The 55,800-nt window shown below is 62.3% G+C and carries 59 protein-coding genes (2 of these 59 only partly in view); 32 read left to right on the forward strand and 27 right to left on the reverse strand.

What is annotated here, in order from left to right; translation table 11 throughout:
- The 7 genes from urtD to ureE all read right to left on the reverse strand — a co-directional run.
- Positions 1-69, reverse strand: partial view of an urea ABC transporter ATP-binding protein UrtD gene (gene urtD / locus AAXE93_RS05800; RefSeq protein ID WP_390128974.1) — the beginning only. It extends 687 nt beyond the left edge of the window; only the first 69 of its 756 coding nucleotides appear in the window; its start codon is at positions 67-69; the stop codon falls past the left edge of the window.
- The gene (gene urtC / locus AAXE93_RS05805) at positions 66-1,193 is read right to left on the reverse strand and encodes an urea ABC transporter permease subunit UrtC (RefSeq protein WP_115131365.1); all 1,128 of its coding nucleotides are present in this window, start codon (positions 1,191-1,193) and stop codon (positions 66-68) included. The genes urtD and urtC overlap by 4 nt, the downstream gene beginning before the upstream one ends.
- Positions 1,194-1,197: 4 nt before the next feature.
- Positions 1,198-2,352 (reverse strand): branched-chain amino acid ABC transporter permease, encoded by a 1,155-nt coding sequence (locus AAXE93_RS05810; RefSeq protein WP_115131366.1) that lies wholly within the window; start codon positions 2,350-2,352, stop codon positions 1,198-1,200.
- 93 nt (positions 2,353-2,445) lie between these two features.
- On the reverse strand, positions 2,446-3,738 hold the full coding sequence (urtA, locus tag AAXE93_RS05815) for an urea ABC transporter substrate-binding protein (RefSeq protein ID WP_390128977.1): 1,293 nt from the start codon (positions 3,736-3,738) through the stop codon (positions 2,446-2,448).
- Between the two features lie 109 nt (positions 3,739-3,847).
- Positions 3,848-4,453 (reverse strand): urease accessory protein UreG, encoded by a 606-nt coding sequence (gene ureG, locus AAXE93_RS05820; protein ID WP_390128979.1) that lies wholly within the window; start codon positions 4,451-4,453, stop codon positions 3,848-3,850.
- Entirely contained in the window at positions 4,453-5,124 is a 672-nt protein-coding gene (locus AAXE93_RS05825; RefSeq protein ID WP_390128981.1) for an urease accessory protein UreF, read from the reverse strand. Before AAXE93_RS05825 ends, ureG begins: the two co-directional genes overlap by 1 nt.
- The gene (gene ureE, locus AAXE93_RS05830; RefSeq protein WP_390128983.1) at positions 5,121-5,573 is read right to left on the reverse strand and encodes an urease accessory protein UreE; all 453 of its coding nucleotides are present in this window, start codon (positions 5,571-5,573) and stop codon (positions 5,121-5,123) included. The genes AAXE93_RS05825 and ureE overlap by 4 nt, the downstream gene beginning before the upstream one ends.
- 105 nt (positions 5,574-5,678) lie before the next feature.
- Between ureE and AAXE93_RS05835 the strand changes: the two genes are divergently transcribed.
- The 7 genes from AAXE93_RS05835 (at position 5,679) to AAXE93_RS05865 (ending at position 10,392) form a co-directional block, all read left to right on the forward strand.
- Positions 5,679-6,614 (forward strand): urease accessory protein UreD, encoded by a 936-nt coding sequence (locus AAXE93_RS05835; protein WP_390129759.1) that lies wholly within the window; start codon positions 5,679-5,681, stop codon positions 6,612-6,614.
- A gap of 18 nt (positions 6,615-6,632) precedes the next feature.
- The gene (locus AAXE93_RS05840) at positions 6,633-6,935 is read left to right on the forward strand and encodes an urease subunit gamma (RefSeq protein WP_006851427.1); all 303 of its coding nucleotides are present in this window, start codon (positions 6,633-6,635) and stop codon (positions 6,933-6,935) included.
- A gap of 10 nt (positions 6,936-6,945) precedes the next feature.
- Positions 6,946-7,266, forward strand: coding sequence for an urease subunit beta (locus AAXE93_RS05845; protein WP_390128986.1), 321 nt, complete (start codon positions 6,946-6,948; stop codon positions 7,264-7,266).
- Positions 7,267-7,269: 3 nt separating this feature from the next.
- Positions 7,270-8,979 carry an urease subunit alpha gene (ureC, locus tag AAXE93_RS05850; RefSeq protein ID WP_390128988.1) on the forward strand — a complete coding sequence of 570 codons (1,710 nt, stop codon included), beginning with the start codon at positions 7,270-7,272 and terminating at the stop codon, positions 8,977-8,979.
- 14 nt (positions 8,980-8,993) lie between these two features.
- A complete protein-coding gene (locus AAXE93_RS05855) occupies positions 8,994-9,734 on the forward strand; it encodes a type 1 glutamine amidotransferase (RefSeq protein ID WP_390128990.1) in 741 nt (246 codons plus the stop codon).
- Positions 9,735-9,925: 191 nt separating this feature from the next.
- Entirely contained in the window at positions 9,926-10,093 is a 168-nt protein-coding gene (locus AAXE93_RS05860) for a DUF4278 domain-containing protein (RefSeq protein ID WP_390128992.1), read from the forward strand.
- Positions 10,094-10,173: 80 nt separating this feature from the next.
- A complete protein-coding gene (locus tag AAXE93_RS05865) occupies positions 10,174-10,392 on the forward strand; it encodes a hypothetical protein (protein WP_115009785.1) in 219 nt (72 codons plus the stop codon).
- An 84-nt stretch (positions 10,393-10,476) separates the two neighbouring features.
- Here AAXE93_RS05865 and AAXE93_RS05870 read toward each other — a convergent pair whose 3' ends face one another.
- From AAXE93_RS05870 to AAXE93_RS05895, 6 genes are all read right to left on the reverse strand, one after another.
- Positions 10,477-11,151, reverse strand: a complete 675-nt coding sequence (locus tag AAXE93_RS05870; RefSeq protein WP_390128994.1) for a DUF1028 domain-containing protein — start codon at positions 11,149-11,151, stop codon at positions 10,477-10,479.
- Entirely contained in the window at positions 11,148-12,350 is a 1,203-nt protein-coding gene (locus tag AAXE93_RS05875) for a Zn-dependent hydrolase (protein ID WP_390128996.1), read from the reverse strand. Before AAXE93_RS05875 ends, AAXE93_RS05870 begins: the two co-directional genes overlap by 4 nt.
- A gap of 181 nt (positions 12,351-12,531) precedes the next feature.
- The gene (asnB, locus tag AAXE93_RS05880) at positions 12,532-14,556 is read right to left on the reverse strand and encodes an asparagine synthase (glutamine-hydrolyzing) (protein WP_390128999.1); all 2,025 of its coding nucleotides are present in this window, start codon (positions 14,554-14,556) and stop codon (positions 12,532-12,534) included.
- 9 nt (positions 14,557-14,565) lie between these two features.
- Positions 14,566-15,681 (reverse strand): aspartate carbamoyltransferase, encoded by a 1,116-nt coding sequence (locus AAXE93_RS05885; protein WP_390129001.1) that lies wholly within the window; start codon positions 15,679-15,681, stop codon positions 14,566-14,568.
- Between the two features lie 161 nt (positions 15,682-15,842).
- Positions 15,843-15,992, reverse strand: a complete 150-nt coding sequence (locus AAXE93_RS05890) for a hypothetical protein (protein WP_006849834.1) — start codon at positions 15,990-15,992, stop codon at positions 15,843-15,845.
- On the reverse strand, positions 15,989-17,419 hold the full coding sequence (locus tag AAXE93_RS05895; protein ID WP_390129003.1) for a sodium:solute symporter family protein: 1,431 nt from the start codon (positions 17,417-17,419) through the stop codon (positions 15,989-15,991). Before AAXE93_RS05895 ends, AAXE93_RS05890 begins: the two co-directional genes overlap by 4 nt.
- 317 nt (positions 17,420-17,736) lie before the next feature.
- Here AAXE93_RS05895 and AAXE93_RS05900 point away from each other — a divergent pair, with 317 nt between their 5' ends.
- Genes AAXE93_RS05900 through AAXE93_RS05910 form a run of 3 tightly spaced genes read left to right on the forward strand, consistent with a single transcriptional unit; the run spans position 17,737 to position 21,073 of the window.
- The gene (locus AAXE93_RS05900) at positions 17,737-19,212 is read left to right on the forward strand and encodes a circularly permuted type 2 ATP-grasp protein (protein ID WP_390129006.1); all 1,476 of its coding nucleotides are present in this window, start codon (positions 17,737-17,739) and stop codon (positions 19,210-19,212) included.
- Complete coding sequence (locus AAXE93_RS05905; protein WP_006851593.1) at positions 19,206-20,201, forward strand: alpha-E domain-containing protein; 996 nt, start codon at positions 19,206-19,208, stop codon at positions 20,199-20,201. Before AAXE93_RS05900 ends, AAXE93_RS05905 begins: the two co-directional genes overlap by 7 nt.
- Complete coding sequence (locus AAXE93_RS05910; protein WP_390129008.1) at positions 20,174-21,073, forward strand: transglutaminase domain-containing protein; 900 nt, start codon at positions 20,174-20,176, stop codon at positions 21,071-21,073. Before AAXE93_RS05905 ends, AAXE93_RS05910 begins: the two co-directional genes overlap by 28 nt.
- Here AAXE93_RS05910 and AAXE93_RS05915 read toward each other — a convergent pair.
- From AAXE93_RS05915 to AAXE93_RS05925, 3 genes are all read right to left on the reverse strand, one after another.
- Positions 21,061-21,552, reverse strand: coding sequence for a redox protein (locus AAXE93_RS05915; RefSeq protein ID WP_250397241.1), 492 nt, complete (start codon positions 21,550-21,552; stop codon positions 21,061-21,063). The genes AAXE93_RS05910 and AAXE93_RS05915 overlap by 13 nt on opposite strands.
- A gap of 79 nt (positions 21,553-21,631) precedes the next feature.
- Positions 21,632-22,675: a GTP 3',8-cyclase MoaA gene (locus tag AAXE93_RS05920; protein WP_390129011.1), complete on the reverse strand. Its 1,044-nt coding sequence runs from the start codon at positions 22,673-22,675 to the stop codon at positions 21,632-21,634.
- Positions 22,672-23,268 carry a molybdenum cofactor guanylyltransferase gene (locus tag AAXE93_RS05925; RefSeq protein ID WP_390129014.1) on the reverse strand — a complete coding sequence of 199 codons (597 nt, stop codon included), beginning with the start codon at positions 23,266-23,268 and terminating at the stop codon, positions 22,672-22,674. The genes AAXE93_RS05920 and AAXE93_RS05925 overlap by 4 nt, the downstream gene beginning before the upstream one ends.
- A 262-nt stretch (positions 23,269-23,530) precedes the next feature.
- Between AAXE93_RS05925 and AAXE93_RS05930 the strand changes: the two genes are divergently transcribed.
- Both AAXE93_RS05930 and AAXE93_RS05935 read left to right on the forward strand, forming a co-directional pair.
- A complete protein-coding gene (locus tag AAXE93_RS05930; RefSeq protein WP_250397189.1) occupies positions 23,531-25,072 on the forward strand; it encodes a NarK family nitrate/nitrite MFS transporter in 1,542 nt (513 codons plus the stop codon).
- A gap of 82 nt (positions 25,073-25,154) precedes the next feature.
- A complete protein-coding gene (locus AAXE93_RS05935) occupies positions 25,155-27,386 on the forward strand; it encodes a nitrate reductase (RefSeq protein ID WP_390129016.1) in 2,232 nt (743 codons plus the stop codon).
- On the opposite strand, the gene AAXE93_RS05940 is transcribed toward AAXE93_RS05935, so the two are convergent.
- Entirely contained in the window at positions 27,367-27,834 is a 468-nt protein-coding gene (locus AAXE93_RS05940; protein WP_390129019.1) for a nitrate reductase associated protein, read from the reverse strand. The two genes, AAXE93_RS05935 and AAXE93_RS05940, sit on opposite strands and share 20 nt — an antisense overlap.
- Before the next feature lie 278 nt (positions 27,835-28,112).
- Here AAXE93_RS05940 and AAXE93_RS05945 point away from each other — a divergent pair, with 278 nt between their 5' ends.
- The 4 genes from AAXE93_RS05945 to AAXE93_RS05960 are packed head-to-tail and all read left to right on the forward strand — an operon-like array spanning position 28,113 to position 30,882.
- Positions 28,113-28,424 (forward strand): hypothetical protein, encoded by a 312-nt coding sequence (locus tag AAXE93_RS05945; RefSeq protein WP_390129021.1) that lies wholly within the window; start codon positions 28,113-28,115, stop codon positions 28,422-28,424.
- Between the two features lie 52 nt (positions 28,425-28,476).
- Positions 28,477-29,175, forward strand: coding sequence for a carbonic anhydrase (locus AAXE93_RS05950; protein WP_390129023.1), 699 nt, complete (start codon positions 28,477-28,479; stop codon positions 29,173-29,175).
- Positions 29,172-29,648 carry a cyclic pyranopterin monophosphate synthase MoaC gene (gene moaC, locus AAXE93_RS05955; protein WP_390129026.1) on the forward strand — a complete coding sequence of 159 codons (477 nt, stop codon included), beginning with the start codon at positions 29,172-29,174 and terminating at the stop codon, positions 29,646-29,648. The genes AAXE93_RS05950 and moaC overlap by 4 nt, the downstream gene beginning before the upstream one ends.
- A complete protein-coding gene (locus tag AAXE93_RS05960; protein WP_390129028.1) occupies positions 29,632-30,882 on the forward strand; it encodes a molybdopterin molybdotransferase MoeA in 1,251 nt (416 codons plus the stop codon). Before moaC ends, AAXE93_RS05960 begins: the two co-directional genes overlap by 17 nt.
- Here the strand turns inward: AAXE93_RS05960 and AAXE93_RS05965 are convergent.
- A complete protein-coding gene (locus AAXE93_RS05965; protein ID WP_390129030.1) occupies positions 30,879-31,676 on the reverse strand; it encodes a hypothetical protein in 798 nt (265 codons plus the stop codon). The two genes, AAXE93_RS05960 and AAXE93_RS05965, sit on opposite strands and share 4 nt — an antisense overlap.
- 59 nt (positions 31,677-31,735) lie before the next feature.
- Between AAXE93_RS05965 and AAXE93_RS05970 the strand changes: the two genes are divergently transcribed.
- Positions 31,736-32,599, forward strand: a complete 864-nt coding sequence (locus AAXE93_RS05970; protein ID WP_390129032.1) for an NAD-dependent epimerase/dehydratase family protein — start codon at positions 31,736-31,738, stop codon at positions 32,597-32,599.
- Here the strand turns inward: AAXE93_RS05970 and AAXE93_RS05975 are convergent.
- Both AAXE93_RS05975 and AAXE93_RS05980 read right to left on the reverse strand, forming a co-directional pair.
- Positions 32,563-32,991 (reverse strand): molybdenum cofactor biosynthesis protein MoaE, encoded by a 429-nt coding sequence (locus tag AAXE93_RS05975; protein WP_390129035.1) that lies wholly within the window; start codon positions 32,989-32,991, stop codon positions 32,563-32,565. The two genes, AAXE93_RS05970 and AAXE93_RS05975, sit on opposite strands and share 37 nt — an antisense overlap.
- 3 nt (positions 32,992-32,994) lie before the next feature.
- Positions 32,995-33,231: a MoaD/ThiS family protein gene (locus AAXE93_RS05980; RefSeq protein WP_115081347.1), complete on the reverse strand. Its 237-nt coding sequence runs from the start codon at positions 33,229-33,231 to the stop codon at positions 32,995-32,997.
- 45 nt (positions 33,232-33,276) lie between these two features.
- Here AAXE93_RS05980 and moaB point away from each other — a divergent pair, with 45 nt between their 5' ends.
- A complete protein-coding gene (gene moaB / locus AAXE93_RS05985; RefSeq protein WP_390129038.1) occupies positions 33,277-33,774 on the forward strand; it encodes a molybdenum cofactor biosynthesis protein B in 498 nt (165 codons plus the stop codon).
- 21 nt (positions 33,775-33,795) lie between these two features.
- On the opposite strand, the gene cobA is transcribed toward moaB, so the two are convergent.
- Positions 33,796-34,584, reverse strand: coding sequence for a uroporphyrinogen-III C-methyltransferase (gene cobA, locus AAXE93_RS05990; RefSeq protein ID WP_390129040.1), 789 nt, complete (start codon positions 34,582-34,584; stop codon positions 33,796-33,798).
- Positions 34,581-35,243: a DNA mismatch repair protein MutS gene (locus tag AAXE93_RS05995; protein ID WP_390129042.1), complete on the reverse strand. Its 663-nt coding sequence runs from the start codon at positions 35,241-35,243 to the stop codon at positions 34,581-34,583. Before AAXE93_RS05995 ends, cobA begins: the two co-directional genes overlap by 4 nt.
- Before the next feature lie 27 nt (positions 35,244-35,270).
- Here AAXE93_RS05995 and AAXE93_RS06000 point away from each other — a divergent pair, with 27 nt between their 5' ends.
- The 5 genes from AAXE93_RS06000 to AAXE93_RS06020 all read left to right on the forward strand — a co-directional run bounded on the left by AAXE93_RS06000 (position 35,271) and on the right by AAXE93_RS06020 (position 39,233).
- Entirely contained in the window at positions 35,271-35,576 is a 306-nt protein-coding gene (locus AAXE93_RS06000; RefSeq protein WP_390129044.1) for a hypothetical protein, read from the forward strand.
- 257 nt (positions 35,577-35,833) lie between these two features.
- Positions 35,834-37,375 carry a ferredoxin--nitrite reductase gene (locus AAXE93_RS06005; RefSeq protein ID WP_390129046.1) on the forward strand — a complete coding sequence of 514 codons (1,542 nt, stop codon included), beginning with the start codon at positions 35,834-35,836 and terminating at the stop codon, positions 37,373-37,375.
- 70 nt (positions 37,376-37,445) lie between these two features.
- Positions 37,446-37,580: a ferredoxin--nitrite reductase gene (locus AAXE93_RS06010; protein ID WP_390129049.1), complete on the forward strand. Its 135-nt coding sequence runs from the start codon at positions 37,446-37,448 to the stop codon at positions 37,578-37,580.
- Positions 37,581-37,615: 35 nt separating this feature from the next.
- A complete protein-coding gene (locus tag AAXE93_RS06015; protein ID WP_115131399.1) occupies positions 37,616-38,503 on the forward strand; it encodes a formate/nitrite transporter family protein in 888 nt (295 codons plus the stop codon).
- Between the two features lie 7 nt (positions 38,504-38,510).
- The gene (locus AAXE93_RS06020; RefSeq protein ID WP_390129762.1) at positions 38,511-39,233 is read left to right on the forward strand and encodes a HEAT repeat domain-containing protein; all 723 of its coding nucleotides are present in this window, start codon (positions 38,511-38,513) and stop codon (positions 39,231-39,233) included.
- A gap of 52 nt (positions 39,234-39,285) precedes the next feature.
- Here the strand turns inward: AAXE93_RS06020 and cynS are convergent, their stop codons facing one another.
- Complete coding sequence (cynS, locus tag AAXE93_RS06025) at positions 39,286-39,771, reverse strand: cyanase (RefSeq protein WP_390129052.1); 486 nt, start codon at positions 39,769-39,771, stop codon at positions 39,286-39,288.
- Positions 39,772-39,966: 195 nt separating this feature from the next.
- Between cynS and AAXE93_RS06030 the strand changes: the two genes are divergently transcribed.
- A complete protein-coding gene (locus tag AAXE93_RS06030; RefSeq protein ID WP_115161001.1) occupies positions 39,967-40,137 on the forward strand; it encodes a cyanate hydratase in 171 nt (56 codons plus the stop codon).
- Between the two features lie 72 nt (positions 40,138-40,209).
- Positions 40,210-41,280 (forward strand): anthranilate phosphoribosyltransferase family protein, encoded by a 1,071-nt coding sequence (locus AAXE93_RS06035; protein WP_390129055.1) that lies wholly within the window; start codon positions 40,210-40,212, stop codon positions 41,278-41,280.
- Here the strand turns inward: AAXE93_RS06035 and AAXE93_RS06040 are convergent.
- Positions 41,241-41,708 (reverse strand): GNAT family N-acetyltransferase, encoded by a 468-nt coding sequence (locus AAXE93_RS06040; protein ID WP_390129058.1) that lies wholly within the window; start codon positions 41,706-41,708, stop codon positions 41,241-41,243. The genes AAXE93_RS06035 and AAXE93_RS06040 overlap by 40 nt on opposite strands.
- 33 nt (positions 41,709-41,741) lie before the next feature.
- On the opposite strand from AAXE93_RS06040, the gene AAXE93_RS06045 reads away from it, so the two are divergent.
- From AAXE93_RS06045 to AAXE93_RS06060, 4 genes are all read left to right on the forward strand, one after another.
- Positions 41,742-42,995 carry an MFS transporter gene (locus tag AAXE93_RS06045; RefSeq protein WP_244272346.1) on the forward strand — a complete coding sequence of 418 codons (1,254 nt, stop codon included), beginning with the start codon at positions 41,742-41,744 and terminating at the stop codon, positions 42,993-42,995.
- Between the two features lie 45 nt (positions 42,996-43,040).
- Positions 43,041-45,179: a polyphosphate kinase 1 gene (ppk1, locus tag AAXE93_RS06050; RefSeq protein ID WP_390129061.1), complete on the forward strand. Its 2,139-nt coding sequence runs from the start codon at positions 43,041-43,043 to the stop codon at positions 45,177-45,179.
- Between the two features lie 203 nt (positions 45,180-45,382).
- Entirely contained in the window at positions 45,383-46,369 is a 987-nt protein-coding gene (locus tag AAXE93_RS06055; protein WP_390129063.1) for an RpoD/SigA family RNA polymerase sigma factor, read from the forward strand.
- Positions 46,370-46,374: 5 nt separating this feature from the next.
- Positions 46,375-47,025, forward strand: a complete 651-nt coding sequence (locus AAXE93_RS06060; protein ID WP_390129067.1) for a diacylglycerol/polyprenol kinase family protein — start codon at positions 46,375-46,377, stop codon at positions 47,023-47,025.
- A gap of 16 nt (positions 47,026-47,041) precedes the next feature.
- Here AAXE93_RS06060 and AAXE93_RS06065 read toward each other — a convergent pair whose 3' ends face one another.
- Entirely contained in the window at positions 47,042-48,109 is a 1,068-nt protein-coding gene (locus AAXE93_RS06065) for a 3-deoxy-7-phosphoheptulonate synthase (RefSeq protein ID WP_114988790.1), read from the reverse strand.
- Between the two features lie 96 nt (positions 48,110-48,205).
- On the opposite strand from AAXE93_RS06065, the gene acnB reads away from it, so the two are divergent.
- From acnB to AAXE93_RS06080, 3 genes are read left to right on the forward strand one after another with little or no spacing between them, the layout of a single operon-like run.
- Entirely contained in the window at positions 48,206-50,788 is a 2,583-nt protein-coding gene (acnB, locus tag AAXE93_RS06070) for a bifunctional aconitate hydratase 2/2-methylisocitrate dehydratase (protein ID WP_390129070.1), read from the forward strand.
- Between the two features lie 18 nt (positions 50,789-50,806).
- Entirely contained in the window at positions 50,807-52,252 is a 1,446-nt protein-coding gene (locus AAXE93_RS06075; protein ID WP_390129073.1) for a ClC family H(+)/Cl(-) exchange transporter, read from the forward strand.
- A gap of 56 nt (positions 52,253-52,308) precedes the next feature.
- A complete protein-coding gene (locus AAXE93_RS06080; protein WP_390129076.1) occupies positions 52,309-53,883 on the forward strand; it encodes a B12-binding domain-containing radical SAM protein in 1,575 nt (524 codons plus the stop codon).
- Here AAXE93_RS06080 and AAXE93_RS06085 read toward each other — a convergent pair.
- Positions 53,870-55,150 (reverse strand): O-antigen ligase family protein, encoded by a 1,281-nt coding sequence (locus AAXE93_RS06085; protein ID WP_390129078.1) that lies wholly within the window; start codon positions 55,148-55,150, stop codon positions 53,870-53,872. The genes AAXE93_RS06080 and AAXE93_RS06085 overlap by 14 nt on opposite strands.
- Positions 55,147-55,800, reverse strand: the 3' portion of a protein-coding gene (purU, locus tag AAXE93_RS06090) for a formyltetrahydrofolate deformylase (protein WP_390129081.1). Its footprint extends 201 nt past the window's final position; the window shows 654 of its 855 coding nt (coding positions 202-855); its start codon lies beyond the right edge, outside the window; the stop codon is at positions 55,147-55,149. The genes AAXE93_RS06085 and purU overlap by 4 nt, the downstream gene beginning before the upstream one ends.

The following is a 55,800-nucleotide window of genomic DNA, read 5'->3' on the forward strand; positions in this document are numbered from 1 at the left end:
ATCGCGCAGCGCCAAAAAGCCATCAAAGCTGACGGTGATTTGGCGCAACTCCAATAAAGCCGTACTCATGACTGAACCTCTTCCTGACCTTCAAGATCGAGACGTGGATAGGTCTCACTCCGACGGGCAATGCCGAATCGGTTGAGCCAGTTGCGAGGGCCATCGCCTCGGAACCAGCCAATGACGCCCTCCGGCAAGGCCGTCACCACGAGGATGAACAGGCCCCCTTGGATGAACAGCCAACTTTGGGGGAGAGCTTCGCTCACCAAACTCTTGGCGTAGTTGATGGCCACAGCGCCAAGGATCGCTCCCACGAGCGTGCCTCGACCGCCCACAGCAACCCAGATCACCATCTCAATCGAGAAGGGAACGGTCATGTACTGCGGCGAAACGATGCCGGACTGAACGGTGTAAAGCGCACCACCGATGCCTGCCAAACCACCAGCGATGGCGAAGACGATCGTCTTGAACAGGGTTGGGTTGTAACCGGCAAAGCGCAGCCGGGGTTCGTCATCGCGAATGGCGATCAACACGTCTCCAAACCGGCCCCGCACCACCCAGCGCAGAAACAGCCAGGCCAGGATCACCACCACAGAGGTCAACCAGAAGAATCCCCGCTGCATCTCCGGGGAACCCACCATCTGGCCGAACAGCTGGGTCACATCGGTTTTAAGGCCGTTGGTGCCGTTGATCAGCTTCTGCTGGCCGTTGAAGAAATTGAAGAAAACAAGCAGGGCCGCCTGGGTGAGGATCGAGAAATAGACCCCCTTGATCCGGTTACGGAACACCAGGTTGCCGAGTACGGCAGCGAGCACGGCCGGAACCAGCCAGATCGCCACCAAGGTGAACAGCGGGGAATGGAACGGCTCCCAGAAGGCAGGCAATCGATCCACGCCATACAGGCTGAAGAACTCGGGAATGCCGTTGGGCAGATCACCCGAGCTGTTGAGCTGCAGGTACATCGCCACGCCGTAACCGCCAAGGGCAAAAAAGATGCCCTGGCCAAGGCTGAGCAACCCGGTGAAGCCCCAGATCAAATCGATGCCCAGGGCAACGATCGCCAATGAAAGGAAGCGACCCAACAGATTCAGCCGAAACACCGGCAGAACAGCGGGAGCGGCAACGATGGCCGCAACGATCACCACCCAAAGGATGATCAAAGGCCAACGGCGTTGTTGAAAGGCTTGGAACATCAGATCAAGCCTCCACCATGCGTCCTTTTTGCGGGAACAGACCCGCGGGACGGAATTGAAGGAACACCACGATTAGAGCGAACACCATCACCTGGGCCATGCTCGTGGTGGCGAAGAAATTCACCGCACCAGCCAGGGGAGCCGGCATGTCAGGCCAGATCGTCAGCAGGCGTCCAGCACCAATCAGGTCGGTGAGCAGGCCAATGGCAAAGGAAGCGAGCACGGTGCCCAACAGGTTTCCGACGCCACCGAGCACCACCACCATGAAGCAGCCCACGATGTAAGAGCCGCCCACGTTGGGGCCCACCGAACCGAGCAGGGAAACAGCAACCCCCGCCACACCGGCCAAACCGGAGCCGATGCCAAAGGTGAGCACGTCAACGGTGTCGGTGGGGATGCCAAGGCAATCACTCATCGAACGGTTCTGGGTCACAGCACGAATGCGCATGCCCCACACGCTTTTGTTGAGGAACCACGTCACCCCAACCACCGCAACGATGGTGATCACGATGATCACCAGGCGCGGCACAGGAAAGGTGATATCCATGAATTCGATCCCGCCGCGCATCCATTTGGGTGCCGTCACATCCACATTGCGGGAGGTAGCCCTGGCGATGCGGCTGATTTGTGAGGCCAGGCCACCGGCCAGCAGCACACCGCCCAGGGCTGAAACAGCCCAACTCCCCGCACGCACCAAGCGAGCTCGAGGCCCCGAAAGAAGCGAGGAGGGAAGCAGCAGCGGCAGGCCAAAGCCCAACACCAGCGCCAGGATCAGGCCGGCGGCGTGGGCCAGGGCAACACTCCGCACGAACTGCTGAAGAATCAAGCTGACGCCCCAGGTCGCGAGCAGGGTCTCCAGCGGGTTGCCGTAGAGCCGGCGAATCACGGTGCGTTCCAGCAGGATGCCGACCACACCGCTGACAATGAACGCCAGGGGAAGCGCCACCAGCACGTAGGCGTTGTAAACCGGCTGCAGCGCAGGCAGCTTGAAGATCAGCTGCACCACGTAAGTGGTGTAGGCCCCAAGCATGATCAGCTCACCATGGGCGAGGTTGATCACGCCCATGAGGCCGAAGACAATGGCCAGTCCGAGGGCCGCCATCAGCAGCACCGAGCCGATGGCAACACCGTTGAACAGGCTTTCGAGAAGCAGTTGCACGGACGTGTGAAACGAAGCGTTCAATGAAACGACGAAAGGAGGAACCCGTCACCGGGCTCCTCCCTGAAGAGCAATCAGGCTGTGATCAGAAGATCAGAGCTTGTACTTCTCACCCTTGGCGGCGTCGGTCCAGTCGCAAGCGAAGCCCTTGGAGCTGGGCTCGAACTGGTTCCAGGCCTGAGGAGCCACGGGGCCATCGGTGGATTCGAGGATCTCGAACTGACCGTCAGCAGTGATCTGGCCGATGCGCACGGTCTGGGAGAGGTGGTGGTTGGGCATCACCTTCACAGGTCCCTGAGGCGCGTCGAACTCGATGCCGACCAGGGCCTCACGCACCTTGTCGTCGTCGAAGCTGTTGGCCTTCTCGACAGCCTTCTTCCACAGGTAGACCATGTTGTAGGCCGACTCCTGAGGGTCAGCGACCTGGCGGTCGGCGCCGTATTTGGCCTTGAAGTCAGCAGCGAACTTCTTGGATGCCGGGGTGTCGATCGACATCATGTAGTTCCAAGCGCCGTAGTGGCCCTCAAGGAACTCAGAGCCGATGGTGCTGATCTCCTCTTCCGCGATGGAGTAGCTCATCACGTAGTAGCCGTTATCGGGGGTGATGCCGGCGTCCTGGATCTGCTTGAAGAAGGCGACGTTCTGGTCACCATTCAGGGTGTTGATGATCACACCGCCGTCAGGCAGGGCCTTCTTGATCTTGGCGATGATCGGAGCAACCTCGGTGTTGCCCAGGGGCAGGTAGTCCTCACCGACCACTTCGCCACCCAGGGACTTGAGCTGTTCCTTGGTGATGGTGTTGGAGGTGCGGGGGAAGACGTAGTCCGAACCCACGAGGAAGAAGGGCTTGCCAGCGGCAGGCGACTTCTCATACATGAACTTGGTTGCAGGCTCCGACTGCTGGTTCGGAGTGGCACCGGTGTAGAAGATGTTGTTGGAACACTCCTGACCCTCGTACTGAATCGGGTAGTAGAGGAAAGCGTTCTTCGACTCGTACACAGGCAGCATCGCCTTGCGGCTGGCGGAGGTCCAGCCACCGAAGACCACGGGCACCTGGTCCTGGTCGATCAGCTTCTTGGACTTCTCAGCGAAGGTGGGCCAATCGGAGGCACCGTCCTCGACGATGTACTCGATCTTGTACTTCTTGCCATCAACTTCAACGCCACCGGCGGCGTTGATCTCATCGATCGCCATTTTCTCGGTGTCCACCAGGGTGGACTCGGAGATGGCCATGGTGCCGGTCAGCGAGTGCAGGATGCCGACGGTGACGCTGTCGTCGTAGTCAACGTTGGCAGCCTTGTCACCGCCACCGCATGCGGTCACGGCAATGCCCAGCGATGCCGCGGCCATGCCGGCAAACAGACGCTTAGAGAGAGAAGAGCTCATGGTGTTCCAAAAAAGGAATGTGCCTGACGGCAGCTGATGGAAGGTACGGATCAGCGCGTCCTGGTTTTGGTATCAAGAAGAACTAAATAGCGAGCCCAGCAGCAGCGGATCAACGATTCGGTAGCTGTTGCAACAGGAACCCCACCACCTGCTCCAGGCCTTCGCCGCTGTGGAGATTGGTGAAACACCAAGGCCGGTCTCCCCGCATCCGCCGGGTGTCCTGTTCCATCACTGAAAGATCGGCACCAACCTGGGGAGCCAGATCAATCTTGTTGATCACCAGTAGGTCAGAGCGGGTGATGCCAGGCCCTCCTTTACGGGGGATCTTGTCGCCGGCCGCCACATCAATCACGTAGATGCAGAGATCCACCAGTTCCGGACTGAAGCTCGCCGCCAGGTTGTCGCCGCCGCTCTCAACCATAACAAGATCGAGATTCGGAAACTGCGTCTCCAGCTCCGCCACGGCAGCTCGGTTGATCGAGCAGTCTTCACGGATCGCTGTGTGAGGGCAACCACCGGTCTCCACGCCACGGATCCGCTCTGGATCCAGGGCACCCGCACGGGTGAGGAACTGGGCATCCTCCTGGGTGTAGATGTCGTTGGTGACCACCGCGAGCTGGAGCTCGTCGCGCAAGCGGCGACAGAGGGCCTCCACCAATGCGGTTTTGCCGGATCCCACAGGACCCGCCACCCCCAGGCGCAGTTTGCTGCTCATCAGCTTCGAAACAGGCGTGAATACAGCTCAGCATGGGCAAGCTGCGCCATGCCCGCACCCACACCGCTGCTCCAGAGCTGCTGCGGATCGGCCTCCTGGAGCAGCTGCGCTTGGGAGGCAATCAGCGGCAGCAGCCGCTGTTGCAGCACCTGCGCTCGGGAGGGGCCTAACGGCAGCAGCCGCACCGAAGCACTGAGCTGATTGGCAACCCAGCCGTAGAGGTAGCCCTCCACCATGTCTCCCGCTGGAACCGACAAGCCCACAGCAGCCCAGGCCCAGGCCGCTGGCCAGCTCAGGCCCACAGGTTCAGGCAGGTCCTGACCCATATCGGACATCAACTGCAGCAGCGACGTCCCCATCTGACGCTGCTGAGCTCGCAGCTCCGCGGCCTCGCGGGTGGCCAACAGCCAACCATCCAGATCGATCAGGCGCGCCTTGGCCGCCGCATCGGCCTGGGTTGACCAGGCCACAAGGGCCTCCACCAGTGGCCTCAACGCCGCAGCTTCCAGCCGCACCGAACCCCGTTGCAGTTCAGCCTCCAACCAAGCCTGGATGGCCTGCTCATCGGCGATGGAACCTGCCTGGATCAACACCTCCAGCCCCTCTGAATAGCTGAAGGCACCCACAGGCAGGGCCGGGCTGACCAATTGCAGCAACGCAAGCGAAGTCATCCGTGCTGATGACCTCCGTAGGCACCGCCTTCAGGGGCAAACGGCTGCAGACAGCGGCTCACCGTCAATCCCCGCCCTTCCAGCATCGTGGCGAGAACGGAATCCTCCGGCAGCAACAGCTCCTGCTCATGCAGCTCCAGGGCGACATGGCGATTGCCCAGGTGATATGCCGCCTGCAACAGCTCAAGAGGATGCGACCCCTGCACCCGCATCAATGCTTCCGGCGCTGCCGTCACCTCCACAACAGTCGAGCCGGACTGATCCCCCAGCAGATCACCGGGCTGCAGCGATCCCACACGGGGCAACTGCAGCAGCACCGAACGACCACAGGAGGTGGTGCGACGGCCCCGCAGCACCGTGCGCTCTTCAGCCGTTAACGGCAACTGCAGGGTTGCTGTGGCACTGCTTTTCTGCAGGCGCTGCTCCAGCACGACCACCGCATCCGTCACCAGCAGCTCCTCACCAGTTCAACAACAAAAGCGTGCCGATCAATCAGCAGCACTTTGGTGTGCATTGCTACAAAGTTGAAGGCGGTGGCGGCGGAGCGTGAGGCCATGCAACGTCTTGATCCCTGGCACGGCCGCTGCGACCTGCAGTTTCTTGCCACCAACGGCAGCACCAAACACCAGGGGGGCTGCACGGCTCCGTTCAAGCTGCTCCGCAGTGAACGCGGTGAGGACGGACGCTGCGAGCTGCCGGTGCTGCACACCGCCGGAGGCCTGGTGGGCGGCGATCAACTCAGCCTGAACATCAAGCTTGAAGCCAACAGCCGCGGCCTGATCACCAGCGTGGCGGCGCAAAAGGTTTACGGATCGATCGGCCGCAGCCGCCTGCAACCCGAGGGCTGCTTTGCCCACCAACAGGTGCACTGCTCACTGGCCAGCGGCAGTGACTTCGAATGGCTGCCGCAGGAACTGGTGCTGTACGCCGATGCCCTGTTCGAGCAGCAGCTGACGGTGACCCTGCCCGAAGACGCCTCCTTTCTCAGTGCAGAGATCGTGCGCTTCGGCCGAACCGCCGCCGGCGAAACCCTGCAGCAGGGACGGTGGCGCTCGAGCCTCACCATTCAGCGCCTTGCAGGCAACAGCTCAACCTGGGAGCTGGCGGATCGGGTGGAGCTCGGCGGCGCCAGCTTGGACAGCCCGCATGGGTTGGGAGGCGCGCCGGTGTTCGGAACACTGGTTTGGGCCGCACCGATGGCCATGGGTGCCGAAACAACAGCAACCCTGCTGGAGGGAGCGCGGGCCGACCGCGAAGGCCTGACGGGCACAATGCGCTGCGGCGCCCTAAATCAGGGCCTGATCGCCCGCTATTCCGGTAAGTCAAGCCGTGATGCCCGCTTCTGGTTCAGCCGGATCTGGGAGCGAACGCGAACGATCCGGGAGCTGGCACGGCCTCACATCCCCAGGGTCTGGCCCCTGCAGGAACAGCCTCTGCGCCGACAAGCGTCCACCGTGAACGCTTTCGAGGCTGCAGCGGAGACACACTGAAGAAGACCGAGCTTCGCTATGCATCTCAGTCCCCAGGAAAAGGACAAGCTCCTGATCGTGACCGCCGCACTGCTGGCCGAGCGTCGCTTGAACCGTGGCCTCAAGCTCAACCACCCCGAAGCGGTGGCTTGGCTCAGCTTTTTGGTGCTGGAAGGCGCCCGTGACGGCAAGAGCGTGGCGGAGCTGATGCAGGAAGGCACCACCTGGCTGCGTCAGGACCAGGTGATGGAGGGCGTGCCCGAGCTCGTCCATGAGGTGCAGATCGAGGCCGTCTTCCCCGATGGCACCAAGCTCGTCACCCTGCACGACCCGATTCGCTGAGGCAGAACCCATGGCACCTCTCATTCCAGGCGAACTGCTTCCCGAACCGGGTGAACTGGAGCTGAATGCAGGCCGGCCTGTCACCACGCTGAACGTCTCCAACAGCGGAGACCGGCCAGTGCAGGTGGGCTCCCATTTCCATTTCGCCGAAGCCAATGCCGCCCTGCAGTTCGACCGGGCCGCGGCCCGCGGTCAACGGCTCGACATCCCCGCCGGCACCGCCATCCGCTTCGAACCCGGCGACAACCGCGACGTGAACCTGATTCCCTTCGCCGGTTCGCGACGCGTCATCGGCTTCAACGGCCAGATCAACGGACCCCTCGACGCCTGACCCATGCCCTACCGCATCTCCCGCCAGGCCTACGCCGAGACCTACGGACCCACCACCGGCGACAGGGTTCGCCTGGCCGACACCGATCTGATCCTGGAAGTCGAGAAGGACTACACCGTCTACGGCGATGAGGTGAAGTTCGGTGGCGGCAAGGTGATCCGCGACGGCATGGGCCAATCCCAGACCCCTCGAGCCGAGGGCGCCGTCGACACGGTGATCACCAATGCCCTGATCCTCGACTGGTGGGGCATCGTCAAAGCCGATGTCGGCCTCAAGGACGGCCGCATCGTGGGCATCGGCAAAGCCGGCAACCCCGACACCCAGGCAGGGGTGACGATCGTGGTGGGCCCCGGCACAGAAGCCATCGCCGGGGAGGGCCACATCCTCACGGCCGGTGGCATCGACACCCACATCCACTTCATCTGCCCCCAGCAGATCGAAACGGCCCTGGCCAGCGGCGTTACCACCCTGATGGGCGGCGGCACCGGACCGGCCACTGGCACCAACGCCACCACCTGCACCCCCGGCGCCTTCCACATCGGGCGGATGCTTCAGGCCGCCGAAGGCCTGCCCGTGAACCTGGGCTTCTTCGGCAAAGGCAACGCCAGCACCCCGGAAGCCCTGGAAGAACAGGTGCGCGCCGGCGCCTGCGGCCTAAAGCTGCACGAAGACTGGGGCACCACGCCCGCCACCATCGATGCCTGCCTGTCGGTGGCCGACCGGATGGATGTGCAGGTGTGCATCCACACCGACACCTTGAACGAAGCCGGCTTCGTGGAAGACACGATCGCCGCCATCAAGGGACGCACCATTCACACCTTCCACACCGAAGGTGCCGGCGGCGGCCATGCCCCAGACATCATCAAGATCTGCGGCGAGGCCAACGTGCTGCCCAGCAGCACCAATCCCACCCGGCCCTACACCCGCAACACGCTCGAGGAGCACCTCGACATGCTGATGGTGTGCCACCACCTCGATCCGAAGATCCCCGAGGACGTGGCCTTTGCCGAATCGCGGATCCGGCGCGAAACGATCGCCGCCGAAGACATCCTTCACGACCTGGGCGCCTTTTCGATCATCGCCAGCGACTCCCAGGCCATGGGCCGCGTGGGCGAGGTGATCACCCGCACCTTCCAGACCGCCCACAAGATGAAGGTGCAGCGCGGTGCATTGCCGGAAGACTCCGCTCGCAACGACAACCACCGGCTCAAGCGTTACATCGCCAAGGTGACGATCAACCCGGCGTTGGCCCACGGCATCAGCAGCGAAGTGGGGTCGATCGAAACCGGCAAGCTCGCCGATCTGGTGCTTTGGAAGCCTGGCTTCTTCGGCATTCGCCCGGAACTGGTGGTGAAAGGCGGTTCGATCGTCTGGGCCCAGATGGGCGATGCCAACGCCTCGATTCCCACCCCTGGCCCGGTGCACGGCCGGCCGATGTTCGGCGCCTTCGGCAAGGCCCTCGCCCCCAGTTGTCTCACCTTCGTGAGCGAAGCGGCCATGGATGCCGACATCCAACGTCAGCTGGGGCTGGAGCGCACCTGCATGGCGGTGAAGGACACCCGCAGCGTGGGCAAGGGCGCCCTCAAGCTGAATTCAGCGCTGCCCAAGGTGAGCGTGGACCCACAGACCTATGAGGTGTTCGCCGACGGTGAACTGCTCACCTGTGAGCCCGCCGAGGTGCTGCCACTGGCCCAGCGCTACCTGCTGCTTTGAGCCCCACGCTGCTGGTGGTCCAACACGTGGACCACGAAGACGCCGCACTGGTGGGAGAGCTGGCGCGGCAACGGGGCATGAGCCTCGAAATCCTGAGGCCCGACCAGGGCGACCCTCTGCCGGACCCCAGGGCGTGTGCCAACAGCATCGCGTTGGTGCTCGGTGGTCCGATGAGCGTGAACGATCGAGACCAACCGGGCATGGACTGGTTGCAGCAGGAACTGGACTGGCTGAGGGCCTGGCACCAGCAACGCCGACCGGTGCTGGGCATCTGCCTGGGGGCGCAGCTCTTGGCTGTTGCTGCAGGGGGCTCCATCGAACCCCTGCAGGTGGGAGCGCCACCACAGCAGCTGAAGGAACTGGGCCTGGGCGCGATCCACTGGATCGCGGATCCAAGCGATGAGGCCCTGCTCAAGGGGCAACCCAACAGCAGCCTGGTGCTGCATTGGCATGGCGATCGCATCCAGCTTCCTGCTGAAGCAACCCTGCTGGGTTCCTCGCTGCACTGTGCGGAGCAGGTGTTTCGGATCGGAGCCCACGCCATTGGCTTGCAATGCCACCTCGAGATCGACGGCGATGCGCTTGAACGCTGGATCGCCAACGACCGCGACTACGTGGTGAGCGCCCTTGGAGCTGAAGGCCCCGATCGTCTGACCCAGGACTGGCGCAGGCTGGGCACCACACTTCAGGAACAAGGCCGAAACTTCTTCAATGCTGTGCTCAATCAACTGATTGAGATCAGCCAGACCCACTAATTCCTACGGACAAAAATAAACAAAACCAAAAACTTTTCTGAAGAGGTATCAACCTGAACACCACTTCGGGTTTTGCAAGAGCTTCAATATTTCTGTAGCGACAGCTACCGATCGTTCACTTCGCATCGCGCGAAGCGCAGTTCGCCTCAGGCCATGGAACGGGGACCTGAGCTTGCTTCGAGGACCATCCAATGACCACCCTTCTCTATCGCGGGCATCAGTACCAGCAAAACAACGCCACTCAGGGCAAGCCCGGGGTGCAGCTGGTTTACCGCCGCAACGTGTACCAAGCCCGCCAGATCAACAACCAACGCACTCCGGTGCAGCTCGTGTACCGCGGAGTGGGCTACACGCGCTAGGCCAACTTCTCAATCTGTAGCAAGTCGAACATTCCACTTCCGAGGATTGAGGCGTAATAGACCCAGCTTCAGCCAAGACGTTGGATCTCATCACCTCTCGCCTCGACCAAGGCCTCGTGCAAGTGAGTCCCTCCAGCGTGCATGGCGTGTTCTGGCTGCAGACCCACTTTCCGTCTCAGGAATGGGATGCCCTGCTGTCTGGACAAGCCGCCTTTGGCATGGATTGCATCGATGACCTGATCACCGACGCACGTCAGGCCGGCCTGAACGTGGAGTGGGAAGCATCCGTTCCTAGCTGAACACGCCTGAATTGAACCACTAAAAAAGCTCTGCACACGGATGTGTTGCAGGGCTTTTTTAGTGGTGTCAACGACGCAGCAGGCTCAAGCCACCAAGCGGTTGAGCATCGGCAATTCCGACAGTTCATCCCGCCACTCCTGGGCCCAGAGGGCCTGACTGCGCTCATACACCTCCATCAACTGCTCCACGGCGCGCTCGTGGAAATCAACGCGCAGATCCAACAGCGGAAAAGCCGCTTCACCGCTCACCTGCACCGCCGCTGACGTGCAGAAGGGAGAACGCTGGTCACCACCAGCCGCTTCCCCGGCCTGGAGAGCCATCATCAGACGGCGGCCCAGTTTCAAGCTGGGGTCGCTGGTAAGAAAGGCCTGCTCCATGGCTACCAACACGCCCTCATCCACCAAGCAATTGCCGGCAACAGACAGATCACGCTGATGGCGATGCCCTGCCCAAGGGCCGCAATCCTGCCCCGTCCAACAAGCCGTACGACCGTCCAGATCGATCAGGTGAAACTGACGCCGGTCACGGTGTTGATCATCCGCAAGAAGGCTGGCCAGAACGCTCTCGGCATCCGAACTCTGCTCCAGGCGCTCAAGACCACAAATCCCCAGATACGGATTTGTGTGGGCCTGGGTGGCGACAGCACCAACCCCGGCGCGGATGTGAGGCACGGTGGATCCAACGGCCAGATGACAGGTGGCCACAGCCACACCAAAGCGACCGTTGCTGGGATCACGGGCCAGGATCGAAAAAGTCACGGCAGCTGACGGTCGAGCCGCAGCAACGTTTCCAGCAGCACAGCGGTGCCCGCCCAGCACTGCTCGTCACTGGTGAACTCTGCAGCGGAATGACTCAGGCCGCCCCGGCTGGGCACAAAAATCATGCCCATCGGCCAACGGCGGCCAACCTCCTGGGCATCGTGGCTGGCACGGCTGGGGAGATGGCTGTGGGACAAGCCGAGATCGGCTGCGGCCTCAGCGATCGTGGCCATCACCACAGCGTCAGCAGGGGTGGGATCAACGCTGAACTGGGGGTCAACCGCAATCGGACAACCGGTTTCAACACCGATGCGTTCCACCTGTTGCATCAACTCCTCCACCAACTGATCGAGAACGGTGGGATCCACATCCCTGAGGTCAACCGTCAGGGCGACGGCGCCAGGGACAACATTGGCGGCATTGGGCCAAACCTCCAGTCGACCCACTGTCGCCACCGGATCTCCGGGATGACGGGAGGCCATGGCCTCGACGGCAAGAACAAGACGCGAGGCCGCCACGAGGGCGTCCTGTCGCAACCCCATCGGTGTGGTGCCGGCGTGATTGGCCTGGCCCCTCACATTGATGCTGAAGCGACGCTGACCAACAACGCCCTCCACAACACCGATGGCATCGCCGCGTTGCTCAAGCACGCCACCCTGCTCAACATGCAACTCCAGGAAAGCGGCATAGGCTTCATCGGAGCGGCGAGCCGAGGCCAGGGAGGGCCAATGGCCGCCGATGCGCGCCAGGTTGTCCTGAATCGGCTGACCATTGCTGGTGGCAAAACTCTCCGGGTCATCGGAGGCCGTGCCCGCCAAGCCCTTGCAGCCCACCATGGTCGACTCCTCGTCGGCAAAGGCGATCAACTCGATGCCGTGTCGCAGGCGCAGGCCCTGGTCTTGAAGAGCGCGGCAGGCTTCCAGACCGGCCAGAACCCCCAGGGCCCCATCAAAACGTCCACCGGTGGGAACCGTGTCGAGGTGCGACCCGGTCACCAGGGCAGGGCGGTGGGGATCGAGGCCCTCCAGACGTCCGATCAAGTTGCCAGCGGCATCAACACGCACCTGCATGCCGAGCTGCTTCATCCAGTGGGCCAGCAACTCACGGCCCTGCACATCCTCCGGCGAGAACCCGCGTCGACAGACGCTGCCGTCCGGCTTGGCGCCAATGCTGGCCAGCTGCTTAATCGTTGCAACCAAGCGCTCACGGTTTGGTCGCGCCGCAATCTTGGCTGGCTCGACCCGCGATGCAGGGGTGGTCGGAGAAGCCGAGATGAGCGTGGGCAATGCCGTGACCTTCGTTTCAAACGGAGGTCAATATTCACCCGAAAACACGCGGAGCCTTGTAGCTAGCGCAACGATTTAATCCTGACCAAAGAATTCAAACGGGCATCAGCACCCGCCAGCCCAGGCGGTCCGCCTCCCGACGGGCCAGGGCTGGCACGTCTTCCGCCACAAACATGCGGTGCAGCATCTGCACACCCAGCAGGTGATTGATCACCGCATCCATCTGCACACGCTCCGCATCGCTGGTGGCCGGATCCTCATGACGCGAGAACAAAGCGCGCACACCGGCTTTGCTCAACAAACCAGCGGCATCGATCGCCTCATCGCTGAGGTAGTCGTCGGCGAGCTGCTTCATCTGCTCCCACTTCTCAGGCTCCGTGTGGGCTGGCGGGGCCATGAAGGCGAATTTCTCACGCCGGTACAACACCTCCGGCAACAGGCCCGCCATGGCTTCCCGAAGCACGTATTTCTCAGTTTTCCCCTTGATCCGCAGTTCGGGCGGCACCTGCACCGCCACCGCTGCCAGATGGTGATCCAGGAAGGCGGGTCGCGCCTCCATGGAATTGGCCATGTCAACCCGGTCGCCGCCCCAGGTGAGGATCTGGCCCTCCAGCATGGTCTTGATCCAGACGTACTGGGCCTTGTCCAGGGCATGGCGCCCGTCCAGTTGATCCGCATCCAGTTGCTCGGCAATCGCCTTGCCCGGGGAGTAATCCTTCAGGGCTGCGGCATGGGACTCCGCCAGAAGCCCAGGCACCAAGGGCGCGCAGGCCAGCCAGGGCTGCAGGCAGCTGGGGGTGAAGCCAACCACCGCATCAAGATCGGGGTCATCCACCTGGTTTTCAGCCAGCATCGCCCCCTGCACCAGGGCATTGGACTGCTGCAACAGGCTTTCCCAGCTGGCGCGCTCCTCCTGCGGCAGGTCATCCAGACCATGGAGGAACATGTCGCGGCGAAAGGCGGGGTAACCACCGAACAGCTCATCTGAGCCTTCGCCAGTCATCACCACCTTGTAATCCACATCATTGACATGGCGGCTCATCAAGAACTTGGCCACCGCCAGGGTGTTGTAGATCGTTCGCTCCGCATGCCAGATGGTGCGCTCCATGTGGCCATAGAGCTCCTGACCCGAGAGACGCATCAGATCCTGCTCAGCGCCGGTGGCTTCGGCCATCTCCCGGGCAATCGGCGACTCGTCGTAACGGGCGTCGTCAAAGCCGATCGTGAACGCCTTCACCGGTGCCTGGCTCACGGCTGAGGCCAAGCCAAGGATCGAACAGCTGTCGATGCCGCCGGAGAGGTAACAACCCACCGGCACGTCAGCCACCATGCGCAGCTCAACGGCCTCCAGCAATGCCGCACGAACGGCAGCGATGTGGTCGGCTTCGGTTCGCTTGGGGTCCCGCTCGTCCTTGCGCGGAAAGTCGACGTCCCAGTAGATGGACTCCGACACCTCCAGATGGCCATTCACCCGTTGCACCTTGAGCACATGGCCGGGCTTCACCTGATGCACCCCGGCGAAGGCTGTGGTGCCGGGAACCATGGTCTGCATCAACTGGTGGAACAGACCCTCCGAGGTGAAGCGTCGCTCGACCGCCGGATGGGCGAACAGCACCTTCAATTCGGAACCGAACACCAGACCCTCAGGCGTCATCGCCCAGTACTGCGGTTTGATGCCGAAGCGATCCCGCACCAGGTAGAGGCAGTCTTCGGCCCGATCAAACAAGGCGAAGGCAAACTCACCGCGCAAGAGGGGCAAGGTCGCCTCCAAGCCCTGGCGTTGATACAGCCGCAGCAGGATCTCGGAATCGCTCTTGCTGCTGAAGCGCACCCCCTGGGCGGTGAGGTCAGCCCGAATCCGCTGGAAGTCGTAGAACTCACCGTTATGAGCCATCAGCACCTCACCGTCATCGGTGAGGAAAGGCTGCCGCGCCCGTGACTCATTCAGATCAATGATCGAAAGGCGGGCATGGCAGAAGCCGACGCCAGCCTGATCGAGCACCTCAACGCCAAAGCCATCGGGCCCGCGATGGGCCTGAATCGCCGCCATGTTGACCAGCAGCTGGCGGTCCACCGTCTGTTGACGATCTGCGTTGAAAACACCTCCGATTCCGCACATCAGCCCGCCTCAGATCACATCCATCACGCGTTCGGCCCGATCCACCATGCAGGTGAGCAGGGCCATCCGCAGGAACACGGCTCCCCTGGCCTGGCTGAAATACCAGTTGTGGGGCGTGTCATCCATGCAGGTGCTGAGTTCCGCTCCCCGCGCCAAGGGATGGAGCACGATCGCTTCCGGTTTGAACGGCATGTCGCGGGTGAGGCGGAATCCTCCGCCGTGTACTTCATAGGAGTCGCCGACCCAGGCAATGGCATTGATGTAAACGACATCCAAGTCGGGCACTTCAGCCTGAAGATCCGTGCTGGAGCGCACCTTCATCCCACAAGCTTCAAGCTCCTCCAACTGTCCTGGGTCGAACAGCGGCTGATCCGGCTCCAACTCGGGGGCATGAATCACCACCACCTCGTCAACGGTCTGCGGGAATTTGGCCAGGATCCTCAACAGGGAGCGAACCGTTCGCATCCGCGAAGGGATTCCGATGATCCCAATGCGAATCCGATCAGCGGGTGCCACTTCAGCTTCAGCGAGCTTGGGGCGCCACTTGAAGATCGTGTACAGATCGGCCATCGCCTGGGTGGGATGCTCATCGATCCCATTTCCAGCGTTGATGATCGGGATCCGAAGGGTGGACGTCATCGCGTAAACGGCACCGGGATCGCTGTCCCGAAGCACCACACAATCGCCGTAGTTGTTGAACATATGGGCGACATCTTCGAGAGACTCGCCCTTGGCGATCCCTGTGGTGGCCCTGTCAGTGATGTTGATGGAAGTACCGCCGAGTCGGTGCCAAGCACTGTCAAAAGACAGCCGCGTGCGCGTGCTCGGTTCGTAAAACGCGTTGATCAGAATCTTGCCGGTGAGCGGCGTGTTGTGACGGCAATAGCGATCTGGATTGCTCTCAAATTTCGCCGCCAGCCGAAACACCTGCAACAAAACCTCGGGGCGAAACGGTTGGATCGACACCACGTGCTGATCCACCAAATCCTTCAAAGGCTCAACGTCTTCAGCAATGGCAGCCAGCAGCTCCTGAGGTTGGTTCTGCCCATAGACATCGGGCCCCATCGGCTCAAACCGAATCTGAACCGAAGACGCGTCCACAACTGCTGTTTTGGCCTGTGCCATAGCGGGATCGGATCAACACTCTGTTTGCCAAACCGAGTGCTAAAGCCAGGAACTACATCTTTCACCGGTAACAACAACCACACTGCTGCGTCCACGAAGAAGCAGCTTCTTAAGCAAAGATCCGGAAAGGATTGTGCTTGGGTAGACGGCTAAAGGAGACTTCACCAAACCCGGCCATTGCGCCACTCCACCCACCAGATCAGCAGCAACACGAGCACCGACAACACCAGGGCGAACTGACTGGCCACCAGCAAAAACTGAAAGCCAGACAGACCCACAAGGCCGGCCATCAAAGGAAGCGTTTGGATCATCCTTCCTCCTGCAACAAGGTGAAGTCGAAGCGTTCCGGCCAGAACCGACTACCCATCAGCATCACAATCGCCGACACGGCCGCCGAAAACACGGCAGCGCAGTAAGGCGCGATCAGCACATAGGCGAGCAGACCCACAACGCTGCCGGCGAGCATGGCCCCAATGGCAGCCGTGCGGTTGGCTGTGCGCCAGTACAGACCGCAGGCCACAGGCCAGACCGTGGAGGCCACCAGGGCACCGGTGAAGAACAGCACCGACGCAAGCGAATCCAGCCGCGGCCAGGACAGCGCCAGGGTGACGACGGCCAGTCCCACCACCATCAGCCGCGCCGCCTGCTTGAGCTGCAGGTCGCTGGCCTGAGGCCGCAACAGGCGGAAGTACACATCCTCCGCCAACAGATCGGCGGTGGATGCCAACAGGGAATCGAGGGTGGAGGTGAGTGAGGCAAACACCACCACAAACACCAGGGCCGCGCCGCCCGCCCCGAGCAGATCGGCTGCCATCACAGGGAACACCATGTTCACCTGCTCGAGAGGCAACTCACGGGCCAGGGCCACCAGTCCGATGGAGCCCGTCACCATCGGCACGCTCATCCAGGCGATGCCCCCCAAAACAAAAGAGGTCATCACCACCGAGCGCCGACTGGCGAACACACGGGACCACCAGATGTTGTTATGAAACACCTCACCCATCGAAAAGAGGGCGGAATTCCAGGCGATCAACAAGCCCGCCGGCAGCAGCAGATCAAGCCGATCGGGATGCCGAGCCAGCAAGGAGGCATGCACCTCGGGCATCGGGAATTGACGGAAGGCAAGCACCGCCACCACCGCCAGCAGCACCATGATCAACAGCGACTGGATGAAATCGGTGCCGATCACGGCCCGCATTCCGCCGAACAGGGTGTAGACGGTGGCAACACCAATCACCACCACCATTCCCACGTGGTAATCAAAGCCTGAAAGGGCCTGCAACAGCAGGCCAGCACCCATCGCCTGGGTCATCAGAAAGCCCAGGGTGTAGATCGCGGTGATCAGCATGAACACCCACCAGGCCAGACGCCCGTAGCGCAGGCGAATGAAGTCGCCGCTGGTGCGCCCGTTGGGCATCAACTGCTTGATCCGCGAGGCCAGGGGGGCGAACAGAATCAGGCCAAGCCCGGCCAGGGCATAGCTAAACATGCCCCAGAGGCCGGTTTTGTAGCCGAATTCAGGGGCGAGCAGGGTGGTGTTGCCGGTGACCCAGGAGGCCATCAACGTGGCCGTGCTCAAGGCCAGCCCGATGTTGCGCCCCGCCAGCATGTAGTCATCAGCATTGCCTTGACCGCGCCGGCCCCAGGCAATACCCAGCGCCACCCAGAGAACAGAGAACAGCACCACCAACGCCCAGGCGATCCCGGGCTGAAGGAAGGGAACCGAGTCAGCGGACATCCGTCGACCCCCTGCGGTTCCAATACAGGTGTCCGCGCAGAATCATCACCACCGTCGCCGCAGTCACAACGGCACCAAGGGCAAAGATCAGACGCGCCCAGAGCAATTCATCCAAGGCGAAGAGCGTTTGAACCTCAGAAACAGATAAGCAAAGGAGGCACCCTGCCCTTGGCCCCATGGCCTCGATTCAAGTGCCTACGGATACCCAAACAACAGGTGACCAGCGCCTGGTCGCCTGAAATTGCGGAATATGTAGCAACCACCACCCGAAGTGGAGTGGGGCGACGCCTTGGATACACCTCGCTTGTGCGATCAGGATGTTCACCGACTACAAACCGACGGTCGGCTTCGACGAATATTTCTGCGGTGAAACGGCCACACCACGCGCCGATCTGGCCCCACTACTCGCATCACTGGGGCAGATGGGATTGCCCGAGCTCAACCGCAGCCATGCTTCGGCCAGTCAGCTGCTGCGTCGCCTCGGCGCCACCTTCCGCCTCAACGATTCCGGCCTCAAAGGCAGCGAACGAATTCTCCCCTTCGATCCCTTGCCTCGGCTGATCGGCCGCAGCGACTGGATCACCCTGGAGCGGGGACTGCTGCAACGCCTGGAAGCCATCGACTGCTTCCTCGCCGACATCTATGGCCCCCAGCAGATTCTCAACGACGGTGTGATCCCACGGGAAGACGTGGAAAGTTCCTCCGGTTGGCGACCTCAGATGCAGGGCATCAGCCTGCCCCTCAACCGCTGGTGCCACATCTCCGGGCTTGACCTGATCCGCGACGGCAAGGGCACCTGGCGGGTGTTGGAAGACAACCTGCGCTGTCCTTCTGGGGTGGCCTACTTCCTCGAGAACCGTCGGGTGATGAAGCGATTGTTCTCTGGCCTGTTCGAAGGCCGTGCCGTTCAACCGATCGACGCCTATCCCTCCCATCTGCTTCGCACCCTTCAGGACCTGGCGCCCTGGAGTGACACCCCCCGCGTGGCGATCCTGACGCCCGGGGTGTTCAACAGCGCCTATTTCGAACACAGCTACCTGGCCCAAGAAATGGGCATTCACCTGGTGGAGGGGCGCGATCTGGTGTGCGAAGGCGGCCGGGTGTGGATGCGCAGCACCAATGGCCTGGAACCCGTGGATGTGATCTACCGACGCATCGACGATGATTTTCTTGATCCCACCGTGTTCCGCAAGGACTCGATGCTGGGGGTGCCGGGCCTGATCGACGTGCTGCGGCAAGGACGGGTCGCCATCGCCAACGCCCCTGGCACCGGCATCGCCGACGACAAGCTGATCTATGCCCACGTGCCGGCGATGATCCGCTACTACCTCGATGAGGAGCCGATCATCGAGAACGTTCCCACCTACCTCTGTGCCCGGCCTGACGATCAGCGCTATGTGCTCGAACACCTCGAGCAACTGGTGGTGAAGTCGGTGGCGGAAGCCGGCGGCTACGGAATGCTGATCGGCCCCCAGGCCAGCCGATCGGAGCTAGCGGACTTCGACACGAAGATCCGTGCGAATCCCCGCAACTTCATTGCGCAGCCCACGCTGCAACTCTCCACCGTGCCATCCCTCAGTGACGGTGAGCTCTACCCCTGCCATGTGGATCTGCGCCCCTATGTGCTGCGCGGCGCAAGCAGCTGGGTGAGTCCAGGGGGGCTGACGCGCGTGGCCCTCAAGCGGGGCTCACTGGTGGTGAATTCGTCCCAGGGCGGCGGCTGCAAGGACACCTGGATCGTCGACGACCAACCGATGGCAGCACCGCAACCCCAGGAGGCTGTGCCGTGCTGAGTCGCGTTGCCGATTCGCTCTACTGGATCAACCGCTATCTGGAACGGGCCGAAAACATCTCGCGCTTTCTGGAAGTGAGTGAAGCGATGGCATTGGACTGTCCTCCGGGCAGCGCCGAACCGTGGCTGCCGCTGGTGGAGGTGACGGGAGATCGCCACCGCTTCGATACGGCCTACCCCGGTGCCACGCCCAAACAGGTGGTGCGCTTCCTGCTGCTGGACCGCAGCAATCCCAACAGCATCGTGAGTTGCATTGCGATGGCCCGGGAAAACGCACGGCAGATCAGGGATGTGATCACCACGGAGATGTGGGAGCAGATCAATGATCTGCACTGGAGCCTGCAGGACGACGAAGACATATGGCGGGAACCGGTGCAGGAGCAACTGCGGATCATCCGCCGCGGCTGCCAGCTCGTGTACGGGATCACCGACACCACTTTGAGCCGTGATCTGAGTTGGCTGTTTAGTCAGCTGGGACGTCTGATCGAACGGGCCGATAAAACCTCCCGCATCCTCGACGTCAAATATTTCCTGCTCCTGCCCTCCCCTGAGGAGGTGGGCGGCGTGCTGGATGAACTGCAATGGATCACCCTGCTGCGCACAGCGGGGGCTTATCAGATGTACCGGCAGAGCATGCAGCACGCGATCAGCCCTGCCTCCGTGGCCCGCTTTTTGCTGCTGGACCCCATCTTTCCTCGCTCGGTGCGGTACTGCCTGCAGGGCATCAGCGACACGTTGCAACAGATTCAGCAGCAGCCAAACCAAGACACCCCGGATGACCTCGACTGTTTGCGCGGACAACTCCTGGCCCGCTGGAGCTATGTGCGGATCGACAACCTGATCGAAGCCGGTCTGCATGAAGCCATTGACCAGCTTCAGCAGGACCTCAACCAACTCCACAACCTGATCCAGACCCGCTACTTCACCAGCGCCGACCTCCGTTCCATCCCCACCGATCCTGCATGCGTGCTCTCATCGTTCACCGCCTGACGTATCGGTATGAGGCCCCCGTTTTCCTCGGGGAACATCGCCTGTGTTTGAGGCCTCGGGGGCAGGGGTTTCAGACCCTGCTGGAGCATCAACTCAGCGTGCTGCCGGAACCGGAGCAACGTCGGGAACTGGTGGCCGCCAGCGGCGACGAAATCCAACGGCTGCGTTTTCTCGGCAGCACTGATGAATTGGTCTTTGAGGCCCGCAGCCTGGTGGAGACCCGGCCAGCACCCCTGCTGGAAAGCTGCTTCAACGGACTGGAACCACCCCTTCCCTACCCGCAAGGCCAACTCAACAGCGACCTTCAGGGGGCCCTGGAGGGCTGGTTGCCCAACGGCCAGCACGAACCCTCGGCCATCGACCTCACCCAGGAAGCCCTGATGGGCAGCAACCAGCAAACCCTGGCTTTTCTGAAGCAACTGATTGAGCTGATTCAGGAGCGGGTGAAATACACCCAACGCCATGTGGGCCCCGCCTGGCCGGCGGGTCGAACTCTGCGCGAACGTATCGGCTCTTGCCGTGATCTGGCCATGCTGATGGTGGCCTGCTGCCGTGTGGTGGGTCTCCCCGCCCGATTTGTGAGCGGCTATCAACTGCAGCAACCTCCCCCGAAGGAGTACGACCTGCATGCCTGGGCAGAGGTTTACCTGCCGGGAGCGGGCTGGCGCGGCTTTGACCCCAGTGCCGGGATGGAAGTCAACGAGCGCTACGTGGTGCTGGCCACCTCCTCCAAGCCGGAACTCACCGCAGCCGTGAGCGGCAGCTTCAGCGGCCCCCCGGGAACAAACAGTGAATTGACCTGGCAAATTCAGATCAGCGAAGAAGCCTCCGCAACGGAAACCCCTTCACGCAACCTGGTTCAGGCCGCCTGAAGCAACGGTTCCACCCCGTGCAACTGGGGCTTCGGCGCCGAGCTGTGGGTGGCTGCCATCAAGGCCGGGATCTCTGCGCTGTTGTAGACGCGGAATTCCCGCACCAGAGAAGCGCCCTCCTCACGAACCGCCTGGTTCAGAACGACGGAACCATCGGGATCGGAGATCGAACGGTGGAAAGTGCCAGGAGGGATGCGAAGGATGTCACCACCGCTCTCGAGCCGAACGATGTGGAACGGCTGTTCCCAGGCCAGGTTCACCAGGAAGAAGGTTCTGCCGCCACTGGCCGCGAGCAGATTGTCTTCCTGATGAGGATGCAGATAGAACTGCCACGCTCCGCTCTGCGGGTCGTTGGGGGGCGACACAGCCGGGCCGCTGTGAATCACCAGGTCGCGCGCGTTCGAGGTGTCCACGGTGACGTCGAAAAAACGAACCGACGGGGTGTCGCGGAAGCGCTCGTAGGCCAGCAGTTCAAACATGTCGATGGATCCTGAGGGATCCTTCAGCTGCCCCGTTGTACCGAGGGCATCACGCAAAAACGGTGACGATCACGACGGTTCAGCCCCCCAGATACGCCATTTCCGCATGGGTTGACGCAGCGGCAACTGGATCACGCTCCTCGCTGTAGCGGTCTTGGCGCCGCTGCCAGAGCTGGCGCATGGCCTGCTCAAGCTGACGCTCCGAGGCGAGCGCGGGCTTGAGATCGGTGCCTTCAGCGGAGAACAGGCAGGTGAATGCCTGCCCATCGGCGGTGACACGCAAGCGGTTGCAATCCCCGCAGAACGGCTCACTGATGGAGGCGATCACACCGATGGATCCGGCGCCATCGCCATAGCGCCAACGCCGGGCCGTCCCACCTCGCGGTCGACCCAGCGGTTCAAGAGGCCAACGGGCATGAATGCGCTCCACCATTTGCGCCGCCGGCAGCACCTGGTCCAGCGTCCACTGATTGCGGTTACCCACATCCATGTATTCGATCAAACGCAGCTCCATCCCTTGCTGCCGCGCCAAAGCGGCCAAAGGCAACAGCTGATCGTCATTGATCCCCCGTTGGATCACGGCATTGAGTTTGAGGTCACCGCGTGAGGGGTCAAAGCCAGCGGTGCAGGCCGCCGCGATGCCGTCCTGCACCTGGCGCACCAGGCGTTCACCAGCCACGGCACCACCCTGGAGGCCAGCCATGCGCGCCGCTGCTTCCCCTTCCGCCGCATCCAGGCTGATAGTGATGCGATCCAGCCCTGCGGCACGCAACGCCCGCGCCATCGGTTCCGACAACAGCACCCCGTTGCTGGTGAGCGCCACGGTCTGCAAACCGGCCATCAGATCCGAACGATCCCGCCGGGCCTGAGCCACCGCCTCCAGCAAAGGCAACAAACGCCGGCTCAACAACGGCTCTCCACCGGTGAGCCGCAACGTTTGTGCCCCCAGGCGCGTGGCCACACGAATCACACGAATCTGCTGCTCAATGGTGAGCAGGCCAGGGGGCTCCTCCACATCCGGACAGCAGTACGGACAGGCGAGATTGCAGCGGGCCGTGAGCGATAACCGCAGCACCCCGATGGGCCGGTTGAGGCGGTCTGCAAGCGGCAGCGACGTGCTCATCCCTCCAAAGCTGCCAGATCTGCGGGGCAGTTGGCATTCACCAACGCCTCCGCAGGCAAGCGCACCGCCTGATGGGGAACGCAGGTCAACCAATCCATCCAGCGCAACTCTCCGCGTTGCAGTTGCTGATCAAGGCAGGAGCGGAAGGGAGAACCGGAGGGGATCACCGCCAGCAACGGCTGCAGCCGTTGCCCGTCATGGGCCACCGCTGCTTGCTCCGGGGCACGATTCCAGGCTGCGATCAGCTGCTGGACAACGGCCGTGCGCAAAAGCGGCATGTCCACCGGCAGCACCAACAAGGCCTCTCCAGGCTGAGACGGCAACAGCCTGGCCAGCGCCTGCAGGGGGCCATTCCAGGGAGGGGGTTCCAGCAGCACGGAACATCCGGGCCGGTGGGCCAGCAGCTCTGCGTGCACGGGATGACGACTCAACACCTGCACCGGATGACCGAGCGGCAACAGCTGGTCAACCAGGGCCGTGAGCCAGACACCACCGGAGGGGTGCGGCAAGAGGGCCTTGTCACGCCCCATGCGACGGCTGCTTCCGCCACTGAGCACACAAACCCGCAAGCCTTGATTCACATCGTCGACCAACAATCTGCACCAGCAAAGTCCAACAACCCACAAAAGTTGCAACCGCTACCAAACCGCTGCGGCACAAGATCACCTGATCCGACCAATCAGCCCCATTGATGTTTGCCCGGAAACACAAAAACACAAATCGGTAACCAATCTGACCAAACAAGGGATAGGCGAATTGATTAACTGCGCGAGTTAAACGGATTTTCTTTTCGACCGTTTTGCCATCCCCGGGCACCTTTCCTTTTGAAGCCCGAGATTCCTTCTCTTCTCCTCAATGCTTGGCGACCTTTGGTCGTTCCAGGGCAGGTACCGAACCCTTCACCTGACCTGGATCGCCTTCTTCCTGACCTTCGTGGTCTGGTTCAACCTGGCCCCTCTGGCCACCACCGTGAAAGCGGACCTGGGTCTGACCGTTGGTCAGATCCGCACAGTGGCCATCTGCAACGTGGCCCTCACCATTCCGGCGCGCGTGCTGATCGGCATGCTGCTGGACAAATTCGGACCCCGGATCACCTACTCCTCGATCCTGGTGTTCTCGGCGATTCCATGCCTGCTGTTTGCGTCCGCTCAGGACTTCAACCAGCTGGTGGTGGCCCGTCTGCTGCTCTCCATCGTTGGCGCCGGCTTCGTGATCGGCATCCGCATGGTGGCCGAGTGGTTCCCGCCCAAGGAAATCGGCCTGGCTGAAGGCATCTATGGCGGCTGGGGCAACTTCGGCTCCGCCTTCTCCGCCCTCTCCATGGTGGCCCTCGCTGGCTTCCTCTCCTTCTCCGGCGGCTTCGAACTGCCCACTGGAGCTGTTCTGAACTGGCGCGGTGCCATCGCTCTGACCGGCATCGTCTCGGCCGTCTACGGCTGCTTCTACTTCTTCAACGTCACCGACACCCCCCCCGGCAAGACGTATCAGCGCCCTGCGAAAACCGCAGGTCTGGAAGTCACCTCGATGCGCGACTTCTGGGGTCTTCTGGGCATGAACGTGCCCTTCGCAGCCATCCTCTGCGTGCTCTGCTGGCGCCTGTCCAAGGTGGGCTTCCTCACCGCAAGCACCTATCCGCTGGCCCTCGGCGCCGTCGCAGTCTGGTTTGCCTTCCAGACCTGGGGAATCATCCGCACCAACCGCGACCTGATCCTCGGCAACAAGGTTTATCCCAAGGAAGATCGCTACGAGTTCCGCCAGGTGGCGATCCTCGAGCTCACCTACATCGTGAACTTCGGCTCCGAACTGGCCGTGGTTTCGATGCTGCCCACCTTCTTTGAAACCACCTTCGATCTGCCGAAGGCCACCGCCGGAATCCTGGCGTCCTGCTTCGCTTTCGTGAACCTGGTCGCCCGCCCTGCTGGCGGTCTGATCTCCGACCGCGTCGGCAGCCGCAAGAACACCATGGGCTTCCTCACTGCCGGTCTCGGCGTGGGCTACCTGGTGATGAGCATGATCAAGCCCGGCACCTTCACCGGCACCACCGGCATTGCCGTTGCCGTGGTGATCACCATGCTCGCCTCCTTCTTCGTGCAGTCCGGTGAAGGCGCCACCTTCGCGCTGGTGCCCCTGGTGAAGCGTCGCGTCACCGGTCAGGTGGCCGGCCTGGTGGGTGCCTACGGCAACGTTGGTGCTGTGACCTACCTGACCATCTTCAGCCTCCTGCCGATGTGGATGGGCGGCGGCGGCGAACCCACCCCCGAGGTGATCGCGGCTTCCAACAGTGCCTTCTTCCAGATCCTGGGCGTGGCCGGTCTGATCGTGGCCTTCTTCTGCTTCTTCTTCCTGAAGGAGCCCAAGGGGTCCTTCGCAGACCTGCACGAAGGCGAAACCGCCTGATCCATCTCCCTCCGCAGCACCCTGTCGCTGCATAACGACCCGGAGCTTCGGCTCCGGGTTTTGTTCTTTTTTTGGTTCCTGCATGACCAACTCACCTCGCAGCGTGCGCAGCCAGTGCCCCTACTGCGGCGTGGGTTGTGGTCTGGAGCTCTTGCCTCCTGCCGTGAAGGGTGAGGCCGTGAAACGGGATGCCGAGGGCAACCCGATGTGGACCGCCCGCGGCGACCGCGAACACCCCTCCAGCCTTGGCCAGGTCTGCATCAAGGGCGCCACCGTCGGTGAAACCCTGGCCCCAGGCCGCCTGCGCCAACCCCTGTTCCGTCCGACCCTGGAGGACGACTTCGCGCCGATCAGCTGGGACGACGCCCTGAACAAAATCACCAGCCAGATCCAGGCGAGCGTGGCCCGGCGCGGCAACGCCGATGGCATCGCCATGTACGGCTCCGGTCAGTTCCACACCGAGGATTACTACCTCGCCCAGAAACTGCTCAAAGGCGCCCTGGGCACCAACAATTTCGACGCCAACTCGCGACTGTGCATGAGCTCAGCGGTGGCGGGCTACACCCGCAGCCTGGGCTCCGATGGTCCCCCCTGCAGCTATGAGGACCTCGACCACTGCACAGTGGCGTTTCTGATCGGCACCAACACGGCCGAATGCCACCCGGTGCTGTTCCAGCGGCTGCTGAAGCGAAAACGCAAAAACCCCGGCAGCGTCAAGATCGTGGTGGTGGATCCACGCCGCACCGACACCGCCAAAGCCGCCGATATCCACTTGCCGATTGCACCGGGCAGCGACCTGGCCCTGCTGCACGGCATTGCCCACCTGGTGCTGCGTGAAAACGGCCAGGATCCGGCCTTCATCGACGACCACACCGAGAATTACGACGCCTTTTTTGACGTCGCCGCCCGCTGGACCCCAAGACGGGTGGCCCTGTTCTGCAACATCCCCGAAAAACGCCTGCGGGAAGTGGCGGCTCTGTTCCACCGGCGCGAGAAGGTGCTCAGCCTCTGGTCGATGGGGGTGAACCAACGCCGTGAAGGAACGGCCGTGGTGCAGGGATTGATCAATCTGCATCTGCTCACCGGACAGATCGGCAAGCAAGGCGCGGGCCCGTTTTCCCTCACCGGCCAACCCAACGCCATGGGCGGACGCGAGGCCGGAGGCCTAGCCCACCTGCTGCCGGGCTACCGCCTCGTGACCAACGCCGAACACCGCACCGAAGTGGAACAGGCCTGGCAGCTGCCGGCAGGACGAATCAACGCCAAGCCTGGATTGGCGGCCTGGCAGCAGATCGAAGCCATGGAACAGGAGGCGCTGGATCTGTGGTGGGTGGCCGCCACCAACCCCCTGGTGAGCCTCCCGGATCTCGACCGGGTGAAGTCAGCCATGCAGAAGTGCCCGCTGGTGGTGGTGAGCGAGGCCTACGCCGACTCGGAAACGTCCCACTACGCCCATCTGCTGTTGCCCGCAGCCCAGTGGAGCGAGAAGGCCGGCGCCATGACCAATTCCGAACGGCGGGTCACCTACTGCCCGGCCTACCGGCGTCGTTTCGGCGAGAGCCGTCCCGACTGGGAGGTGTTTGCCGAGGTGGGCCGGCGCCTGGGTTACAGCGAGCAGTTCAACTTCGAATCAGCAGCTGAGGTGTACGCCGAATTCACGGCTCTCACCCAGGGCAGGCTTTGCGATGTGAGCGGCCTCAGCCATGAACTGCTGGAAGGCGAAGGACCGCAGCAATGGCCCTATCCCAGCGGCAGCACCCCCACCACAGAAGCCAAACGCCTCTACGCAGACCATCAATTCGCCACCCCCAACAAACGCGCCCGCTTCAGCACCGATCAACCGCTGGGACTGGCGGAACCCCCCTGCGACACCTATCCGCTGGTGCTGACGGTGGGTCGCTACCTGGGCCAGTGGCACACGATGACCCGCACCGGCAAGGTGGAACGGCTGATGAAACAGCATCCCGAGCCGCTGCTGGAGATTCACCCCGGTGACGCGCAGGAGTTGAAACTGCGCAACGGTGAACTGGCAGCGATCAGCTCACGCCGCGGCCACCTAACCGCCACGGTGAAAGTCACCGATCTCATCCGGCGTGGGTCAGTCTTCCTGCCGATGCACTGGGGATTCACCCAGGAGAAGGCCTGCGAAGCCAACACCCTCATGCACGACGAGGCCTGCCCGGTGTCAAAGCAGCCTGAACTCAAGGCCTGCGCGGTGATCGTGGCTCCCGCCGTCTCGGTGGTGAAGCCCGTTGAACAGCAGAAAGGACGATTAGAGGCCCTGCGCCGGCTGCTCACACCAGCACTTCGCTGAAGGCTGCCTCAAGGTTGTGGTGGTCGTGCCCAGGCCGAACCAACTTGCACAGGGCAAAGCGATCCAGCTCACTGAGCTGGGTCCACTGCTCCAGGGTCAGCGCCACACCCCGCACTGTGGCCGCCTCCTGCACCACAGCGGGCAGCTCCGCCTGCTGTTGCCAGGGGGCACCACTCACCGGTGGCAGATCCTTGGCCATGCCATCGGCCATGGAACGCGTGCAATCGCGCAGGTGTTGGCGAAGCTGCTCAAGAGCATCGGCCCCATCCGGCCAATCCACCAGGGCTTGACGTTGCTCCTGAGAAAGCTCAAGCCAGTGGTTGAGCTTCAACTTCACCCCACACAGATCCAATTTGCGTCGCACACACAGAGGGATGCAGCGCCAGTTGCCGATGAAGTCCTGTTCAAAGGCAAAGCAATGGCTGGCGGAATGACGACGGCTGGACATCAACCAAAGCCTTGATCGGTGTCAATGATGACAACGGAAGTCCAGGGAAACAGAGATGTTTACTTCGATACAAATCTTGGCCTGTGCGCTTCGCCCTCTCCCTCGGAATGTTGCTGGGAATGTCCCATGGATGGGTCACGGCTGAAGCACTCCAACAGCAACCCATGCAGGGCCTTGATCCCATAGAAACTGTTAATTCCGCTACACAATTCAACCCGTTTAGTAGTCCTTCACACCAATTTTTTCCATACTGAAGCTCTGTTCAAAGAGTTTCTGCCGTGACCAGCAGCATCTCGTCCGCTTCCGGCCGCAGCCCCATCACCCTGGCCGCAGGTTTCCTGGGTGCCTTCATCGTTGGTTCCCTCGCCGTGCAACTGGTTCGCAGCCAGACGGCCTCCGTTCAGGCCGGCGCCGCTGGCGTGGAACCGGTGATCGCCGGTCCTGCCGCTCTCTGGGCTCCCTTGGCCGAGCGCGACATCGCCAGTGCCAACACAGCCGCAACGGCCCAACCCGCTGCTGCCATCCAGCCTGCCGTTGAGCCTGTTGTGGGCTCCGAAGCCACCCTCTGGTCTGCCTTCGGCGAGCGCTGATCGCACTGCCCACGTGGCACATCCCACCAGCCGGCCCGCATAAGGTGCCGGCATGGGGATTCAGCGCCGTCACTTCCTCCAGCAAACGGGCGGTCTGGCCTTGGCCGCCCTGATCCAAGCGCGCCCCGTTGAGGCAGCAGAGGAGGGGTTCTGCAGCCCGAATGATCCACTCGAGGCCCTGATGGAGGGCAACCGCCGATTTGCCGAGGCCTGGCGCCAGGGCAAACAAAACGACGGAACGACACCCCGAACGGCGGGCGCCAACCCGCGCTGCTTCAACTCCCCCAGGGCGTTGGCCACCAGCCAACATCCCTGGGCCACCGTGCTCACCTGCTCTGATTCACGGGTGTCGCCGAGCTGGGTGTTCGACACCACGCCTGGCGAGCTGTTCGTGATCCGCAACGCCGGCAACACCGCCTTCACCGAAGCCATTGCCTCGGTTGAATACGGCGTCAGCATTCTCAAAACGCCGCTGCTGATGGTGATGGGTCACAGTGGCTGCGGAGCCGTGACCGCGGCGATGGACACCAACCCGCTGACCCCCTCCCTGGACCGACTGATCCAACCCATCCGGGAGAACATCAACGGCAGCAGCGATCTCGAGGACGCCGTGAAGCGCAACGCCCTCGCCAGCGCCTCCACCTTGATTCAACGCAGCGCCGTTCTGGCTGAGGCCAAAGCCAGCGGTGCGCTGAAACTGGTGGTGGGTTGTTTCCAACTCAGCAGCGGTGTTGTGAGCTTGATCGAATGACGCAAGACCTGAGTCACGTAAACCAGCAAGGCGAGGTTCACATGGTGGACGTGGGGGACCGGCCGACCACCCACCGCGAAGCCCATGCCCGCGGCGCCATTCGCATGGACGCCTCAACCCTCGGCCTGATCCAGCGGGGCGAGACACCGAAAGGAGATCTTCTGGCGGTCGCCCGGGTGGCAGCGATCCAGGCCGCCAAACGCACCTGGGAGCTGATTCCCCTGTGCCATCCGCTGCCACTCAGTGGCATGGATGTGTCGATCGACGCCGACGCTTCCCTGCCGGGCCTGGTGCTCCACTGCCGTTGCCGCACCACAGGTCAGACCGGGGTGGAAATGGAAGCGATGACGGCTGTGTCCGTGGGGCTGCTGACCCTTTACGACATGCTCAAGGCGGTTGATCCAGCCATGACGATCGAGGCGATCCAGCTGGAGTTCAAGGAAGGAGGGAGGAACGGTGTCTGGAAACGCTGAGCCCTACGGATGCGAAGGACTACCCCTCGAAGAGGCACGTCGACGGGTTCTGGCGGCGCTTCAGCCGATCACAGCCAGCAACACAGTGCCGCTGCAGCAGGCCCTCGGCCGGGTGAGCGCTGCGGATGTGCTTGCCAGCGCGGCCGTTCCGGGATTCCGGGCCTCGATCATGGACGGCTACGCACTGGGGCAGAGCCACCAGCCCAACCCTGGGGACACCTGGCAGCTGAAGGGACGCTCCGCCGCCGGCCAGCCCTTCAACGGAACCCTGGCCACCGGCGATGCGATCCGCATCCTCACCGGCGCTCCACTGCCGGACGGTGCCGGCTGGGTGCTGCCCCAGGAGCTGATCAGCGTGGACGGCACCAGCCTCCAGCTGGTGAAAGAGGCGTCGGATCGTCCCTGGATTCGCCCCGAGGATGAGGAATGCCGACCGGGAGACCTGCTGCTGGCCGCTGGAGAGCGCCTTGGTGCCGCCGATCTCGCACGCCTCGCCGGCTGCGGCATCGCCGACCTAACGGTTACGCAGCAACCCCGCATCGGGCTGCTGATCAGCGGGGACGAGCTGGTGCCACCCGGAACAGCGCGGCAACCCGGTGCCATCTGGGAGAGCAACGGCACGCTTCTGGAGACGATGCTCCGGGCCCTGGGGCAATCGGTGACCCAGCGACGGGTGGTGGCCGATCAACCCGACGCCCTGCGCCAGGCCCTGCTGGATCTGGCCCATGACTGCGACGTGGTGGTGAGCACCGGCGGCGTCTCCGCTGGCGACACCGATTGGATCCGACCGCTGGTGGCTGAGCTGGGTGCCGTGGACTTCTGGAAACTGTTCCTACGCCCGGGGCGCCCCTTCGCCTTCGGGAGCATCGGTGAGGGCGTGCCGTTTTTCGGACTGCCGGGCAATCCCGTAGCAGCGGCGGTCACCGCCCTGCAACTGCTCTGGCCCGCCGTGCAGGTTCTGGAGGGCCAAAGCGAACCGGAGCTGTTCCCCCGGGTGATGGTGGAACTCGCCGACCCGTTGTCCCGCCGACCGGGACGGCCGGAATTGGCCCGAGCTCGCCTCGACACCAACGCCGCAGGAACGCTGCTGGCACGGGTGGATGGCTCGCAGGCCTCGTCCCGGATCGGTTCCCTGCAACAGGCCGATCTGCTGCTGGAACTGCCAGCGGAAGCCGGCCCGCTCGAAAGCGGCACCCGTCTCTGGGCCCAGGTGATTCGTCAGCGGATTTTCTAAGCGGGATCAGGCTGAAAGCAGCGGCGCTCCCAGGCCATGAGCTGGCCCGATAAATCGAAATGAATGCTGATCTGCTGAAACAGGGCAGCGCCAAGACGGCCACCGATCTCGAGGCTGAAGGGCTCCCTGGGGAGCTCACTGGGCACCGAGAACACCAGGCCGTCGGGCATCACAGCTGAGCAGTCGTTGTGCAACAGCTGGCTTGGATCGAACACCAGCGGAGCGGCGTCCTCCGCCTGGCCGTTCACCCCCGCCTGCGGCCTGAGCATCTGCCGCTCGCCACTCCATCCCTGCACCGGCTCCAGCAGGGCCTCGGGTGTCCCGCATGCGGGACGGTCGGGTTCAGGATCGGTGCTGTTCAAGCAACGGAAACCCACCGCCCCAACACGCTGCAAACGCCAGCCGCCGTCAAGCGGTTCCCAGAGCAGCACCAGCATCGAGCGGGAGCTACCGCAGAACAGATTGATCTCATGGCCGAAGCGGGGGCGATCGGGATCAAACCCCCGGCTGGACTGACCGCCCGCCCCGGGAAACTGCCAACAACCTCCACCGGCGTTGTAGGTGGCCCGGCTGATGGGATAGGTGGCCTTACCCCCGGGGGCAAAGGCCAGACCTGATCCATCCCACACCCCGTGGTCGTCATCGGAAAAGGAAATCGCGTAGGTGGTGGGGTCGATCCGTCGGGTCGGATGCTGCAAATCCAGCCGACCGCTGCCGTCCCGCTCAAACCAATGGCCGCAGCCCTGCCAATGGCCCGCGAAATTGCGGCGGTTGAGGGTCCATTGATCAGTCATGTCCGTGACGGCATGAAACGTTCGGTCTCCTTAGGGTCGCCCCAACAGCCATCCCCGCCATGGACCTGACGATCGTTGGCTGCGGCTACGTGGGGCTCGCTCTGGCGAAGCGGCTGCAACCAAGACGCCCCCAGCTGAAGCTGACGCTGACCACCACAAGCAGCGAACGGCTGGAGCAACTCAGCCCCCTCGCCGATCGGGTGGAGCTCTGCGACGCCACAGACCCCGTGCAATTGCGGGACGCCCTGCGGCAGAGCAGCAAGGCCGTGTTCTGCCTCGGACCAAAGGGAGATCGCCAGGTGGATGCCAACGGCTACCGCCACACCTTCGTCGACAGCTTCCGCTGCCTGACGTCGCTGTTGCCACAACTGCCGGAACTGCGGCAGATCGTCTACACGGGCAGTTGCTCGGTGTACGGCGATGCCGCGGGGGACTGGGTGGATGAGCAAACACCGCCCGCACCAGGCCGCGGCCATGGCGATGTTCTGCTGGAAAGCGAACAACTGCTCAGCGGCATCAGCGTCCGGCGGGTGTGCATCCTGCGCCTCGGGGCGCTCTATGGCCCCGGCCGCGATCTCGATCAACGCCTGCGCGGGCTCGCCGGACTGGAACGCCCTGGCAGCGGAGCGACCTACAGCAACTGGCTGCATGTGGCGGATGCCGCCGGTGCCCTGGAAACCGCTCTCGATGCTGAATGGGCCGGTCTGGTGAATGTGGTCAACGACGAGCCGATTCGGCTGCGGGACCTGGTGGAGCGCAGCCTGCAGCGACAGGGTCTGGCCCCCGTGCGCTGGCTGGGGCAGGAGGAACCGGGTTCAGGGGGCCGACGGATCCGCAACAACCGGCTCAAACAGATGGGCTACCAGCTGCAGCACCCGCGCCTTGATCAAAGTGGCGTGTTGGCCTCCAGCCAGGTGCCCTGACCAGCGCACCACTCCCGCTTCCAGAACGGGGCCTGGTGCTTGAGTTGCTCCAACAAGGCGGCGGCGCAGAGCTGCGCCGCCCCACGACGATCGGCCTGCACCGCCACCAGCACGATCGGCTCACCGGGGGCGAGCTTGCCCACCCGATGCAGCACCAAAATCGGCCCCGTCCGATGCTCCTGCTGCAGGCGCTGCGCCATGGCCGTGATCTGACGTTCGCAAAGGCCGGGGAAGTACTCCAGCTCAAGTGCCTCCAGAGGTCGGCCATCCATCGTGGTGGGACGCACCCGACCAATGAAGGTCGCCGCGGCCGCGGCATCCCCGCTCCAAAGCGCCAGTTGCTGCCAAGGATCAAAGGGATCCGGGCACACCTCCACACGGCAATCGGTCACGCTTCAACCCCCCGTGAACGGTGGAAGAAAGGCCAGCTCATCACCGGCCTGCAACGGCTGATCGGCACCGACCAACTCCTGGTTCACTGCAATGCTGATGCCCTCCAGCGGACCAAGATCCAGCTGATTCCAGACCTCACGGGCCGTCGAGACGCCTGGTGTGAAGGGAAGGGAACGCTCGGCCCAACCGGCGCGTTCTCGCAGGGAAGCGAACAGCAGCACCTTCAGCACCACGTCCATGGCAGCTGGAGCGGTTCTAGCGTCCGAGGGCTCCGCCGCTGTGCCATGGGCCTCTCCATCGCCCTGCTCACCATCTCCGACACACGCACCCTGGCGGACGACAGCAGCGGAGATCAGCTGCAGCGCAGCCTTGAAGACGCGGGGCATCACCTTCAGGAGCGACAACTCTGCCCGGATGATCGTTATCAAATCCGCCATGAACTGAGCCGCTGGATCGCCGATCCTGCGGTTGATGTGGTGATCACCAGCGGAGGCACCGGTCTCACAGGCCGCGATGGCACCCCCGAAGCGGTAGCACCGCTGCTGGACAAAACCATCGAAGGATTCGGAGAGCTGTTCCGCGTGCTCTCATTCGAGAGCATCGGCACCAGCACCCTGCAAAGCCGCTGCCTTGCCGGCGTGGCCAACGGAACGTTTGTGTTTGTGCTGCCGGGATCTCTGGATGCGGTGACCACGGCTTGGAACCGGCTCATCCGGGCTCAGCTCGATGCCGAAACCCGACCGTGCAACCTGGCCCAGCTCCGGGCTCGCTTGAAGGAATAGAGCGGAATCAAGCGGAGCTGTTCAGAACGGAATCGGCATCGTGACCGCTGCCGGAGTGGGCCTGCAGGCTTCAACCTGCTGATCAATCACCTCACCCACCACAACGATCGAGGGTGACTTGAAGGCTTCGGCTCGGCATTGATCGGCAACGTCTACCAGCGTGGCTTTGAGGCAGCGTTGCCCCGCCACCGTGCCCTGCTGGATCACCGCCACGGGAGTAGTCGCGGCCAAACCACCCGCCATCAGCTCCTCCGCAATCCGGGGCAGGTTGTGCAACCCCATGTAGATCACCAATCCGTCACTGGCCGCAGCCAGAGCACGCCAATCCACGGAAGGACGGCGCTTGTCGATTTCCTCATGACCGGTGACGAAGGTCACCGATGACCCCGCCCGCCGGTGAGTGACGGGAATTCCGGCGTAGGCCGGGGCGGCAATGCCAGCGGTGACACCAGGGACCACCTGAACAGGGATGTTCCGCTCCGCCAGATAAGCCGCTTCTTCCCCTCCACGACCAAACAGGAAGGGATCACCCCCCTTCAACCGCACCACCGTGCTGTGCTTCTGGGCCATTTCAACGAGCACGGCATTGGTGCTGGGTTGAGGCACCGAATGATGTCCGCGACGTTTACCCACAAAACGGCGTTCGCAGGCTGCTGGCACAAGATCCAGCACTTCCTCGGGCACCAGCGAGTCGTATACCAGGGCATCGCACTGGCTCAGCAGCCGATGCGCCTTCAACGTGAGCAACTCGGGATCGCCAGGACCGGCTCCCACCAGATAAACGGTTCCGGTTTGTTCAGCGGTGGTCACGGCAGAGAAACAAGCAGATCGATCAGGGCCTGGCGGGTGGGGGGATGCTCCAGCAGAGGAGGCAATCCACCAGCTTCGCTCAACGCATCCGTCATGCGGTTTGGCGCGAGAGTTAATGGCAGTGGCCGGGCCCTGGGGTGGCGCTGCTGGAACTCGGGCCAAGCATCAAAGGGAACCAAGGGCAAAGCCAGGCGAGACGCCAGCATCGCGAGGAAGCGATCCGCCACACCCGGGCGCAAGGGGTGGTGCACCAGCACGGCATCCCGGCGGTCCGACGACGGAAGTGCTGAGAGCACAGCGTTCCACCACGTAATCCACGAGCCCAGAAAGGGCAGCAAACGCACACTGGCTCCGGAACCACGAAGCCTGTTGCGAATCGCCGGCACATCCGTGCGGGCGTGCGCCCCAGGCAGCAATAGCAAGGGAACAACCCAAGAGGATTGGGGAAGCGCCGACACGGGTTGTTCAGCCGTCAGCACTTCCAACTGCACGGGCGCCGAGCGCCGCTGAGCCAGAAGGTCTGGCAGAGAGGCCAAACAGTCAGGAACAACACCACCACTGCGGCCATGCACCACCAAATGCAACCCTTGCCGCTCCCGATCGGAAGCGTCATTCCGTAGCAATGGCCACGGATCGATGACCCTGCCGGCTGATGTCATCGTGTCGTTGTGAACGTTGGATGAGTCATGGCGCCCCGCCGTCGTTTTGATCGTGCCCCATTGGACAGCCGCTCCTACCGGGAACCGCTGGACGGACGGATTGAGCGGTACGACTTCAGAGACGACCGGGACGACTTCCGGGACGACCGGTACAGCCGGGGATACGAGCCCAGGGAGACTCGTTACAACCGGCATGACCGGTACGACCGAAGCTTCGACCGCCCCACCGGACCCTCCGAACTCGACCAAGACTTCGCTGCGATGAAGCGGGTTTGGCAGATGCTCCGGGCCGGAGCGGTGCGCATGGTTGGCGAAATTGGACGCCAATACTGAAGCCGAAGCAGATTGCCTTTTACGGCCTCACGGGAACCACCAGGTGTAGCCGGCATTACAAATCAGGCAGAACAAACCCCTGGGATTGACCAACGCCAAAAGTGTTTTCTTTGTTACGGACCAGGGTCACCGTCGCGGTGTTTATTCAGTCAACCCAACGCTCCCCTTCGTTTTGAAGCGTTGCCGGTCTTCGGGCCATCTCGATTGATTCGCGCCTCGTCTTTGAGCAATCAATCCGCCCACTCGTTATTCGACTTATGACCATTAGCTCTCCCTCCAGGCCCTACCTGGATGGCAAGAAGCTCAACAAGATCGAGCAGAACAAGGCGGCCAAAGATGGCCTGTTGGTTGGCAGCGAAATCGAGAAATTCGCCGAACTCGGTTGGGAGCAGGTAGATGAAACCGACCTTCAGTTGCGTTTGAAGTGGTACGGCATGTTCTGGCGTCCGAAAACGCCTGGCAAATTCATGCTGCGCCTGCGGGTGCCCAATGGTGTGCTGACGGCCGATCAGCTGCGGGTGGTTGGCTCCATCGTCGAGCGCTACGGCGAAAACGGCAGCTGCGACATCACCACCCGTCAGAATCTGCAACTGCGCGGCGTGCTGCTGGGCGACCTGCCAGAAATCCTCAAGCGGCTGAAGGAAGCTGGCCTGAGCACGATCCAATCCGGCTTCGACAACCCCCGCAACGTCACCGGCAACCCCATCGCCGGCATTGATCCCAACGAGATCGTCGACACGCGGCCTTACACCACCGAGCTGCAGAACTTCCTCACCAACAACTGCCAGGGCAACCCGGAGTATTCCAACCTGCCCCGCAAGTGGAACACCGCCGTTGCCGGTGCAAAGGACAATTTCCTGCTCCACAACGACATCGTTTTCCACCCCGTGGAACGGGATGGGGTGATGGGATTTGGCGTCTGGATCGGCGGTGTTCTGTCATCACAGATGAACGCCTATGCCGTTCCCCTGAACGCCTGGGTGAAGCCAGACGAAATCTGCAAGATGACCGATGCCGTGATCCGGCTCTGGCGTGACAACGGTGAACGCGACAAGCGCCCCAAAGGCCGCTTCCGGCTCTACCTGGATCAAGTGGGCCACGACGTGTTCCGCACCCAGGTGGAAGAACTCTTCGGTCCGTTGACCCCCGACCCGGGCTCTGTTTTCAACACCACGCCCCGCTCCCACTACGGCTTCCATTCCCAAAAACAGGAAGGGCTCTCCTACGCCGGACTGCACGTTCCTGTGGGTCGCCTGACCGCCCAGGATCTGCAGGATCTCGCAACCGCAAGCCTCAACTACGGCAGTGGTGAGGTGCGTCTCACCGAAGATCAAAACGTCATCCTCGTTGGCCTTCCCAACGACAAGCTCGACGCCCTGAAGGCAGACGCCCTGGTGCAGCGCTTCCCGCTGGAGCCCGGTCACATCTCCGCAGGAACGGTGTCCTGCACCGGCAACACCTACTGCGGCTTCGCCCTCACCAACACCAAGGACCAAGCGCTTGAAGCGGCCAAGGAGCTGGACCAGGAGCTCAATCTTCCTGAAGAGCTGAAGATCCACTGGACCGGCTGCCCCAACACCTGCGGCCAGGCCTACATGGGCGCCATCGGCCTCACCGGCACCAAGGCCAAAAACAGTGAAGGCGAGATGGGCGAGGGCTACACGATGACCATCGGTGGCTCCCAAGGCGCCAACCCAAGCATCGGCGAAATCCACCGCAAGGCGATCCCGGCCGATGAGATCAAGACCGCTCTCAAAGAGGTGTTGATCGAGAAGTTCGGGGCCACCCCTAAGGCCTGATCGCTGCAGTCGCCGTGACGCTTCCTTTTGAAGTCACGGCTCCCCGTATCGACCACTCCCCCTCACCGTCATGGCCAACAGCAACGACGTGTTCTCTCGTTTCGTCAACTGGCTCAGCGCCAGTGGTCGCGACGGAGCCGCCACCAACCGTCAGGGCGGCAGCCCTGATCTGTTCTCCCGCCTGATGAACCGCATCAGCGGTTGACATCAAAACCTTCGTCCAACTCTCAATCTCATCCGATGGACTACGTCCTACCCAATGAGCTTGTCGACGGCATGATTGCCGCCGGCGGCAAAAAATCAACGGTCAGCGTGAAGAACCTGCTGATCCGTGGCTTTTACTCCGGGGCCATCCTTGGCCTGGCGGTGATCCTGGCCCTCACCGTGGGCATCACCGTCAAAGCTCCCTTCGTGGGCTCGCTGCTGTTCCCCTTCGGCTTCGCCAGCATCGTGCTGTTCGGCATGGAGCTGGTGACCGGCAACTTCGCCCTGCTGCCGATGGCCACCTGGGCTGGCAAGAGCACCTGGGGTGCCACGTTCCGCAACTGGGTCTGGGTGTGGATCGGCAACTGGATCGGTACCGCTGTTGTGGCCGTGATCATGGCCATCAGCCTCACCAGCGGCACCATGGATGGCGCTGCTGACAATGTCGGCCCGCCGATCTGGGATGCCGTTGCCCAGAAGATCATGGCCCTCAATCAAATCAACGTTGAGAAGAAGTACGAGGCCCTTGGAAGCATGGGCTTCTTCCTCGCCTTCCTGCGCGGACTCGTGGCCAACTGGTTGGTTTGCCTGGGCGTGACCATGGCTCTGGTGAGCAAGAGCGTTCCCGGCAAGATCCTGGCCTGCTGGCTTCCGATCACCGCCTTCCAATCGATGGGCATGGAGCACATCGTGGTGAACCAGTTCCTGCACACCGCTGGCCCGATCCTCGGTTCAGGCGTCCCCTTCACCAAGGTGATCTTCTGGAACTTCCTGCCTGTCACCCTCGGCAACATCGTGGGCGGCATGGTGTTCATCGGCATGCTCTTCTACAGCACCCATCGCACTCCGATGGATAACGTGCTGCCCACCGAGCACGATGAAAAGCTGGAGCGTGAGCTCGCTGCTGAACTGGGTGCCCGCTGATCCATTCATGAACGACGAAGCCGTTCTCTGGGAACGGCTCGCCCGATCTCGACGCGCTCCTTTGGAGCCCGCTTGGCTGGGGGAGGTCTACTCCCCCAGCCTTTCTGTTGATCTGCGGCGAGCCCTCTGCGAAAAACTGGGGATGCAGGCCGAGCGCGGCTGGCCCGTGATCCAAGACCTCCTCGCCAGCCACGGGGTTCTGCCCGATTTGGTGATGGCGGCAGGACTCTGCCACCAGAGCGAAGCCCGCGATTGGTTGTTGGCTCAACTCGAGCAAACCTCAGACGATGAGGACGTCAACCTGATGGTGGTTCAGGCTCTCGCCTGCTGGGGTGCCGAAGTTCCCAAATCGGTGGTGGCGAATTGCCTGCATCACCCGGGCCAACTGCACCGACTTGCCGGTCTTCAACTGCTCAGCTTCCGATCCCATTGCCTCGACGACGGTGAACTGCTGCAGTTCTGCCAAGAGGTTTTGAATGATTTTCGCGATCCAGTCGTTGTGGCCGCCATTCGGGTTCTGCAACGCCGCGATGGCGTGTTGATCAGCGAAAAGCTGGCAGAGCTGTGTGGAAATGGTTCCCTGCCTGTTGCCGAGGCCGCCTTCCGCGCGCTCGGTTGCATCGCCACACCTTCCAGTCAGCGCTGCCTGCTGAAGTTAAGCCAGGAGCTGAATGACGACGTTCGGCGGAAAATGGCCAGCACCCAACTGAGCCAACAATTCCGCCAATAAAAAAACCCCGCACTTGCGGGGCTTGATGTCTTCAATCAAGAGACTTGAATGTTCACCACTTTTTATAAGGCAGGAACTTGCCGCACATGGTGATTTTGACACGATCACCTTTGGGATCCTCCACTTTGTCGACATCAAGTGTGAAGTCAATCGCGCTCATGATGCCGTCACCAAAATGCTCCTGGATCACATCCTTCAGGGGCATGCCATAGACCTGCATGATCTCGTAGAAGCGATAGATCAAGGGATCAGTGGGGATCACCGGATCGAGGCTTCCCTTGGTGGGGAACTCCTGCAAAGCGGCGATGATGGCTGGGTCAAGGGAGAGCAGCTCAGCCAGCTTTTCAGCCTCTTCTTTTGAAGCTGTGGCTTGTCCATAGAACAAGGATGCAATCCAGACCTCATCTAGGCCCAGAGCTGCTTCCAGATCAGCAAAGCTCATGCCCTTGGCCTTCTTGGCAGCCATCAAGGTGGCGGTGACGGTCTCCTGGGAAGGAGCTGCCAACGACGGGGTCGAGGGAACAGCTGAAACAGTCATGATTGAATGAAAAATTGTTATAGCCGCCTCAAAAACAGCGTTCCAAGCTGGAACGTCTCAGCAGCCCCGAAACTGTTGCGCAAACGCTGACTGAACAATGAAGCATCAACTACAAAACAACAGCCTGTTTTGAAGCAACAAGCACAGCCGACAGTCTCTTGATCGGGGAAATTTGTTTTATAGAAGAAATTTGCAATGAGCCAATTCTTCCAATCGATGGCGACCCTGCTGCAGGCGCAATTCCTTCCGCCAACCACTGCTCCCCAACTGATGCTGGAGCGGCTCTATTACGCCGAAGGACGCCACCACCCGCAGCACCCACGCCATGGCAGTTTCGAGGGGCTATCCCGCCTGAGCAGGCCCTGAGCTTTCGTAACAATTGCTACCCCTGCCGGGTCAGTCACTCCTGAAGACTGATCACAGCTAGAGGCCGGACCTTTGACGAGCGCAGTTCTCTCCGGCCGCGACCGCTTCAAGCAGCACCTGCGCAAGGTGGGAAGCGGTGAACACACCAGCAAAGGCATGAGTCGCGAGGAAGCGGCTGATGCCATGGAGCTGATGCTTCAGGGCGAAGCGACGCCAGCACAGATCGGCGCCTTCCTGATTGCCCATCGCATCCGACGGCCCGAACCCCAGGAACTCACGGGGATGCTCGACACCTACCGAGCCCATGGCCCGGTGTTGCAATCCACGGCTGGCAGTCGAGCACCGTTGTGTTTCGGCATGCCCTACGACGGGCGCACGCGCACAGCGCCGATTTACCCGCTCACCGCGCTGGTGCTGCTGGCCTGTGGTCAGCCGGTGGTTCTGCAGGGCGGTGACCGGATGCCGATCAAATACGGCGTCACCGCTGTTGATCTGTTCCGCCTTCTCGATCTCGACCTCACAGGTCTACCAATCAGCGCCGTTGCAGACGGGTTCCAGCAGAACGGCTTCGCCCTGATTCACCAGCCGGATCATTTCCCCATCGCGGAAACCCTGATCGGCTACCGCGAAGAACTGGGCAAGCGTCCCCCGGTTGCCAGCCTGGAACTGCTCTGGACACCCCACCAAGGCGACCACCTCCTTGTGAGTGGCTTTGTCCACCCACCAACAGAAGCCCGCGCCTGGGAAGCCCTCAAGCAAGCCGGCGAAACCGATGTTCTCACCGTGAAGGGGTTGGAAGGAGGCACCGACCTGCCCATCGGCCGAGCCTGCATCACGGCCCGGGTGCGTAATGGCAAAGCGGAGCGATTGATCCTGCACCCCCGTGACCATGGCTGTCACGACGCCGACGTGGAATGGGCTGACGACACCACCTGGGCGGAGCAGGCGCGAAACGCCCTTCAGAACAAAGGCCCTCTCTGCGACCCCCTGCGCTGGAATGCCGGCGCCTATCTGTGGTTCGCCGGCTGCAGTGATTCCCTGGAACAGGGCATTCAACGGGCAGCATCCGTTCTGGAGATGGGCCAGGCCCAAGCCCAGCTTGATCAACTCTGCGCTTGGCGAAACAGCTTGACCATCCGATAGCGCTCGAACGGAACGCCTCCAATCAGGATCGTCTCTGGCGCTTCCACACACCAGCCCCGTCGCTCCAGCAACGGTCGGCTGAACTGGCTGGCCTCCGTTCGTAATTGTTGAACGCCGGACTCCAGCGCATCCGCCTCAATCCGTTTCAGGAGGGCACTGCCATGGCCCTGCCTCGAGGCACAACCACGGCAGTAGAGCAACGAAAGACGATCTTCCGGATAGCGAATCGCAAAGGCCGAACCATCAGTGGTGAGCCATCCCGAGCCCTCCCGAAAACTCGCATCGAGCACGCCGGGTAACCAGGCCAGAGCCGCCCAGGCCCTGACTTGTTCATCTGAATAAAGGAGGGGAGCCTGCGATTCGATCGCATCGGCATAGATCTCCCGCAACAGCGGGTGATCCTCCGGAGCGATCAGACGCAAAGCCATGGAGCCGCCTGTGGGAATGTGAGTCTCTCCTGCGTGGCAGCAAGCTTGCAGCGTCCTCGGATTCCCACACTGCTCAGCGCGTTTCTCACGCTGCTCAACGACCGGCTCAGCGAAAGCATTGTTTTTCCGCTGTTGCCCTTTCTCTTAGCCCAGTTCGCCCCAGACGGACGAACCCTGGGACTGTTGGCGGGAAGCTATGCCCTGGCGCAGTTCCTGGTCACTCCCTTGATCGGAGCGCTCAGTGATCGCTACGGCCGCCGCCCCGTGATCAGCATCTGCGTCGCAGGATCCGTGGTGGGGCTCGGCCTGTTTGCCGTGACGGTTTCACTGCCTTGGCCCAGCCAAAGCCTGCTGCCCCTGCTGCTGTTGTTCGCAGCACGGATCATTGACGGCATCAGTGGCGGTACGGCAGCAACAGCCAGCGCCGTGCTCGCCGACATCACGCCTCCCGACAAGCGAGCCCGTGCCTTCGGCTTGATCGGCGTGGCCTTTGGTTTGGGGTTCATCCTTGGACCCTTCGTTGGCGGGCAACTGGCCCGGGTGGCCGTGTCCCTTCCCGTTTGGGTGGCCACAGGCTTCGCTGCACTCAACCTCTTGGTGGTGCTCAATCTGCTGCCGGAAACCCATCCCCAGGAATCCCGCAAAAACCTGCCCAGAAAACGCGACCTCAATCCGTTTGCACGGCTGAGCCAGGTGCTGATGAACCCCAGCGTGGGGCGACTGTGCGGAGCTTTTTTCCTCTTCTTCCTGGCCTTCAACGGCTTCACCGCCATCCTGGTGCTCTATTTCAAGCAGCGCTTCGGCTGGGGCCCTGAGCTCGCCACCACCGCCTTCCTGGTGGTGGGGGTGGTCGCCACTGTGGTGCAAGGAGGGCTGATCGGACCGCTGGTGAAACGGTTTGGCGAATGGCGTCTGACCTTGCTGGGCCTCGGCCTTGTGATCATTGGGTGCCTGCTGATCCCCAGCGTCGGTGCATCCGATCGGGCGGGCGCCATCTTCACTGCCGTCGGCATCCTGGCCCTGGGCACCGGATTGGTCACACCAAGCCTGCGCAGCCTGGTGTCACGGCGCCTGGGTCGCGAAGGGCAAGGCAGCGCCCTCGGCAGCCTGCAGGCCCTGCAGAGTTTGGGCAGTTTCCTCGGCCCTCCCCTGGCGGGATTCAGCTACGACCTGCTGGGTCCAGTGAGCCCGTTTGCAGCTGCGGCAACCGTGCTGGTGATCGTGATCGGCCTGGTGGCCGGCAGCCCTCTGCCGGACATCTCCGACACACAACCAAGCCAGTCCTGATTGCTACGTTTCGGCTAACGACACCAGCGCCGAGCCGTTCAGCCCATGTGCGCAGCAGCCTTAGCCCCGGAGCACTACATCAACCGGGAGCTGAGCTGGATCGCCTTCAACGAAAGGGTGCTGGCCCAGGCCCTGGATCCGCGCACACCTCTGCTCGATCAAGCCAAGTTCAGCGCCATCTTCAGCAACAACCTCGACGAATTCTTCATGGTTCGCGTGGCGTCACTGAAGTCTCAGGTGGAGGCGGGCGTCAGCAAGCCAAGTGAGGATGGCAAATCGCCGTTGGAGCAGCTGCTGGCGATCAGGGAACGGCTGATTCCCCTGCTGCGAGAGCAACAGGTGCATTACCGCCAGCACCTGAGGCCGAAGCTGCTGGAACACAAGGTTGAACTGCTCGATTACAAACAGCTGAACGACGACCAACGCCAATGGGTTGACGACACCTTCCAGACCTCGGTGTTTCCGGTGCTCACACCTCTGGCTGTGGACCCCGCCCATCCGTTCCCCTTCGTCAGCAACCTGAGCCTCAACGTTGCGGCCGTGGTTGTTGATCCGGAAACAGGACAACGGCAATTTGCCCGGGTGAAAGTTCCCCAGAAAAATCTGCCTCGCTTCATCGCCATCCCCTCGCACCTGAGCGGCCAGGAGCACAAACCCGTTCACACCGCCATCGCCCTAGAGCAGGTGATCGCCTTCAACCTGAAAGAGCTGTTCCCTGGCATGACGATCGAGGGGCACTACTTCTTCCGCGTGACGCGGGATGCGGATCTGGAACTGAGGGATCTGGAAGCCGATGACCTGATGCTGGCCCTGGAACAGGGACTGCGAAAGCGGCGCATGGGGGGTGAGGTGGTGCGCCTCGAGGTGCCCAACGAAATGCCTCAGGACGTGGTGGAGATGCTGATGACAGGACTCAGCGTTGAAGAGGAAGACCTCTATGTGATCGATGGCCCCCTGGGCCTGGACGACCTGCTCAGCCTCACCGCACTACCGCTGCCGAAACTCAAGAGCCAAAGCCACGGAGGCCAGACACCAGCGGTGCTAGCCCGCAGTCAGCAGCACCTGCTGGACGAGGGAGCGATCAAACCGGATGAGTTCAGATCGATCTTCTCGGTGATTCGCCGTCAGGACATCCTTCTGCACCATCCCTATGACCTCTTCTCAACAACCGTCGAAGAGTTCATCAACCAGGCAGCGGACGATCCCCAGGTGATGGGCATCAAGATGACGCTCTACCGCACCTCCAAAGACTCGCCGATCATCGCTGCACTGATCCGTGCCGCCGAAAACGGCAAGCAGGTGATGGCACTGGTGGAATTGAAAGCACGATTTGACGAAGACAACAACATCCAATGGGCCCGGCACCTGGAGCAATCCGGAGTGCATGTGGTCTACGGGGTGCTGGGGCTGAAAACCCACACCAAGATTGTTCTGGTGGTGCGCAAGGAGAAGGAGAAGCTCCAGAGCTATGTGCACATCGGCACGGGCAACTACAACTCCAAAACCTCCAAGCTCTACACCGACCTGGGCCTGCTCACCGCCAACCAGGAACTAGGGCAAGACCTGGTGGAACTGTTCAATTACCTCACCGGTTTTTCCAAGCAGCAAAGTTTTCGTCGCCTGCTCGTGGCCCCCGTCACCCTGCGAAAAGGCATGGAGCTGTTGATCCGCCGCGAAATTGAACATGCCCAGCAGGGCCGAGAGGCCGTGATCCGAGCCAAGATGAATTCCCTGGTGGACCCAACGATCATTGCGCTTCTTTATGAAGCCTCCCAAGCCGGAGTGACGATCGAATTGATCATTCGCGGCATGTGCAGCCTCTATCCCGGTTGTGAAGGACTGAGTGAAAACATTCGGGTGATCAGCATCATCGGCCCGTTCCTGGAACACTCGAGAATCTTTTCGTTCGCCAACGGCGGCTCACCGGAGGTGTACATCGGTAGTGCCGACTGGATGAGCCGCAACCTCGACCGCCGCGTTGAAGCGGTCACACCGATCGAAGACCCAGAGCATCGCCAGAAACTGGAACGCCTGCTGCAGCTGTACTTGAATGACAACCAGGCCGCCTGGGACATGCAGAGCGACGGCACATTTGTGCAGCGCAAATCCGAAAACGACACCTCGGAACGCAATTCCCAGATTCAATTGATCAAGGAATGGAGCAACGGCATCCAATCCTTGTAGTTCTTTTGGTTTTCAAAGGGATTGCGTCTGTGACATCCGATACAACATTCCTTCAAAAACAAACTTGAAGCCTGCACGATCACAGCCAAATCAGTTGTTTTGAAAGCCCAAAGATTCAGCTCCTGAAATTCTTTCGATTCGAAACAGTCAACACTGTTGTCTGGTGCTAAGTTCAGCCCAAATTCATTCAGGAGACCAGGGTGATGGGGATCCCTCTGGAATCTTCCGGCACGACAAAACAGTCGCCCCGGAAGGAACCTGCGTTGCCGTCCACCGGACGTCGACCATCGACTCGACAAGGAGGGCGGCTTGCCACCGACTCCATCGGTTTTTATCTGAGCAGCATCGGACGTATCCCCTTGCTGACGGCAGCTGAAGAAATCGAACTTGCACACCATGTGCAAGCGATGAAGCAACTTCAGGAGCTACCGGAAGAGGAGCTGACCTCCCGGCATCGCCACAAGATCCGCATGGGCAAACGGGCTCGCGACAGGATGATGGCCGCCAACCTCCGCCTCGTGGTGAGCGTGGCGAAGAAATACCAGAACCAGGGCCTGGAGCTGCTCGATCTGGTTCAGGAAGGTGCCATCGGCCTGGAGCGAGCGGTCGACAAGTTCGACCCCGCCATGGGCTACAAATTTTCCACCTATGCCTACTGGTGGATTCGTCAAGGCATGACGCGGGCCATCGACAACAGCGCCCGCACCATTCGCCTGCCGATCCACATCAGCGAAAAACTCTCCAAGATGCGTCGCATCTCCCGGGAGCTGTCCCACCGCTTCGGTCGTCAACCGAATCGGCTGGAGTTGGCGAGTGCCATGGGCATCGAGCCCCGGGAACTGGAGGATCTGATCTCCCAGAGCGCACCTTGTGCATCCCTGGATGCCCATGCCCGTGGCGAGGAAGATCGCAGCACCCTGGGTGAACTGATCCCGGATCCCAACGGTGAAGAACCGATGGAGGGAATGGATCGCAGCATCCAGAAGGAACATCTGGGGGGCTGGCTCTCGCAGCTGAACGAACGCGAGCAGAAGATTCTGAAGTTGCGGTTCGGTCTTGGTGGTGAAGAACCTCTGACCCTTGCCGAGATCGGTCGTCAGATCAATGTGTCACGTGAGCGCGTCCGACAGCTGGAGGCCAAAGCGATTCTCAAGCTGCGCGCCATGACCAACCACCAACAAGCCGCCTAAGCCACTTGCTTCCCATCACCGGACCCATCGCCATCCTGCTCTGGATGGCGATGGTGATAGCAGGCGCCGTGTTGTGCCGCCGGCTTCGGCCGAACCAACGGGAACTGAGCCGAAAAATTGTGCACATCGGAACCGGAGCCGTGGTTCCTTTGGCCTGGTTCTTTGAAATTCCCTTCGTTGTTGCCCTGCCTGTTGCGGCGGTGATCACCGTTGTGACGACGATCAACCACCAATGGCGCTTCATCCCCGCCGTAGAGGATGTTGATCGCAACAGCTACGGCACCATTGCCTACGGCATCGCAATCACAACGCTGCTTCTGCTGTTCTGGCCAACCCGAGCCGATGCGGTGTCCGCAGGGGTTCTGGTGATGGCCTTAGGGGATGGCCTTGCAGGGTTGATCGGCCGCAACGTCGCATCCCCGAAGTGGGTTCTTTTTGGTCAGACCAAATCAAGCGTCGGCACGATGACCATGGCCGTCGTCTCAGGCTTGGTGCTGATCGGCCTAGCGCGATGGTCGGGGGCGGACCTGTCCCTGCCAGCAGCCCTTGGCATGGTGGCCATGGCAACCGGTTTGGAGCAGCTCAGCTGGAGCGGTCTCGACAACCTCAGCGTTCCTCTCAGCGTGGGGGTGCTGTGGAGTCAACTGGTGGTTTGAACCAAGGCGTTGATGCTCAGGCGGTAACCGTCTGTTTGCGACTGGCCACGGCCGCGGCCAGATCCTCCAACAGGGTTTCGGTGGTCTCGAGGCTGATGCAGGCATCCGTGACGCTCTGGCCATAGGTGAGCTGCGTCAGGTCGGCGTTGAGCTTCTGGTTGCCTTCCACCAGATGGCTCTCGATCATCACGCCCATCACGTGATTGGAGCCCCCCCGCAACTGCTCGGCAACGCTGGCCAGCACCTCCGCCTGTCGGCGGAAGTCTTTGTTGCTGTTGGCATGGCTGCAATCCACCATCAGACGATCCTGCAGACCGGCCTTGCTCAACTCGGCTGCGGACTCCTGCACAGCTTCCAAGTGGTAATTGCTGCCCTGGCTGCCGCCGCGCAGCACGAGGTGGCCGTAGGGATTGCCCGTGGTGCTGACGATCGAGGCATGACCATCGCGATTGATGCCGAGGAAGTGATGCGGCTTGGCCGCCGCCTGCATGGCATTGATCGCGATGGTGGCGCTGCCGTTGGTGCTGTTCTTGTAGCCGATCGGCATCGACAACCCTGAGGCCATTTCGCGGTGGGTCTGACTTTCCGTCGTCCTGGCACCGATCGCGGTCCAGCTGATCAAATCAGCGATGTACTGCGGAACAACGGGATCGAGCAGTTCCGTTGCAGCAGGCATCCCCTCCCGGGCGAGATCTAACAGCAGTCCCCGGGCCCGGCGCAGGCCGGTGTTGATGTCATAGGAGTCGTCGAGATGGGGGTCATTGATCAGTCCCTTCCAACCAACCGTGGTGCGAGGCTTCTCGAAATACACCCGCATCACCACCTCGAGCTGATCCTTCAGGCGCTCGCGGATCGGAGCCAAGCGCTGGGCATACTCCCGGGCAGCCTTGACGTCATGAACAGAGCAGGGGCCTACCACCACCAGCAGACGCTGATCACGGCCGCTGAGGATCTCTTGAATGCGCCGGCGGGCTGACGCCACGGTCTCGAGCGCCGCCGCGTCCATGGGCAGCTCCTGATGCAACACAGCAGGGGCCACCAAGGGACGTGTCTCCACCACATGCAAATCGGAGGTGGTGGCCATGACTGGACGCGAGACTCCGACCAAGGCTACGCACCCCGCTCACTGGCAACAGACACGGTCCGGAAGAATGGTGGTCATCCCTGAACAGAGATCTCCATGCTGAGCGCTTACCGCGAGCTGGCCGCCGCCCGGGAAGCCCAGGGCGTTCCCGCTCTTCCGCTCAACGCCGAGCAGACCCAGGGACTGACCGAATTGCTGCAGAACCCTCCCGCCGGCGAGGAGGAGTTCCTGCTGCACCTGCTCAGCGAGCGGATCCCACCGGGTGTGGATGAAGCGGCTTACGTGAAGGCCACCTGGCTCAGTGCCGTGGCTCAGGGAGACGCCAAAAGCCCCCTGGTGTCACCACTGGAAGCCACCCGGCTGCTGGGAACGATGGTGGGGGGATACAACGTCGCCGCCCTGATCGAGCTGCTGAAGCACTCCGACGCTGCACTGGCTGGCTGTGCTGCTGAGGGACTCAGCCGAACGCTGCTCGTCTACGACGCCTTCAACGAAGTGATGGATCTGGCGGCGGACAACCGCTTCGCCAAGCAAGTTGTGGACAGCTGGGCCGCCGCCGAGTGGTTCACCGCCAAGCCCGAATTGGCCGAGAGCATCACCGTGACGGTCTTCAAGGTTGAAGGCGAAACCAACACGGACGATCTGTCGCCGGCCACCCACGCCACCACCCGGCCGGACATCCCCGTCCATGCCCTGGCGATGCTCGAGACCCGCGATCCGGAGGGCCTGAAGACCATCGCGAGCCTGAAAGAGAAAGGCCATCCCGTGGCCTACGTCGGTGATGTGGTGGGAACCGGCAGCTCCCGCAAGAGCGCCATCAATTCGGTGCTCTGGCACACCGGCAATGACATTCCCCATGTGCCCAACAAACGGGCAGGCGGCGTGATCCTTGGCGGCAAGATCGCCCCGATCTTTTTCAACACCGCTGAAGACTCCGGTGCCCTGCCGATCGAATGCGATGTCACCGACCTGAACACTGGTGATGTGATCACCATTCGCCCCCGCGCCGGCACGATCGAACGGGACGGCACGGTGGTGAGTCGGTTCGAGCTGAAGCCCACCACCATTAGCGACGAGGTGCGGGCCGGCGGTCGCATCCCCCTGATGATCGGTCGCGCCCTCACCGACAAGGTGCGCGCCAAGCTTGGCCTCACCCCTTCGGATCTGTTCATCCGCCCCTCAGCCCCGGCAGACACCGGCAAGGGCTTCACCTTGGCGCAAAAGATGGTGGGCAAGGCCTGCGGTCTTGCAGGCGTCCGACCCGGCACCAGCTGCGAACCGCTGATGACCACCGTCGGCTCCCAGGACACCACCGGCCCGATGACGCGGGACGAAATGAAGGAGTTGGCCTGCCTGGGCTTCTCCTCCGACCTGGTGATGCAGAGCTTCTGCCACACCGCCGCTTATCCGAAGCCGGTGGATCTGCAGACCCAGAACGAACTGCCCGACTTCTTCGCCCAGCGCGGTGGCGTGGCCCTTCGGCCCGGTGACGGCATCATCCACAGCTGGCTGAACCGGATGCTTCTGCCCGACACCGTCGGCACCGGCGGCGACAGCCACACCCGCTTCCCCCTCGGCATTTCCTTCCCAGGCGGCTCTGGGGTGGTGGCCTTTGCAGCCGCCATCGGCGCCATGCCACTGGACATGCCTGAATCGGTACTGGTGCGCTTCAGCGGGTCCCTGCAACCGGGCGTCACGCTCCGGGACGTGGTGAACGCCATCCCCTGGGTGGCCATTCAGCGGGGACTGCTCACCGTTGAAAAGGCCAACAAGAAGAACCTATTCAACGGCCGGATCATGGAGATCGAAGGTCTGCCCGACCTGAAGCTGGAACAGGCCTTCGAACTCACCGATGCCAGCGCCGAACGCTCCTGCGCCGGCTGCACGATCAAGCTCTCCGAAGACACGGTGAGCGAATACCTGCGCAGCAACGTGGCGCTGCTGAAGAACATGATCGCCCGCGGCTACAGCGACGCCCGCACCCTGGCCCGCCGGATCAAGGAGATGGAGGCCTGGCTGGCGAATCCCCAGCTGATGAGTGCTGACGCAGACGCGGAGTACGCGGAAGTGCTGGAGATCAACCTCGACGAGCTCACCGAACCGGTGGTGGCCTGCCCCAACGATCCCGACAACGTGAAGCTGCTCAGCGAGGTGGCTGGTGACCCTGTGCAGGAGGTGTTCATCGGCTCCTGCATGACCAACATCGGCCACTACCGCGCCGCGGCCAAGGTGCTGGAAGGCGCCGGCCAGAACACGGCGCGCCTCTGGGTCTGTCCCCCAACGCGGATGGACGAAGAGACCCTGAAGGAGGAGGGCTACTACGCCACCTTCGAGGCCGCCGGGTCCCGCATGGAGATGCCGGGTTGCTCCCTCTGCATGGGCAACCAAGCCCGCGTGGAGGACAACACCACCGTGTTCTCCACCAGCACCCGCAACTTCAACAACCGCCTGGGCAAGGGTGCTCAGGTGTACCTGGGCAGCGCCGAACTGGCCGCCGTCTGCGCCCAGCTGGGACGCATTCCCACCCCGGAGGAATACCGCAGCATTGCGGCCGAGAAGATCGATCCCCTCTCCGACGAGCTCTACCGCTACCTGAACTTCGATCAGATCAGCGGCTTTGAAGACCAGGGGCGCGTGGTCAGCGCTGACGACGAAGCAACCGTTCTGGCTCAGGCCTGATTCCGGATTACCTCATCTGTGCCCTCCCTGAGCGAACCCAAGCAGCGACGCCACCTCCTGGGCTCCAGCCGGAGCATCAGGAGGTTGTTGGAACGCCGCTGGCTGGTGGTGGTTTTGGCTCTGGCGCTCACGGGCCTCGGGGCTGCCATCACCGGCCTGCTGTTCACCAGCGGCATCAACCTGCTGCGGGATTGGCGGCTCAACCTGCTCGATGAATTTCCAGCCTGGGTGGTGCTCCCCGCCCTCGGCGCCATCGGCGGCATGGTCTCGGCCTGGTTGATCACCAACCTGTCTCCGGCCGCTGGCGGAGCCGGGATCACCCACATCATGGGCTTCCTGCGCCACCGGTCGGTTCCGATGGGGCTTCGGGTGGGCCTGGTGAAACTGGTGGCCGGCATCATTGCCATCGGCTCGGGTTTCCCCCTGGGCCCGGAAGGCCCCGCCGTTCAGATGGGCGGCTCCGTGGCCTGGCAGATGTCCCGCTGGCTGCGGGCACCGGTGGCCTTTCGCCGGGTGATTGTGGCCGCCGGTGGTGGTGCCGGTATTGCCGCCGTGTTCAGTGCTCCCATCGGTGGATTCATCTACGCGATCGAGGAGCTGCTCCACTCCGCCAGGCCCGTGGTGCTGCTGCTGGTGATCATCACCACCTTCTCGGCCGACACCCTGGCGGATGTGATCGGCTTTCTCGGCCTCAACCCCGGGGGCGGCGGGCTCAACAGCACCATCGGGTTTCAACTGGAACGGGAGTACACCCCCCTGGTGCGCTTCCTGCCGGTGGATCTGCTGTATCTGGTGGCTCTCGGTGTGGTGATCGGCGTGCTGGCGGAGCTTTACACCCGCTACGTGCTCACCATGCAGCGGCAGGGCAACCGTTGGTTCGGAGACCGACTGATCCTGCGCATGACCGTGAGCGGGCTCGTGTTGGGCTGCGTTTATGCAGCCCTGCCGGATGCTTTCCATAACCCCAGCGAACTGAAGCACCTGATTGGAGCCGGAAAAGCCGATATCAGCCTGGCCCTCGCCAGCTTTGTGGTGCTCTTCTTCAGCACCGGTCTGGCGGCGGGCTCAGGAGCGCCAGGGGGACTGTTCATGCCGATGCTGACGCTGGGAGGGGCCATTGGCCTGGCCGGTGGATCCGGCGTTGAGGCCCTCACCGGCCATGTGCCCACCACCTATGTGTTCGCGGGCATGGGCGCCTTCGTTGCAGGCTGTTCCCGCACGCCGATCTCGGCGATGTTCCTGGCCTTTGCCCTCACCAAGGATCTGCTGATCCTCAAACCGATCCTGGTGGCCTGTCTCACCAGCTTCGTGATCGCCCGACTGTTCCACCCCCACTCGATCTACGAACGTCAGATGGGCATGGAACTCGACGCTGAAGATCGGATGGCCATGAAGCTCAACCGCTACAGACGTCCGTTCACGCCGCCAACCCCGCCATCAGGCCCAACAGGAGGCCCCAACTGAACCAGGAAACACTGCTGTTCGATCCGGCCACGCCGGAACCCGGAGCCCTGCGCACGGTGCTGGCCTTCCCCAGCACTTACACGGTTGGCATTACCAGCCTTGGTTTTCAGATCGTCTGGTCCACCCTGGCGATGCGGTCCGACGTCGACGTGCGCCGGCTGTTCACTGATCAAGGGGATCCAGCCCACCGGCACTGCGACCTGTTTGGGCTTTCTCTCAGCTGGGAACTCGACGGACCAGTCCTGCTCGATCTACTGGAACAGCAGCGCATCCCGCTCTGGAGCCACGCGCGCACCGACGACCATCCAATCGTGTTTGGTGGCGGACCTGTGCTCACCGCCAATCCCGAGCCCCTTGCACCGTTTTTTGATGTCGTGCTGCTGGGCGATGGCGAAGATCTGCTACCCAATTTTATCGATGCCCTTCAGAGCGTGAAGGGCCAACCCCGAGCCGAACAACTGCAGCATCTGGCCCGGGTGCCGGGGATCTACGTGCCGGAGCTCCATGCACCCCGCTATGCAGCGGACGGCACCCTGTTGGGTGTGGCACCGGTGGATGCAACTCTTCCAGAACGGGTGGCCAAACAGACATGGCGCGGCAACAGCCTCAGCCACTCAACGGTGATCACGCCGGAAGCGGCGTGGCCCGACATTCACATGGTGGAAGTGGTGCGCAGCTGCCCGGAGCTCTGCCGCTTTTGCCTGGCCAGCTATCTGACCCTGCCGTTCCGAACACCATCGTTGGATGACGGGCTGATTCCGGCAGTGGAAAAGGGACTGAAGGCCACCAAACGCCTCGGGCTGCTGGGGGCGTCCGTGACCCAGCACCCCCAGTTCAGCGATCTACTCCAGTGGCTAGACCAAGATCGCTTCGATGACCTGCGGGTCAGCGTCAGTTCCGTGCGGGCCGCAACCGTTACTCCCGAGCTGGCGGCTGTGTTGGCAGGGCGAGGCAGCAAATCCCTGACCATCGCGATCGAGAGCGGCAGCGAGCGCATGCGCCGCGTGGTGAACAAAAAGCTCAGCGGCGAAGAAATCGAAGCCGCCGCCCGCCATGCCAAGCAAGGAGGCCTCAAGGCCTTGAAGCTCTACGGAATGGTGGGACTCCCCTGCGAAGACAACGACGACGTGGAAAGCACCGCGGCGTTGCTACTGAGGCTTAAGAAAGGCACCCCTGGACTGCGCTTCACCCTGGGCGTAAGCACTTTCGTACCCAAGGCTCATACTCCCTTCCAATGGCAAGGGGTACGCCCCGAAGCGGAAAAACGCCTGAAGCTGCTGGCGAAACGTCTCAAACCCAAAGGCATTGATCTGCGCCCGGAAAGCTATGGCTGGAGCGTGATTCAGGCCCTGCTGTCTCGAAGCGACCGGCGCCTGGCCCCCGTAATCGCAGCGGTGCGCGGCTCCCAGGAAAGCCTGGGGGGTTGGAAAAAGGCCTACCGAGCGGCCCTGGCCGGTGAACTCCCTGAAGCCCGCAGCGCAGGCGTTGTCTTACCGCTGCCTCCCAGTTGGGAGAGCGTGGTGCACGACGAGTGGGCCTCTGATGCGGTGTTGCCCTGGGGCCATCTCGATGGCCCCTTAAGTCAGGAAAAGCTGCAGGAACACAGGCAAGAGGCGCTCAGCCTGGGCTGAGCGCTGCCGTCTCGGTCTCCCGAATCCGACTGCGAAGTCCGGCCAACAGAATCCAACCGGCAATGTTCAAGCGACTGTCAAAGAACGGCACATCAGTGCCGTGAAGCACCACCAGCACCAGCACCGCAGCCCACCAGGCGCGATCAAACAACCCCATGCGGCTGCAGCGCAAGGAGACGATCAACAACGCCAGCACGAGACCCACCAGCGCAAGCGCCGCCGGCACCCCACTGCTGACCGCCAGCTCCAATGGCAGGTTGTGGGAATGGCCATGCCATTTGCCCGTGCGCAAGAGGTACAGCACAGAAAAAGCCGCAGCACCCCAACCCAGCCATGGCCTTTCAACGATCAACTGCAAAGCCACACCCCACTGACTGAGACGAGTGGAAGCCAGGGCACGCTCCCCCGCATAGCGGCTGTCGCTGAGCCGTGACCACACCGACTCAGGCACCAAGGCCCTGGCAGGCTCCTGGAGCAGCTCCGGGACACCGGGCCACACCGCCAGCAGAACAGGGATCAATCCAAGGGCCAACAAGGGAAGCAACCAGGGCCAACTCACCGGTCCAAGCACCAGGGGCACCGCCAGCACCAACGCGCCCCAGCCGTTGCGGGACTCCGTGAGCACGAGAGCCGTCACCAAAGCGACAGCCAGGATCAGCACCACAGTCCGACGAGGGCGATCGAGTCCGGGTTGCACCAGGGCCGCCAGGATCAACGGCCACACCAGCGCCAACCAAGCCGCGGCGATGTTGGCGTAATCGAACAAACCCGACAGCCGGCCCTCCGGCTCGCCTCCAGGAGCCATAAACCAGATCACCAGGCCCCCCAAGAATTGCCAGGGACCCTGCCAACCCAACCACAACTGACCCAAGCCAGTCAGCACAACAGGCACCGTGCCCGCCACCATCCAGAGCGCCGTTCGGCGGCGCGCCCCCGCCTCCGCCACATAGGGCTGGAACCCCCAGAATCCCCAAAAGAAAGGCAGCCAATTGGCCAGACCTGCCCAAGCCAGGTCGGCACGCACGGCGCTGAAACAGCCGAGCAACATGAGCCCGCCAGCCACCAGGAGCGGCCAGTTCCAGCGGTCATGCCAGTAGGCGCATTCACGACGGAGGCTGCCCAGGACCAAGGCCGGCATCAATAGCAGGCTTGCCAGCAACACTGACGAAGGAAGCAACAGCAGTCCGAGCTGAAACAGGCACCAACCCGAGGGGGATGCGGCGGCCGGACAGTCGCCCCTCAGCCATGCGTACAGACGTGCCGTCATGCGAAAACAGCCGTACGCCCGCGATAGACCATCACCTGACGACGCAGGTGAAGACGCAGGGCCCGCGCCAAAGCAAGGCGTTCCGTGTCACGGCCCTTGCGGATCAGATCCTCCACTTCGTCCCGATGGCTGACGGAAACGGTGGTTTGCTGAATGATCGGGCCATCATCCAGATCTTCGGTGACGTAGTGGGCTGTGGCGCCGATGAGCTTGACTCCACGGTCCCAGGCCCGGTGATACGGCTGAGCACCCTTGAACGCTGGCAGAAACGAATGGTGGATGTTGATCACCTGGGGGAAACGCTCGAGGAAATCACTGCTCAGCACCTGCATGTATTTGGCCAACACCGCAAGTTCAACCTTGTTCTGTTCAAGCAGCTCCAGAATCCGCTGCTCCGCTTCCGCTTTGGTATCCCGACTGACGGGAACACAAACAAATGGAATCCCAAAGGATGCACACAGGGGTTCCAGATCCGGATGGTTGGCGATGACCAGGGGAACCTGCATCGGCAGCTCCCCGCTTTGAACCCGCCAGAGCAGATCCTGCAGGCAGTGGCTCTGCTTGCTGGCAAAAAGCGCCACACGGGGATGGTCGTCTGAAAAGTGGAGCTGCGCTTCGCCACCAAGCCGCTCTCCCAGAGACTGGGCCGC

It is taken from the genome of Synechococcus sp. HIMB2401 (assembly GCF_042883245.1).
Lineage (GTDB): Bacteria > Cyanobacteriota > Cyanobacteriia > PCC-6307 > Cyanobiaceae > Parasynechococcus.

Bases quoted from the DNA above. Each gene is read 5' to 3' on its own strand.
- urtC (WP_115131365.1), bottom strand. From the start codon at position 1,193: ATGTTCCAAGCCTTTCAACAACGCCGTTGGCCTTTGATCATCCTTTGG.
- urtA (WP_390128977.1), bottom strand. From the start codon at position 3,738: ATGAGCTCTTCTCTCTCTAAGCGTCTGTTTGCCGGCATGGCCGCGGCA.
- ureG (WP_390128979.1), bottom strand. From the start codon at position 4,453: ATGAGCAGCAAACTGCGCCTGGGGGTGGCGGGTCCTGTGGGATCCGGC.
- AAXE93_RS05825 (WP_390128981.1), bottom strand. From the start codon at position 5,124: ATGACTTCGCTTGCGTTGCTGCAATTGGTCAGCCCGGCCCTGCCTGTG.
- AAXE93_RS05835 (WP_390129759.1), top strand. From the start codon at position 5,679: ATGCAACGTCTTGATCCCTGGCACGGCCGCTGCGACCTGCAGTTTCTT.
- AAXE93_RS05840 (WP_006851427.1), top strand. From the start codon at position 6,633: ATGCATCTCAGTCCCCAGGAAAAGGACAAGCTCCTGATCGTGACCGCC.
- AAXE93_RS05845 (WP_390128986.1), top strand. From the start codon at position 6,946: ATGGCACCTCTCATTCCAGGCGAACTGCTTCCCGAACCGGGTGAACTG.
- ureC (WP_390128988.1), top strand. From the start codon at position 7,270: ATGCCCTACCGCATCTCCCGCCAGGCCTACGCCGAGACCTACGGACCC.
- AAXE93_RS05860 (WP_390128992.1), top strand. From the start codon at position 9,926: ATGACCACCCTTCTCTATCGCGGGCATCAGTACCAGCAAAACAACGCC.
- asnB (WP_390128999.1), bottom strand. From the start codon at position 14,556: ATGTGCGGAATCGGAGGTGTTTTCAACGCAGATCGTCAACAGACGGTG.
- AAXE93_RS05885 (WP_390129001.1), bottom strand. From the start codon at position 15,681: ATGGCACAGGCCAAAACAGCAGTTGTGGACGCGTCTTCGGTTCAGATT.
- AAXE93_RS05890 (WP_006849834.1), bottom strand. From the start codon at position 15,992: ATGATCCAAACGCTTCCTTTGATGGCCGGCCTTGTGGGTCTGTCTGGC.
- AAXE93_RS05895 (WP_390129003.1), bottom strand. From the start codon at position 17,419: ATGTCCGCTGACTCGGTTCCCTTCCTTCAGCCCGGGATCGCCTGGGCG.
- AAXE93_RS05900 (WP_390129006.1), top strand. From the start codon at position 17,737: ATGTTCACCGACTACAAACCGACGGTCGGCTTCGACGAATATTTCTGC.
- AAXE93_RS05910 (WP_390129008.1), top strand. From the start codon at position 20,174: ATGCGTGCTCTCATCGTTCACCGCCTGACGTATCGGTATGAGGCCCCC.
- AAXE93_RS05915 (WP_250397241.1), bottom strand. From the start codon at position 21,552: ATGTTTGAACTGCTGGCCTACGAGCGCTTCCGCGACACCCCGTCGGTT.
- AAXE93_RS05920 (WP_390129011.1), bottom strand. From the start codon at position 22,675: ATGAGCACGTCGCTGCCGCTTGCAGACCGCCTCAACCGGCCCATCGGG.
- AAXE93_RS05930 (WP_250397189.1), top strand. From the start codon at position 23,531: ATGCTTGGCGACCTTTGGTCGTTCCAGGGCAGGTACCGAACCCTTCAC.
- AAXE93_RS05935 (WP_390129016.1), top strand. From the start codon at position 25,155: ATGACCAACTCACCTCGCAGCGTGCGCAGCCAGTGCCCCTACTGCGGC.
- AAXE93_RS05940 (WP_390129019.1), bottom strand. From the start codon at position 27,834: ATGTCCAGCCGTCGTCATTCCGCCAGCCATTGCTTTGCCTTTGAACAG.
- AAXE93_RS05950 (WP_390129023.1), top strand. From the start codon at position 28,477: ATGGGGATTCAGCGCCGTCACTTCCTCCAGCAAACGGGCGGTCTGGCC.
- moaC (WP_390129026.1), top strand. From the start codon at position 29,172: ATGACGCAAGACCTGAGTCACGTAAACCAGCAAGGCGAGGTTCACATG.
- AAXE93_RS05965 (WP_390129030.1), bottom strand. From the start codon at position 31,676: ATGACTGATCAATGGACCCTCAACCGCCGCAATTTCGCGGGCCATTGG.
- AAXE93_RS05970 (WP_390129032.1), top strand. From the start codon at position 31,736: ATGGACCTGACGATCGTTGGCTGCGGCTACGTGGGGCTCGCTCTGGCG.
- AAXE93_RS05980 (WP_115081347.1), bottom strand. From the start codon at position 33,231: ATGGACGTGGTGCTGAAGGTGCTGCTGTTCGCTTCCCTGCGAGAACGC.
- moaB (WP_390129038.1), top strand. From the start codon at position 33,277: ATGGGCCTCTCCATCGCCCTGCTCACCATCTCCGACACACGCACCCTG.
- AAXE93_RS05995 (WP_390129042.1), bottom strand. From the start codon at position 35,243: ATGACATCAGCCGGCAGGGTCATCGATCCGTGGCCATTGCTACGGAAT.
- AAXE93_RS06000 (WP_390129044.1), top strand. From the start codon at position 35,271: ATGGCGCCCCGCCGTCGTTTTGATCGTGCCCCATTGGACAGCCGCTCC.
- AAXE93_RS06005 (WP_390129046.1), top strand. From the start codon at position 35,834: ATGACCATTAGCTCTCCCTCCAGGCCCTACCTGGATGGCAAGAAGCTC.
- AAXE93_RS06010 (WP_390129049.1), top strand. From the start codon at position 37,446: ATGGCCAACAGCAACGACGTGTTCTCTCGTTTCGTCAACTGGCTCAGC.
- AAXE93_RS06015 (WP_115131399.1), top strand. From the start codon at position 37,616: ATGGACTACGTCCTACCCAATGAGCTTGTCGACGGCATGATTGCCGCC.
- AAXE93_RS06020 (WP_390129762.1), top strand. From the start codon at position 38,511: ATGAACGACGAAGCCGTTCTCTGGGAACGGCTCGCCCGATCTCGACGC.
- cynS (WP_390129052.1), bottom strand. From the start codon at position 39,771: ATGACTGTTTCAGCTGTTCCCTCGACCCCGTCGTTGGCAGCTCCTTCC.
- AAXE93_RS06030 (WP_115161001.1), top strand. From the start codon at position 39,967: ATGAGCCAATTCTTCCAATCGATGGCGACCCTGCTGCAGGCGCAATTC.
- AAXE93_RS06040 (WP_390129058.1), bottom strand. From the start codon at position 41,708: ATGGCTTTGCGTCTGATCGCTCCGGAGGATCACCCGCTGTTGCGGGAG.
- ppk1 (WP_390129061.1), top strand. From the start codon at position 43,041: ATGTGCGCAGCAGCCTTAGCCCCGGAGCACTACATCAACCGGGAGCTG.
- AAXE93_RS06055 (WP_390129063.1), top strand. From the start codon at position 45,383: ATGGGGATCCCTCTGGAATCTTCCGGCACGACAAAACAGTCGCCCCGG.
- AAXE93_RS06065 (WP_114988790.1), bottom strand. From the start codon at position 48,109: ATGGCCACCACCTCCGATTTGCATGTGGTGGAGACACGTCCCTTGGTG.
- acnB (WP_390129070.1), top strand. From the start codon at position 48,206: ATGCTGAGCGCTTACCGCGAGCTGGCCGCCGCCCGGGAAGCCCAGGGC.
- AAXE93_RS06085 (WP_390129078.1), bottom strand. From the start codon at position 55,150: ATGACGGCACGTCTGTACGCATGGCTGAGGGGCGACTGTCCGGCCGCC.